This is a genomic window from Azospirillum palustre, assembly GCF_002573965.1.
Taxonomy (GTDB): Bacteria; Pseudomonadota; Alphaproteobacteria; order Azospirillales; family Azospirillaceae; genus Azospirillum; species Azospirillum palustre.
In genome coordinates this window covers 641,748-699,418 of sequence record NZ_PDKW01000042.1, presented here as the reverse complement: position 1 = coordinate 699,418, position 57,671 = coordinate 641,748, and the positions used below count along the sequence as shown (strand labels likewise).

The 57,671-nt window shown below is 67.9% G+C and carries 48 protein-coding genes and 1 pseudogene (1 of these 49 only partly in view); 26 read left to right on the top strand and 23 right to left on the bottom strand.

The window, feature by feature from the left end:
- Positions 1-707, bottom strand: partial view of a 4-oxalomesaconate tautomerase gene (locus tag CRT60_RS20635; RefSeq protein ID WP_204562035.1) — the 5' portion only. The gene continues 415 nt to the left of window position 1, outside the view; 707 of the gene's 1,122 nt are visible here — the first part of the coding sequence; the start codon lies at positions 705-707; its stop codon lies beyond the left edge, outside the window.
- A 184-nt stretch (positions 708-891) separates the two neighbouring features.
- On the opposite strand from CRT60_RS20635, the gene CRT60_RS20630 reads away from it, so the two are divergent.
- A complete protein-coding gene (locus CRT60_RS20630; protein ID WP_098738393.1) occupies positions 892-1,782 on the top strand; it encodes a LysR family transcriptional regulator in 891 nt (296 codons plus the stop codon).
- A gap of 27 nt (positions 1,783-1,809) precedes the next feature.
- Here the strand turns inward: CRT60_RS20630 and CRT60_RS20625 are convergent, their stop codons facing one another.
- The 7 genes from CRT60_RS20625 to CRT60_RS20595 all read right to left on the bottom strand — a co-directional run bounded on the left by CRT60_RS20625 (position 1,810) and on the right by CRT60_RS20595 (position 10,840).
- Complete coding sequence (locus tag CRT60_RS20625) at positions 1,810-2,190, bottom strand: ribbon-helix-helix domain-containing protein (protein ID WP_098738392.1); 381 nt, start codon at positions 2,188-2,190, stop codon at positions 1,810-1,812.
- Between the two features lie 63 nt (positions 2,191-2,253).
- Positions 2,254-4,359 carry a sigma-54-dependent Fis family transcriptional regulator gene (locus tag CRT60_RS20620; protein WP_098738391.1) on the bottom strand — a complete coding sequence of 702 codons (2,106 nt, stop codon included), beginning with the start codon at positions 4,357-4,359 and terminating at the stop codon, positions 2,254-2,256.
- Positions 4,360-4,586: 227 nt separating this feature from the next.
- Positions 4,587-6,227 carry a molecular chaperone GroEL gene (groEL, locus tag CRT60_RS20615; RefSeq protein ID WP_098738390.1) on the bottom strand — a complete coding sequence of 547 codons (1,641 nt, stop codon included), beginning with the start codon at positions 6,225-6,227 and terminating at the stop codon, positions 4,587-4,589.
- 197 nt (positions 6,228-6,424) lie between these two features.
- Positions 6,425-6,781 carry an MmoB/DmpM family protein gene (locus CRT60_RS20610; protein WP_085086548.1) on the bottom strand — a complete coding sequence of 119 codons (357 nt, stop codon included), beginning with the start codon at positions 6,779-6,781 and terminating at the stop codon, positions 6,425-6,427.
- Positions 6,782-6,826: 45 nt separating this feature from the next.
- Complete coding sequence (locus CRT60_RS20605) at positions 6,827-7,966, bottom strand: aromatic/alkene monooxygenase hydroxylase subunit beta (protein ID WP_098738389.1); 1,140 nt, start codon at positions 7,964-7,966, stop codon at positions 6,827-6,829.
- Positions 7,967-8,011: 45 nt separating this feature from the next.
- Positions 8,012-9,070, bottom strand: coding sequence for an NADH:ubiquinone reductase (Na(+)-transporting) subunit F (locus tag CRT60_RS20600; protein WP_098738388.1), 1,059 nt, complete (start codon positions 9,068-9,070; stop codon positions 8,012-8,014).
- 105 nt (positions 9,071-9,175) lie between these two features.
- Complete coding sequence (locus tag CRT60_RS20595) at positions 9,176-10,840, bottom strand: aromatic/alkene/methane monooxygenase hydroxylase/oxygenase subunit alpha (RefSeq protein ID WP_098738387.1); 1,665 nt, start codon at positions 10,838-10,840, stop codon at positions 9,176-9,178.
- 514 nt (positions 10,841-11,354) lie between these two features.
- Between CRT60_RS20595 and CRT60_RS20590 the strand changes: the two genes are divergently transcribed.
- The 4 genes from CRT60_RS20590 to CRT60_RS20575 are packed head-to-tail and all read left to right on the top strand — an operon-like array spanning position 11,355 to position 14,407.
- Positions 11,355-11,747, top strand: a complete 393-nt coding sequence (locus CRT60_RS20590) for a c-type cytochrome (protein WP_098738765.1) — start codon at positions 11,355-11,357, stop codon at positions 11,745-11,747.
- Between the two features lie 32 nt (positions 11,748-11,779).
- Positions 11,780-12,175: a VOC family protein gene (locus CRT60_RS20585; RefSeq protein WP_098738386.1), complete on the top strand. Its 396-nt coding sequence runs from the start codon at positions 11,780-11,782 to the stop codon at positions 12,173-12,175.
- Between the two features lie 51 nt (positions 12,176-12,226).
- On the top strand, positions 12,227-12,781 hold the full coding sequence (locus CRT60_RS20580; protein WP_098738385.1) for a twin-arginine translocation signal domain-containing protein: 555 nt from the start codon (positions 12,227-12,229) through the stop codon (positions 12,779-12,781).
- Between the two features lie 54 nt (positions 12,782-12,835).
- The gene (locus CRT60_RS20575; protein WP_098738384.1) at positions 12,836-14,407 is read left to right on the top strand and encodes a GMC family oxidoreductase; all 1,572 of its coding nucleotides are present in this window, start codon (positions 12,836-12,838) and stop codon (positions 14,405-14,407) included.
- A gap of 64 nt (positions 14,408-14,471) precedes the next feature.
- On the opposite strand, the gene CRT60_RS20570 is transcribed toward CRT60_RS20575, so the two are convergent.
- Positions 14,472-15,107, bottom strand: a complete 636-nt coding sequence (locus tag CRT60_RS20570) for an SH3 domain-containing protein (RefSeq protein ID WP_098738383.1) — start codon at positions 15,105-15,107, stop codon at positions 14,472-14,474.
- Positions 15,108-15,348: 241 nt separating this feature from the next.
- Between CRT60_RS20570 and CRT60_RS20565 the strand changes: the two genes are divergently transcribed.
- Positions 15,349-16,269 (top strand): PDR/VanB family oxidoreductase, encoded by a 921-nt coding sequence (locus CRT60_RS20565; protein WP_244592655.1) that lies wholly within the window; start codon positions 15,349-15,351, stop codon positions 16,267-16,269.
- A gap of 34 nt (positions 16,270-16,303) precedes the next feature.
- Positions 16,304-16,729, top strand: coding sequence for a PAS domain-containing protein (locus tag CRT60_RS20560; protein ID WP_098738381.1), 426 nt, complete (start codon positions 16,304-16,306; stop codon positions 16,727-16,729).
- Between the two features lie 22 nt (positions 16,730-16,751).
- Here CRT60_RS20560 and CRT60_RS20555 read toward each other — a convergent pair whose 3' ends face one another.
- The gene (locus CRT60_RS20555) at positions 16,752-18,269 is read right to left on the bottom strand and encodes an AMP-binding protein (RefSeq protein ID WP_098738380.1); all 1,518 of its coding nucleotides are present in this window, start codon (positions 18,267-18,269) and stop codon (positions 16,752-16,754) included.
- A 25-nt stretch (positions 18,270-18,294) separates the two neighbouring features.
- Entirely contained in the window at positions 18,295-19,152 is an 858-nt protein-coding gene (locus CRT60_RS20550; RefSeq protein ID WP_098738379.1) for a helix-turn-helix transcriptional regulator, read from the bottom strand.
- A 103-nt stretch (positions 19,153-19,255) separates the two neighbouring features.
- Here CRT60_RS20550 and CRT60_RS20545 point away from each other — a divergent pair, with 103 nt between their 5' ends.
- Positions 19,256-20,143, top strand: a complete 888-nt coding sequence (locus CRT60_RS20545) for an SDR family oxidoreductase (RefSeq protein ID WP_098738378.1) — start codon at positions 19,256-19,258, stop codon at positions 20,141-20,143.
- A 3-nt stretch (positions 20,144-20,146) separates the two neighbouring features.
- Here CRT60_RS20545 and CRT60_RS20540 read toward each other — a convergent pair whose 3' ends face one another.
- On the bottom strand, positions 20,147-20,923 hold the full coding sequence (locus CRT60_RS20540; RefSeq protein WP_098738377.1) for an AraC family transcriptional regulator: 777 nt from the start codon (positions 20,921-20,923) through the stop codon (positions 20,147-20,149).
- A gap of 154 nt (positions 20,924-21,077) precedes the next feature.
- On the opposite strand from CRT60_RS20540, the gene CRT60_RS20535 reads away from it, so the two are divergent.
- A complete protein-coding gene (locus tag CRT60_RS20535) occupies positions 21,078-22,274 on the top strand; it encodes an MFS transporter (RefSeq protein WP_280177232.1) in 1,197 nt (398 codons plus the stop codon).
- A 63-nt stretch (positions 22,275-22,337) separates the two neighbouring features.
- On the opposite strand, the gene CRT60_RS20530 is transcribed toward CRT60_RS20535, so the two are convergent.
- Entirely contained in the window at positions 22,338-23,240 is a 903-nt protein-coding gene (locus CRT60_RS20530; protein WP_098738376.1) for an aldo/keto reductase family oxidoreductase, read from the bottom strand.
- A gap of 92 nt (positions 23,241-23,332) precedes the next feature.
- Here CRT60_RS20530 and CRT60_RS20525 point away from each other — a divergent pair, with 92 nt between their 5' ends.
- Entirely contained in the window at positions 23,333-24,238 is a 906-nt protein-coding gene (locus tag CRT60_RS20525) for a LysR family transcriptional regulator (protein WP_098738375.1), read from the top strand.
- 7 nt (positions 24,239-24,245) lie between these two features.
- On the opposite strand, the gene CRT60_RS20520 is transcribed toward CRT60_RS20525, so the two are convergent.
- From CRT60_RS20520 to CRT60_RS20495, 6 genes are all read right to left on the bottom strand, one after another.
- On the bottom strand, positions 24,246-25,877 hold the full coding sequence (locus CRT60_RS20520; protein WP_161958099.1) for a response regulator: 1,632 nt from the start codon (positions 25,875-25,877) through the stop codon (positions 24,246-24,248).
- Between the two features lie 9 nt (positions 25,878-25,886).
- On the bottom strand, positions 25,887-27,380 hold the full coding sequence (locus tag CRT60_RS20515) for an ATPase domain-containing protein (RefSeq protein ID WP_244592654.1): 1,494 nt from the start codon (positions 27,378-27,380) through the stop codon (positions 25,887-25,889).
- Positions 27,381-27,472: 92 nt separating this feature from the next.
- Positions 27,473-30,106, bottom strand: a complete 2,634-nt coding sequence (locus CRT60_RS20510; RefSeq protein ID WP_098738372.1) for a hybrid sensor histidine kinase/response regulator — start codon at positions 30,104-30,106, stop codon at positions 27,473-27,475.
- 138 nt (positions 30,107-30,244) lie between these two features.
- Positions 30,245-30,619 (bottom strand): response regulator transcription factor, encoded by a 375-nt coding sequence (locus CRT60_RS20505; RefSeq protein ID WP_161958098.1) that lies wholly within the window; start codon positions 30,617-30,619, stop codon positions 30,245-30,247.
- Positions 30,620-30,878: 259 nt separating this feature from the next.
- Positions 30,879-31,526, bottom strand: a complete 648-nt coding sequence (locus CRT60_RS20500) for a response regulator transcription factor (protein ID WP_098738371.1) — start codon at positions 31,524-31,526, stop codon at positions 30,879-30,881.
- A 5-nt stretch (positions 31,527-31,531) separates the two neighbouring features.
- Complete coding sequence (locus tag CRT60_RS20495) at positions 31,532-33,175, bottom strand: sensor histidine kinase (RefSeq protein WP_098738370.1); 1,644 nt, start codon at positions 33,173-33,175, stop codon at positions 31,532-31,534.
- A 214-nt stretch (positions 33,176-33,389) separates the two neighbouring features.
- Here CRT60_RS20495 and CRT60_RS20490 point away from each other — a divergent pair, with 214 nt between their 5' ends.
- The 9 genes from CRT60_RS20490 to CRT60_RS20450 all read left to right on the top strand — a co-directional run bounded on the left by CRT60_RS20490 (position 33,390) and on the right by CRT60_RS20450 (position 43,873).
- The gene (locus CRT60_RS20490; RefSeq protein WP_098738369.1) at positions 33,390-34,760 is read left to right on the top strand and encodes an FAD-containing oxidoreductase; all 1,371 of its coding nucleotides are present in this window, start codon (positions 33,390-33,392) and stop codon (positions 34,758-34,760) included.
- Between the two features lie 106 nt (positions 34,761-34,866).
- Entirely contained in the window at positions 34,867-35,856 is a 990-nt protein-coding gene (locus CRT60_RS20485; protein ID WP_098738368.1) for an MBL fold metallo-hydrolase, read from the top strand.
- Positions 35,857-35,997: 141 nt separating this feature from the next.
- A complete protein-coding gene (locus tag CRT60_RS20480) occupies positions 35,998-37,302 on the top strand; it encodes a cytochrome c (protein ID WP_098738367.1) in 1,305 nt (434 codons plus the stop codon).
- Positions 37,299-37,790, top strand: a complete 492-nt coding sequence (locus CRT60_RS20475) for a (2Fe-2S)-binding protein (protein ID WP_098738366.1) — start codon at positions 37,299-37,301, stop codon at positions 37,788-37,790. The genes CRT60_RS20480 and CRT60_RS20475 overlap by 4 nt, the downstream gene beginning before the upstream one ends.
- Positions 37,787-40,057: a xanthine dehydrogenase family protein molybdopterin-binding subunit gene (locus CRT60_RS20470; RefSeq protein ID WP_098738365.1), complete on the top strand. Its 2,271-nt coding sequence runs from the start codon at positions 37,787-37,789 to the stop codon at positions 40,055-40,057. The genes CRT60_RS20475 and CRT60_RS20470 overlap by 4 nt, the downstream gene beginning before the upstream one ends.
- A 55-nt stretch (positions 40,058-40,112) precedes the next feature.
- Positions 40,113-41,228: an FAD binding domain-containing protein gene (locus CRT60_RS20465; RefSeq protein ID WP_098738364.1), complete on the top strand. Its 1,116-nt coding sequence runs from the start codon at positions 40,113-40,115 to the stop codon at positions 41,226-41,228.
- A gap of 126 nt (positions 41,229-41,354) precedes the next feature.
- Positions 41,355-41,882, top strand: a complete 528-nt coding sequence (locus CRT60_RS20460) for a helix-turn-helix domain-containing protein (protein WP_098738363.1) — start codon at positions 41,355-41,357, stop codon at positions 41,880-41,882.
- Between the two features lie 64 nt (positions 41,883-41,946).
- Positions 41,947-42,549, top strand: coding sequence for a TetR/AcrR family transcriptional regulator (locus tag CRT60_RS20455; protein ID WP_098738362.1), 603 nt, complete (start codon positions 41,947-41,949; stop codon positions 42,547-42,549).
- Between the two features lie 85 nt (positions 42,550-42,634).
- The gene (locus CRT60_RS20450) at positions 42,635-43,873 is read left to right on the top strand and encodes a YbfB/YjiJ family MFS transporter (RefSeq protein ID WP_098738361.1); all 1,239 of its coding nucleotides are present in this window, start codon (positions 42,635-42,637) and stop codon (positions 43,871-43,873) included.
- On the opposite strand, the gene CRT60_RS20445 is transcribed toward CRT60_RS20450, so the two are convergent.
- Positions 43,837-44,772, bottom strand: a complete 936-nt coding sequence (locus CRT60_RS20445) for a LysR family transcriptional regulator (protein ID WP_098738360.1) — start codon at positions 44,770-44,772, stop codon at positions 43,837-43,839. The genes CRT60_RS20450 and CRT60_RS20445 overlap by 37 nt on opposite strands.
- Before the next feature lie 93 nt (positions 44,773-44,865).
- Between CRT60_RS20445 and CRT60_RS20440 the strand changes: the two genes are divergently transcribed.
- Positions 44,866-45,882 (top strand): NADP-dependent oxidoreductase, encoded by a 1,017-nt coding sequence (locus CRT60_RS20440; protein ID WP_204562031.1) that lies wholly within the window; start codon positions 44,866-44,868, stop codon positions 45,880-45,882.
- A 176-nt stretch (positions 45,883-46,058) separates the two neighbouring features.
- A complete protein-coding gene (locus CRT60_RS20435; RefSeq protein ID WP_098738358.1) occupies positions 46,059-46,499 on the top strand; it encodes a GNAT family N-acetyltransferase in 441 nt (146 codons plus the stop codon).
- Positions 46,500-46,512: 13 nt separating this feature from the next.
- Here the strand turns inward: CRT60_RS20435 and otnI are convergent, their stop codons facing one another.
- On the bottom strand, positions 46,513-47,295 hold the full coding sequence (gene otnI, locus CRT60_RS20430; RefSeq protein WP_098738357.1) for a 2-oxo-tetronate isomerase: 783 nt from the start codon (positions 47,293-47,295) through the stop codon (positions 46,513-46,515).
- A 96-nt stretch (positions 47,296-47,391) separates the two neighbouring features.
- Positions 47,392-49,551 carry a HAMP domain-containing methyl-accepting chemotaxis protein gene (locus CRT60_RS20425; protein ID WP_244592653.1) on the bottom strand — a complete coding sequence of 720 codons (2,160 nt, stop codon included), beginning with the start codon at positions 49,549-49,551 and terminating at the stop codon, positions 47,392-47,394.
- 460 nt (positions 49,552-50,011) lie between these two features.
- Here CRT60_RS20425 and CRT60_RS20420 point away from each other — a divergent pair, with 460 nt between their 5' ends.
- The 5 genes from CRT60_RS20420 to CRT60_RS20400 all read left to right on the top strand — a co-directional run bounded on the left by CRT60_RS20420 (position 50,012) and on the right by CRT60_RS20400 (position 57,024).
- Positions 50,012-50,701: an MOSC domain-containing protein gene (locus CRT60_RS20420; protein WP_098738355.1), complete on the top strand. Its 690-nt coding sequence runs from the start codon at positions 50,012-50,014 to the stop codon at positions 50,699-50,701.
- 205 nt (positions 50,702-50,906) lie between these two features.
- The gene (aspA, locus tag CRT60_RS20415) at positions 50,907-52,322 is read left to right on the top strand and encodes an aspartate ammonia-lyase (protein WP_098738354.1); all 1,416 of its coding nucleotides are present in this window, start codon (positions 50,907-50,909) and stop codon (positions 52,320-52,322) included.
- A 131-nt stretch (positions 52,323-52,453) separates the two neighbouring features.
- Positions 52,454-53,731, top strand: a complete 1,278-nt coding sequence (locus CRT60_RS20410) for a dicarboxylate/amino acid:cation symporter (protein ID WP_098738353.1) — start codon at positions 52,454-52,456, stop codon at positions 53,729-53,731.
- 114 nt (positions 53,732-53,845) lie between these two features.
- Positions 53,846-55,696 carry a sensor histidine kinase gene (locus tag CRT60_RS20405; RefSeq protein ID WP_098738762.1) on the top strand — a complete coding sequence of 617 codons (1,851 nt, stop codon included), beginning with the start codon at positions 53,846-53,848 and terminating at the stop codon, positions 55,694-55,696.
- The gene (locus tag CRT60_RS20400) at positions 55,669-57,024 is read left to right on the top strand and encodes a sigma-54-dependent transcriptional regulator (RefSeq protein ID WP_098738352.1); all 1,356 of its coding nucleotides are present in this window, start codon (positions 55,669-55,671) and stop codon (positions 57,022-57,024) included. The genes CRT60_RS20405 and CRT60_RS20400 overlap by 28 nt, the downstream gene beginning before the upstream one ends.
- Positions 57,025-57,066: 42 nt before the next feature.
- On the opposite strand, the pseudogene CRT60_RS20395 reads toward CRT60_RS20400, so the two are convergent.
- Positions 57,067-57,671: pseudogene (locus CRT60_RS20395) on the bottom strand (hypothetical protein); the annotation flags it as partial.

Below are 57,671 nucleotides of genomic sequence, written 5' to 3'. Positions count from 1 at the left end.
GCCTCCAGCCGGGCCATGAATTCCCGGTCGGACCGGAAGCTGTCCACCGGCTCGTACCCCGTCTTGCCGAGATCGGCGGCGCGGACCAGCATCACCGGAATGGCGGCATCGACGCAGGACACCGGGATGCCGTCGATCAGGTCGACCGGCGATCCGGTGGGCAGCAGCCGGCCGGTGTTGGCGCCGGCGGCGTCGAGAAAGGCAAGATGGATGGGGGCGGCGGTGCCGGGCACGCCGTCGATGACGGCCTCGCCCTCATAGGCCACCTGGCCGCCGGGGGTCTGGATGCGGGCCTCGATCAGCTTGCCGGTGTTGACGTTGTGGATGCGCACCACCGTGACGCCGTTCGCCGCCGGGACAAGTCCGGACTCGATGGCGAAGGGGCCGACCGCGGCCAGCATGTTGCCGCAGTTGGGCGAGGTGTCGACCACCCCCTCCTGTACCCGCACCTGGGCGAACAGGTAGTCCACATCCGCGCCCGCCCTGGTGGCGGGACCGACGATGGCGACCTTGCTGGTCAGCGGGTTGCCGCCGCCGATGCCGTCGATCCCCAGATCGTTCCCCGCCCCCATCACCGAGAGCAGGAGGGCGTCGCGCTCCGCCGGAAGGGCAGGAAGGTCGGACGCCAGAAAGAAGGGGCCGCGAGAGGTCCCGCCGCGCATCATCACGCAGGGAATGCCGATCTGGCGGTTCATCGAATTTGTCATGGCGCTTGGTTTCTCTTGGGGTCGCCGGTGGGCGAAGAAAGCCGATGCGCCGATATTCTGTCCGCGAACGATATTTGTGAAATGCATTGATTCGCAGTATTATTCCACTTAACGCATCAATGTGCCGCCAGCGACGCTGGGCAAAATTCCTGCGGAGCCGGGCATAAATCCTGCGGAGCTGGGCATGAATTTCGAACTGGTCGATCTGAAAGCGTTCATCGCCGTGGCGGAGTTGGGCAGCTTCAACCGCGCTGCCGAGCTTCTGAACCTGTCGCAGCCGGCGCTCAGCCGCCGCATCCAGAAGCTGGAGGACACGCTGGGCGTGGCACTGTTCGAACGCTCCACCCGCCATGTCGCGCTGACGATGGTGGGGCGCGACTTCATGCCCAAGGTCCGCCGCTTCCTGGATGAGTTCGAGACGTCGCTGCTGGGGATCAGCGATCTCGGCGCACGGAGCGGCGGCCAGATCACCATCGCCTCCGTTCCGACGGCGGTGTTCTATTTCCTCCCCAACGCGATCAGCCGCTTCAGCAGCGCGTTCCCGCGGATCCGCATCCGCATCCTCGATCTCGGCGCCAACGAGGGGTTGGAGGCGGTGGCGCGCGGCGAGGCCGATTTCGGCATCAACTTCATCGGCACCTCGCACCCGGACATCGAATTCACGCCGCTGGCCGAGGACCCCTTCGTCGTCGCCTGCCGGCACGATCACCCGTTGGCAACCCACACAGTGGTGAACTGGGACGAACTGGCCGCCCACCGGGTCATCACCGTGGGGCGGACCAGCGGCAACCGGGCGCTGATCGACAATGCGCTGGCGCAGCACGGCTTGAAGCTCAACTGGTCCTACGAGATCACGCACCTCGCAAGTTCGCTCGGTCTGGTGGAGGCCGGGCTGGGCGTCGCCGTGCTTCCCAAGCTCGCCACGCCGTCCTCCGGCCATCCTATCATCCTGACCCTACCCCTGGGCCATCCGAAGATCTCCCGGACGATCGGCGTCGTCCGGCGGCATGGCGCCATCCTCTCACCGATGGCGGCGCGCTTTCTCGAAGTCCTGCTCGGCTCCTGGCGGCTGTGACCGGCAGCTGTGACCGGAAGGCCGCCGTCACGCCCTGTCCTGCTGCCGCCCATCCCGCCGCAGCGAAACGACCGACGCGCCGTCGGCGGCGGACGACGGGTCCGCGACCTCCTGCAGGCCGCCGGACTGTCCGGGCAGAAGCATCTGCGGCTTCATCGTCAGGTAACGCACGCAGCTGACCCGCAGGAAGGAGGCGAGATTCTGCACGGCCCCATGGGCCTCCAGCACCTCGTCGTACAGCGACAGGATCAGCCTGTTCGTCGTCGTCCCCTGCTCCGCGGCGATGTCGGCAAGGACGTTCCAGAACAGGTTCTCCAACCGGATGCTGGTGACCATGCCATGAATGCGCACCGACCGTGACCGTGCCTCGTACAGGATCGGATCGGCGTTGACGAAGATCTGGCACATGCGCCCATCCTTCCTTGAACGCGGTTTCAACCTAGCTGCCGCTGGTTCGGACGGAGCGGCTTTTCATGCCTTTCCGGCGGATATGCGCTGAATGCCGTGCTGGCTCATTTTCCGGTACAGCGTGCTGCGCGAGATGCCGAGGACGGTCGCCGCATCCGACAGGTTCCCGCCGGTTGCAGCAATCACGTCCTTGATGGTCCTCTGTTCGGTCTCCGTCAGCGCCATTGCCGTTGGGGCCGCAGTTGGGGCCGCCCCAGGAGTCGATGCGATGGCGCCGGGCGCCACGATGGGCGGGGCCGGGGAACCCAGCAACGGCCACCCATCGGCCGCCACGCAACCGCAGGCATCGCGCAGCTCGTCCGGCAGGTCGTCGATGCCGATGCTGCCGCTGGTGGACAGCAGGACCGCCCGTTCGACCGCGTTGCGCAGCTCCCGGACATTGCCCGGCCAGTCGTAGCGTTGCAGGAGATCCAGCGCCGCCGCGGTGAAGCGGACGGGCGCCCGGCCGTGCCGCTGCGCCAGCAGGCCGTTGAAGTGGGAGATCAGGCGGGGAACATCGCCATGGCGGTCGCGCAGGGGCGGCACCCGCAGGGCGGTCACGGCGAGGCGGTGGTACAGGTCGCGGCGGAAGCGGCCGGCGGCGACCTCCTGCCGGAGATTCCGGTTGGTCATGGCGAGCAGCCGCACCGACACCCGGCGCGGCACGTTGTCGCCGATGCGGTACAGCACGCCTTCCTCCAGAACCCGTAGCAGGTAAGGCTGAAGGTCGAGCGGCAGCTCGCCGATCTCGTCGAGGCACAGCGTGCCGCCGTCCGCCAGTTCGAAACGGCCGATGCGCCCCTCCGCCGCCGCGCCGGTGAAGGCGCCGCGCACATAGCCGAACAGCTCGCTGCCCAGCATCTCGCGCGAGACGGCACCGCAGTTGAACGGCACGAAGGGACCGACGGCCGCAGCACTGTGGCCGTGGAGGGCGCGGGCGAACAGCTCCTTGCCGACGCCGGTCTCGCCCTCGATCAGGATGGGGACCGGCAGCGGCGCCAGACGCTCCCCCTGCCCGATCACCATGCGCAGGCTGTCGCTGTCGCCGACGATGTCGGCGAAGCGCGAGCGGCTGTGGTCGGACTCGTCCGGCACCGCACGCCGTCCGGCGGATGGGCGGCCCGATGCCGCAGCGGGGATGACCAGCAGCGTTCCTCGCCGTTCCCCATCCAGAATCAGCGGCCGGACCCAGTCGGCCGGAACCGGCAACCGGTCCCCCGCCCCACCTCCGGGCCCGCCCGCGATCCCAGCTATCGGCAGCCTCGTCCCCCGGTTCAGCTGCGGCAGATCCGATCCGAAACTGGCCTTCAGCAGATGCGCCGCCTTGCGGCTGGCATAAAGCAGGCGTCCGCGGGCATCGAGTGCGATCAGCCCTTCACCGGCATATTTCTGGCTGTCCTCCAGGCAGGCCTCCAGCAGCCGCACATGTTCGGCTTCGGTCTGGCGGGCAAGGTTCCATTCCACCTGCCGGGCGGCGACCACGGCCAGGGCAAGCGCCTGCCCGGTGAAACTCTGCTTCAGGCCGGAGATGTCGAGCAGGCCGACGACCGATCCGTCGACAGGGTCGTGGATCGGCGCCCCGGCGCAGCTCCATCCCTTGATGCCGGCGCAATAATGCTCCGCCGCCTGGACAAGCACCGGCTGCTTGGACGCCAATGCCGTGCCGATGCCGTTGGTCCCAGCGAAGGTCTCGCCCCACTGGCCACCGCAGGCCAGACTGATGTCGCGCGCCACGCTCAAGGTGGCACGGTCGCCGGCCGCCTCCAGCACCACGCCGTTGGCATCGGTGATCAGCATCACCGTGCGGGTGCCGGACAGCAGGTCCGCCGCCTCCGCCAGGGTCGTGGCCGCCGCCTGGAGCAGGTCGCGGTTGTCGCGGCGCAGCGCCTCGATATGATCGCGGCCAATCACCGGGGCGGCATCCGCCCGCGCGTCGACCAGGAAGCTTTGACATCGCGCCCAGGATCGGATGACCACGTCGCGCACCGGCAGATTGTCCCGGCGCGAGCCGGAAACGAAATCCTCCCATGCCTTCATCGTCACCGTTTCGCCATCCACCAGAGCGTGGAGCGCCGGTGCCGGCGAAGCGACGGCCAGACGGCCGGCGCCAGCCTGTTCGTTGGCCAACATTGTCCCTCCCTGCTTCCCGGCGTCTTCTGTGGAGTGTTTCCGATGCGCCGATTGTCTCTGGACAAGGGATGCGGAGGCTCAACCCGGATAAGCTCCGCATCAAGGATTGTTTGTATAAGAAACCATAAGCCGAACCGAAGCGGGAGCGGTAGTAGCGGATTACTCTATGGCTTTTTTCCTGCCTTTCTCTCCGAAGGGGGAGGTGGGGTGTTACGGCCGGGAGAGGATCAGGTCCGCCCGTACCGTTCCATTCCGCCGCCGCGGGCCGGGCCGGCGGTGGGATCGACGTCGTCGGGGATGTCGGCGATCAGGGTGTGGGTGGTCAGCACCAGCTTGGCGACCGACACCGCGTTCAGCAATGCCAGCGTGGTGACCTTGACCGGATCGATGATGCCGGCGGCGAACAGGTCGCCGAACCGGCCGCTGCGGGCGTCGAAGCCGGACCCGTCGGGAAGTTCGGCGGTCCGGGCGGCGACGCCGGCCCCGTCCAGCCCGCCATTCTCCGCGATGCAGATCAAAGGTTGCAGCATCGCCCGCCGCACCAGCCGCACCCCGGCCCTCTCACCCTCCCCCACATCCTCGGCCAGCCGGTCGAGCAGCGGGGCGACGCGGGCCAGCGCGGTGCCGCCGCCGGGCACCACCCCCTCCGCCAGCGCGGCGCGGGCTGCGGCCAGCGAATCCTCCAGAAGCTGGGCGGTGCGCTTCTGCTCCACCGGGGTGGCGCCGCCGACCTCGATCAGGGCGGTGCCGTGCGTCAGCTTCGCCAGCCGCTGGGACAGCTTGTCCCGCTCGATGTTGGGCGGCGCCTCCTCCCACTGGCGCTGCACCAGGGCACGGCGGGCCGCCAGCGCGTCCGGATTGCCATGGCCGCGCAGGATGGTGGTCCGGCCGGCGGACACCTCGATGCGGTCGGCGCCCCCCAGATCCTCCGCCGCCACACTGTCGAGGCGTCCGCCCAGGTCGCGGGCGATCACCCGCCCGCCGGTAAGGATCGCGATGTCCTCCATCGTCGCCTGACGCCAGTGGCCGAATTCAGGCGGATTGATCGCCACCAGCGTGGCGCGCCCGTCGCGGCGCAGCGCCATCAGCGCCGCCACCACCTCCGGCGCCACGCTGTCGGCCATGATCAGCAGCGGGCGGTGCCCGGCGGCGATGCGGTCGACCAGACGCAGGATCGGTTCCGGATCGATGATCTTGTGGTCGGTCATCAGGATGTAGGGCCGGTCCAGCACCGCGCTCTGGCCGGTCGCTTCGGTCGCCATGTGGTGGGACAGGAAACCGCGGTCCAGCACCATGCCCTCCAGCACATGCAGCGCCGTCGGCGCGCCCGGCTGGCCGTATTCGATGTCGATCACCCCCTCCACCCCGACCCGGCGCAGCGCGTCCGCCACCAGCCGGCCAAGCGCCGGATCGGTCGCCGCGACGGTCGCCACCTGCTCCAGTTGGGCATGGCTTTCCAACGGCCGGGCGATGTGGCGGAGCCGGTCGACGACGAAGCCGCAGGCGCGCTCCATCCCCTCCACCAGTTCGACCGAGCCATGACCGTCCGCCAGCACCGTGACACCGTCCTGGATCAGCGCGTCGGCCAGAACGGTGGCTGTGGTGGTGCCGTCGCCGGCGACGTCGTTGGTCTGTTTCGACACCTCGCGCACCACCTGGGCGCCCATATTCTCGAAGCGGCAGGGCAGTTCGATCTCGGCGGCGATGCTGACGCCGTCGCGGGAGATCATCGGCGTGCCGATGGGGCGGTCGATGATCGCGTTGGTCCCCTTCGGCCCCAGCGTGCCGCGCACCGCCAGCGCCAGCTTGCCCACCCCACGGGCAAGCGCGGCCCGCGCCTCGGCACGGTGCAGCATCATCTTCGGCATGGCGACTTTCCCTCCTATTTTTGATTTTGCGGATTTGATAAACAAGTGCCCTCTCCCGCCCCGGGAGAGGGAGGGGCCCCACGAAGTGGGGAGGGTGAGGGGCAATGTGGACATGGATCTTGATCCTTGCCTCACCCCTCACCCTTCCCATGCTCCGCATGGGCCCCTTCCCTCTCCCGGGACGGGAGAGGGAGGTCTCACTCGTACGCCAGCGCATCGTCCATGTTACCGAAGAGGACGACGGTGTCCTCGTCGATCATGACCATGCGGCCATAGTGGGTGGAGGTGGAAATCTCGAAGATGTGCGGAGTCATCTCGCGGCCCAGCGCTTCACCGATCTCGCTCATCTTGAACTCGATCTTGCCTTCGCCGTCGATGCGGATCATCGCCGGCAGGTAGGTGACGGTGATGCCGGGCTTGCTCTCCATCACCTCGGCGATGCAGCGCGCCTCGACGCTGTCGTTCATCGTCACGCCGCACTGGTGCGAGATGGTGCCGTCCTGGGTGATGTCCTTCAGCGGCTTGAAAAGCTGCTGCACGGTGGTGACGCTCATGGTCTTGTCCTCTTGTGGCGGAAGCCGGCGGAGATGCGGGAAAGATCACTCGGCCGCAGCGTCGGTGACTGTGGCCGTAACAGCAGCCGGAGTTGCGGCCTGCCCGACCTCGACCGGCGGCAGGGCCGGCAGGTCGGCGTCGATGCCGATCTCCCGCCCGATGGCGGCGACGCGCCCGCGCGCGCGCTCGAACGCTTCGACGAAGTTGGCCGCCTTGACCCGCGGCAGCGACCACAGCGGCTGAAGCTGCAAGGCCGCCTTCACCGCCAGCCCGCCATGATGGGTGAACCAGCTTTGCAGCATGGTCCGATTGTCCTCGCCATGCGCCGGATCGCGCAGCAGCAGGGCGAACAGCTCCACCGCGTTGGCAAGGTTCCGTTCATAGTCGGCTTCCGCTGCCGAGATGACCGACGGGGTGGAGAAATCGTTCTGCGCCGCGGCCACCTGCATGACGAAGCCGCTGCGGAACAGTTCGCCGACCAGCGGTTCGAAGACGAGGTTGACGGCGAAGTACTGCTCCAGGAAGTCGGTGGCGGCGCGGATATGCTCCACCGCCTCGCGGCAGGGCTGCCAGATCGGGTCGTCCAGCCAGTGCGCCTTGCCGGCATCCAGATCGAAGCCGCCGATATCGCTGCCGACCTCGGCCAGATAGAGCGTCAGATCCTGGGCGAAGCGCAGCTTGTAGGAGGCATTGGTCAGGATGGCGTTGTTGACCATCTGGGTATAGCCGTAGCGCTGCGCCCGCATCAGCGCGGTGCCCAGCCCATACTCGGCATGCTTGAAGGCGCCGACATGGTTCTGGAGCACGGCGACCCAGGCCTTGTCGAAGCGCTGGGGCGCCCCGGCCCGGCGCGCGTTCTCCACCACGTTCTGGATCATGCCGACGATGGTCGACTGGCGCTGGTAATGGGTGCGTTCCCATTCCTGATCGGGCGCGCGGAAGCCGTGCCATTCCGTGCATTTCAGCGCGGTCCAGTCCTTGGAATATGTCGGCGTGCCGTCGCCGAAGGAGATGATCCAGTTCTGGAGCAGGTAGCGCTCCGGATCGGGCTGGACGTCGACGGTCACGTCCTCGTAATGGGTCGCCTTGCGGCCCTTCGGCTCGAAGTAATTGTAGCGGCGGCTGTCGGAGCCCGGAAAGACCTTGGCCCCGGCGGCAGCGGATGCGGTTTCCTGCATGGTCATCGTCGTTCCTCCCGTGTTTGCATAAGCCCGCCTCAGCGGCCCGTCTCAGCGGGTCGCGGGGGTGAATTTGTCGAAATAGACGCGCGCGGAATCGACGCCGGCCATTTGCAGGACCGGCAGCACCGCGTCGATCATCGGCGGCGGCCCGCAGGAGAAGATTTCGGCCTCCTCCACCTCATCCATCCCGGACAGGTGCCGGCGCAGAACCTCGTGGATGAAGCCGGTCTCGCCGGTCCAGCCGTCGCCCTCCTCGGCATGCGACAGGGCGGGGATGAAGGCGAAGTCCGGCAGACGGCGGGCGAACTCCTCGAACTGGTCGAGGTGGAACAGGTCCCGGCGGCTGCGGGCGCCATAGAAGAAACGCACCGGCCGCGTCTCGCCGCTGGCGGCCTGATCGCGCAGGATCGACAGCAACGGCGCCATGCCCGACCCGCCGCCGACCAGGATCATCGGCCCCTCCCGCCCCTCGCGGCGGAAGCAGGTGCCATAGGGGCCGCGGACGCTCACCCGGTCGCCGACCGACAGGCCGCCGTCCAGCTGGCGGGAGAAGGCGCCGTCCGGGTATTTCTTGATGATGAACTCCAACCGGCTGCCGTCCGCCGGCGGGTTGCCCATCGAGAAGGAGCGGGTCAGGCCGATGCCTGGCAGGGTGATGTCGGCATACTGCCCGGCCCAGAACTTCATCGGCTGGTCGAGGTCCAGCGCGATGGCGACGATGTCGTGGGTCAGCGGTTCCACCGCCGCCAGCCGCGCGTTGAAGTCCTTCACCGGGATGGAGCGGGACAGCAGATCCTCGTCGTAATTCAGCAGTTCCACCGCCACGTCGCTGTAGGCCAGCGAGCGGCAGAGCAGGATGTGGTTGCTGTCGCGCTCCGGATCGGAGAGCGCGAAGGTGGAGTATTTCAGCATCTCCACGTCGCCGTCGATCAGCAGGCATTTGCAGGCGGAGCATTGCCCCTCCTTGCAGCCATGCATCAGCGAGACGCCCTGGCGGAAGGCGGCGTCGAGGATGGTTTCCCCTTCCGCCACCTCCATTTCGATGCCGACCGGCTCCAGCCGGACGGTGTGGACGGCCGGGCTGTTCTGTAGCGCTTGTGCGGTCATGGTCTGTCGATCTCCGCGGTGATGTCCGCCTGTAAAGTCCGCAGGGTATCCCGTTCCCCCTCTCCAGCCGGAAAGGGGGGCGGACCCGAGTGAAGGGGCGGGAGATCAGACCCGGCGGATCTTGAAGCCCTTGCGGTACTCCTCGACATGCGCCTGACGCTGTTGCGGCGTCATTTCGCGGAGCGCCAGCAGCGGGCTGCGGATGGTGTGGCCGCGCACATGGTCCAGCGTCCACATGTCCTTCTCCTCGAAGGACAGATGCGGCTGGGCGACCAGCGTCTTACCGTCGGGACGGACGAAGCCCATGTCCTGGATGGCGTCGGCGAGATCCCAGCCGTCATAGACCTCCTCCCACTGGCGCCGGCCGGAGAAGCGGCCCATCGCCGGGGTCGGGCGGCCCTGGTATTCGGCGGCGAACGCCTCCTTGTGGGTCCAGCGGTCGACCTCGGAGGCGTAGGTGAACAGCTCGCCGTCCACCTCGTCGATCTGGAAATCCTCGCGGATGACGCAGGGCACCAGGCTCGACCAGCAGCGGTGCGGATAGACGTAGCCGGTGTCGGCGAAGGTGATCGGCACGCTGCCGGGCTTGCTGAGCTTGGCGTAATTCTCCCACCAGACGCCGAACTCGTCGTACCAGCCCGGATACTTGCTTTCGAACCACTCGAAGTCGCGCTCGGTCATCGCCTCGATGCGCCAGAAATTGGCCCACCAGCCGGCGGAGAAGAACTGGGCGATCTTGTGGACGTAGTTCTTCTTGACGATGCTGTCGAATGCCTCGTGGACGTCGTCATGGTGGATCTTGATGCCGTACTTCTCCAGCGGCAGCAGGTAGGTGCGGTAGTAATCCTCGAAGATCCAGCGGTGCCAAAGCTCGGCGTAGGATTCCTTGTTCTTGTCGCGGTGCTTGGTGCCGTATTCGATGATCGTGCCGATGGCAGCGTCGACGATCATGTGGTTCTGCCAGAAGGAATAGCGGATGTCGCGTTCCAGCAGCAGGTGGTTGTCCGGCTCCTTCAGCACCGACATCAGCATGGAATGGCCGTTGCCGATGTGGCGGGATTCGTCGCTCTGCACCGACAGGAAGACGGTCGGCAGGGCATAGTCGCCGTTGCGCGCCGCCTCAGACGGCATGGCGACGAACAGGGTGTTGGTGAAGGCGGTCTCGGCCACGACCTGGAGGTAGATGTTCGACGCGGTGATGGCGTCGCCGGTCAGGAAGGCCTCACCGAACTGCCGGCCGATGGTGGTGGCGTAGCATTTGCCGAACGCCTTCTCGGTGATGTCGAACCCGGCCGGGTCGATGTAGTTCTCCATGTACCATTTCTTGAGGTTCATCTGGATCGTCGAGTGCCGGAACTCGTCGATCATCTGCATGGTGAAGCCGGTGCGCAGATCGTCGCCCGGCGCCAGCTGGCCCAGCGTCGCCATCGACCGCGCCGCCGAGATTTCCGGGAAGGGGATGATCGCCAGGAACAGCTTCATCCACTCGATCCAGCGCGGCTCGACATTGCGGAACATATCGCCGCGCAGCGCGGCGTCCAGCGCACCGTAGACGCGGTTGTCCTTCTCCTCCTGCATCGGGAAGTAGGAGCGCAGCACCTGCTTCATCGGATCGCGCGGCGCCTTGGAGATCTTGTAGTCGGTCGGGAAGCTCATCGCCTCCTTGACGTAGGACGGCGTCCAGCCGAGATCGGCGACGCGGCGGGCCGCCTCGGTGATGCCGATGCCTTTCTGGCTGGTGATCTTGTTCAGCGTCAATCCATCCGGCATGTCGTCTCTCCCCATGATTTTGATGATGTTGATCCAGGCCTGAAGGATCGCGTCGGCCGCTTACGCCGGATGACGGGACACCGGCAGGTTTCAAGGGCGGGATCATCGGCCGGACCGGGGCCGCACAGCAGCGCGGCGAAGATGGTCCGCAGCTTCAGGCTTTTTGCGGCCGCCGAAGCGGGGCGGCTGCAACGCCCACCCCACAAAGCAATCGACGTGCCAGAGTGCCGGAGACAGCCGGACAAGCGATTTTAAAGAATGTTCGCCTAGCACACTGTCTCATCATGGGACGATCTGTCGCACCATGGGTGTCCCATAATGAAACAGTTGGGACAGCGATCTCCCGCAACGCCTCACAAAACCCGCCTTTCCCCTTAAGAAGAGCGGTTTCACGTCGCATGGCACGCCCCTTGCTCCATCCACATCGACGGTGCCGCACCGGCTGATCCGAAGTCGCGGCGCCCAAAGGTTTCGGCCAAGAATTCGGGAGGATTTTCAAACGATGAGGCATGCGATGCACGCGAGGATGTCGCCGCACCGCTGGGTGATGTTGCTGCTCCTTCTGTCCATACCCTTCTCCCCCTTCACGAAAAAATCCGCGGCGGCGGACGGCGAGACGCTGTTCCGCCAGCAATGCGGAACCTGCCATTCGGTGAAGAAGGACGACGGGCCGCGCGCCGGGCCGCCGCTGTACGGCGTCATCGGCCGCAAGGCCGGCACGGCCGACGGCTTCGACTATTCGGATGCGCTGCGCGGTGCCGGCTTCACCTGGGACGCCGGGCATCTGGAGCACTGGCTGGCCAACTCCAACCAGTTCATTCCCGGCAGCTACATGAACTACCACCAGGACGACGACGCCATCCGCAAGAGCATCGTCCAGTTCCTGGAAGCCAACGCCAAACAGTAACGCCGGCCCTCACCGACATCGCAGGAGGCATCATGGCCAAGATCATCCACATGATGGTGCGCGTCCTCGACGAACAGCGGTCGCTGGACTTCTACGCCAAGGCCTTCGGGCTGGAACCGGCCGAGCGGCTGGGCTTCGACGGCTTCACGCTGATCTACCTGCGCAACGCCGAAAACGACATGGAACTGGAGCTGACCGTCAACCATGACCGGACGGCGCCCTACACCCATGGCGATGGCTACGGCCACATGGCGGTGGCGGTGGACGATCTGGACGGCGAGCACGCCCGGCTGTCGGCCCTGGGCTTCCCGGTGGCGCCGGTGAAGGAGTTCGCTCCCGGCGGCACGCTGCTGGCCCGCTTCTTCTTCGTCACCGATCCGGACGGCTACAAGACCGAGGTCCTGCAACGCCACGGCCGCTACCGGTAAGTCCAAACCTCGACCCAACAATAACCGAACCATGGGAAGGAGACGTCGATCATGCGCGTTCTCGACAAACGGACACGGTTCAACCGGCGGAATTTTCTGAAGACCTCCGCCGCGTCGGTTGCGGCGGCCGGTGCGGTTTCCGGCGGGATGGTGTCGATCACGGCGATGCCGGCCTGGGCCGAAGGGCTGACCGCCATCAAGCCCGATGCGGCCAAGACCCTGCTGGCGATGGTGCGCGACCTCTATCCGCATGACCGGCTGGGCGATGCCTATTACGAGAAGGCGCTGGCCTCGATGGACCAGGAAGCGGCGAAGGACGCCACCCTGGCGGGCCAGCTCAACGAGGGTGCGAAGGCACTCGACGACGCCGCGCGCAAGCTGCGCAACGCTCCCTACGCCACGATCAAGGCGGAGGCGGACCGCGTCGCGGTGCTGAAATCCATCGAGACCACGCCCTTCTTCCGCAAGGTCCGCGGCGACATGGTGGTCGCCCTCTACAACCAGCCGGAGGTGTGGGCGAAGCTCGGCTACGAAGGGGCGTCGGCCGAATATGGCGGCTACATCCACCGCGGCTTCGACGATCTGGACTGGATCAAGGACGCCTGACGGCGCTGTCCGTCTGCCGCACTGAACGCCCGAAAAAATGGGGAGGACCGAGACATGGTTGCGAAATTCGCGATGGATGACGACAACGTCGTGGTGGTGATCGGATCGGGGGCCGGCGGCGGCACCCTGGCGAACGAGCTGGCCCAGAAGGGCGTCAAGGTCGTCTGCCTGGAGGCCGGCGGGCGTCACGAGATCCAGGATTTCGTGAACGACGAGTGGAAAAGCTTCTCGCAGATCTCCTGGCTGGACAAGCGCACCACCTCGGGCAGTTGGCGGGTGGCGAAGGACTTCCCCAACCTGCCGGCCTGGATCGTCAAGGCGGTCGGCGGCTCCACCGTCCATTGGGCTGGTGCCTCGCTCCGCTTCCAGGAGCACGAGTTCAAGACACGCACGACCTACGGCGCGGTGGAGGGTGCCAACCTGCTCGACTGGCCGGTGACGCTGGCGGAGATGGAGCCTTATTACGACAAGGCCGAGTTCAAGATGGGGACGACCGGCACCAACGGCATCCCGCGCCTGCCCGGCAACAACAATTACAAGGTGCTGGCGGCCGGCGCCAAAAAGCTGGGCTACAGCGAGTTCCATACCGGCAACATGTCGATCAACAGCAAGCCGCGCGATGGCCGCGGCGCCTGCCAGCAGATCGGCTTCTGTTTCCAGGGCTGTAAGTCGGGGGCGAAATGGTCGACCCTCTACACCGAGATCCCCAAGGGCGAGGCCACCGGCAATCTGGAGGTCCGGCCAAACTCCCAGGTCCTGAAGATCGAGCATGACGCGAAGGGCAAGGTCAACGCCGTGCTCTATGCAGACGCCACCGGCGCCATGCACCGCCAGAAGGCCCGCATCGTCGCGGTCGCCGGCAACTCGATCGAAAGCCCGCGCCTGCTGCTGAACTCGGCATCGACCATGTTCCCGGACGGGCTGGCGAACTCGTCCGGTCAGGTCGGGCGCAACTACATGCGGCACATGACCGGGTCGGTCTATGGCGTGTTCGACCGGCCGGTGCACATGTACCGCGGCACCACCATGGCCGGGATCATCCGCGACGAATCCCGCTTCGACCCGCAGCGCGGCTTCGTCGGCGGCTACGAGATGGAAACGCTGTCGCTCGGCGTGCCCTTCATGGCGGCCTTCCTCGACCCCGGCGCCTGGGGCCGCGACTTCAGCTCGGCGCTGGATGCCTACGACCATATCGCCGGCATGTGGCTGGTCGGCGAGGACATGCCGCGCGAGACCAACCGCATCACCCTGCACGCGACGGAGAAGGACAAGTTCGGCCTGCCGATTCCCAACGTCAATTTCGACGACCACCCCAACGACATCGCCATGCGCACCCACGCCTATGGCCGCGGGTCGGCCGTTTATGACGCGGTGGGCGCGGTCAGGACCATCCACACCCCGCCCTACCCGTCCACCCACAATCTCGGCACCAACCGGATGAGCGCCAACGCCCGCGACGGCGTCGTCAACAAATGGGGACAGGCGCATGACGTGAAGAACCTGTTCGTGTCGGACGGCAGCCAGTTCACCAGCGGTGCCTCGGAGAATCCGACCCTGACCATCGTCGCGCTGGCGATCCGGCAGGCCGACTACATCGCCGACCAGATGAGCAAGCGGGAAATCTGACGATCCGCACAAGAACCGCAAGTCCCTGGGCTCAGCGCGCCGGGGACTTGCGGTCCTTCCCCTGTCAGCGCGCCGGGCTGAAGGCCGGTCCGGTAAGTTCCGGCCCCTTCGCAGCGTCGGCGATGGTGATGGCGGCCGGTCCCTGCACCCCCAGCGTGACCGTCACCGGCTTGCCGTTGTTGTAGTTCTTCCACATCTGGTAGAGCGCCAGCGCCGCGAACATCTTGGTGTCGCGGCTGGTGTTGTACAGCCATTCCTGGGTCGGAATGACCCTCAGCATGCCATTGGCGCCCTGCTCCACCTTGTCGGCGAAGCGGTAGCCGAGCTGCTCGCCCATGCTGGCGACCAGACCGTCGAAGCCCGGCGAAAGCTTGCCGAATCCGGCCGGCGCCGGAGCGCTATCGCCGCTGCCCAGCGTGCTGGTGCTCTGGCGCTTGACGAGGTCGGAGAACAGCCAGCCCTCCTCCCCGGTGCGCAGCACGCGGACACCCATCCAGCTGCCCTCCCGCCGCAGTTCGACCACGTCCTCGCCACGCATGATCGTGGAGCGGACCGCCGCATCGTCGGACGGACCGGCACGCAGATTGACCTTCTCGCCCGTCACCGCATGGATGTCGCCCGACGCCGCCAGCGCCGGGACCGACGCCGTTCCCGCCAACCCAAGCACTGCAACCAGGACCATGATCGTCGACCGTGACATGACAGTTCCTCCCGTTGGGGTGCCCGGCGCACCGTTTCGCGAACAACGCATGGCGACCGCCGGATGATCCGCCGAACCGGAAGTCCACATTTCCGCTTGACCTGAAGTTAGCTTGAGGTTTTAGGCTGCCTGCATTGGATCTGGCATACCAGACCCGCCGATGACACTCGCAGGCAGGACGATGAGCAGTACGCAGCCTGAAACGCCGCAGCCCTCAGCCAAGGCACCATGGACGTTGCGCGTGCACCGCCTGGACCGGATAGCACCGCAGATCCGGCTGGTCGAACTGCGCGATCCGGAGGGGCGGGGACTGCCGCCGGCCGAGCCCGGCGCCCATATCGACCTTCATCTGCCGGACGGGGCGATACGATCCTATTCGCTGTGCGGCGATCCGGCGGACCGCCACGCCTACCGCATCGCGGTCCTGAACGTACCGGGCGGGCGGGGATCGGGCTTCGTCCATGGCGAACTGGCGCTTGGCGCCGACCTGATCATCTCCCCGCCGCGCAACAATTTCCGCTTCGACGCCGCCGCACGCTACCTGTTCATCGCCGGCGGCATCGGCATCACGCCGCTGTTGCCGATGATCCGCAGGGCGGCGGAGCGGGGCGCCGACTGGGTATTGCAGTATTGCGTACGCAACGCCGCGACGGCCCCTTTCCTCGACGATCTCCGCGCCCTGCCCCATGGCCGTGTCGACCTGCATGCCGCCGACGACGGCCGACGGCTGGCGGTCGACGAATTGCTGGCGTCCACCCCTGTCGATGTCCCGGTCTATTGCTGCGGTCCGCAGCGGCTGATGGAAGCGGTGGCCGCCGCCGCCCGGCCGGGCCAGGATGTCCGTTTCGAATGGTTCACCCCGCGTCCGGAGCCGGGACGCCGGGACGCCGCAGACGACAGCTTCGAGGTGGTCTGTGCGCGCTCAGCCGTCACCGTCACGGTTCCGGCGGGAACCAGCATTCTGGACGCGCTCTACGCCGCAGGGGTCGAAGTCGACTCGTCCTGCGAACAGGGCATCTGCGGCACCTGCGAGACGACGGTGCTGGAGGGCGAACCCGACCACCGCGACAGCGTCCTGTCCGACGCGGAGCGCGCTGCCGGCAAGACGATGATGCTGTGCGTCTCGCGGGCGCGCAGCGCAAGATTGGTCTTGGATGTCTGACACTTCATCACGAAACGATCATTGGGAGGAATAGATGACCGAGGAAGACCTGCGCCAACTTGGGGTGGCGCTTTTGAACAGCCCGGCCGAGGCCATCGTCTATTCCGACCGGGAAGGTCTCATCCGGTTCTGGAATGGGGGGGCGGAGCGCGTGTTCGGCTTCACCGCCGAAGAGGCTCTGGGCCAGTCGCTGGACATCATCATCCCCGAACGGCAGCGTCAGCGCCATTGGGAAGGCTATGACGAGGTGATGAAGACGGGGGTGAGCCGCTATGGCAGCGGCGACCTGCTGTCGGTTCCGGCATTGCGCAAGGACGGCAGCCGCATCTCGGTGGAGTTCACCATCGTGCCCCTGAAAGACGCGGACGGAGCCATGCTCGGGATGGCCTCGGTCATGCGCGACGTGTCCGCCCGCTTCGAAGAGCTGAAGACCCTGCGCCGTCAGGCGGCCGGACGTTGAAGCCTTCGTCCTCCGCCTCCCGTTACCCGCCGGCCAGACGGGCGCGCAATTCGCGCTTCACCACCTTGCCATAGTTGTTCTTCGGCAGATCCTCGACGAACAGGTAACGCTTGGGCCGCTTGAATCGGGCGATGTTGGCGTTGCAATGCTCGTCGAGGCCGCCGGGAGAGATTTCGCGCCCCGGTTCGGCGACGATGAAAGCGACGACGATCTCGCCCCATTCCGGATCGGGCTGCCCGGTGACACAGACTTCGGCGACGTCGGGGTGGCGCAGCAGCACCTCCTCCACCTCGCGCGGATAGATATTGCTGCCGCCGCTGATGACGACGTCCTTCGACCGGTCTCTCAGCGTCAGATAGCCTCGCCCGTCGAAGGACCCCATGTCGCCGGTGAACAGCCAGCCGTCGCGCAGGGCTTCGGCTGTCGCCTTGGCATTGTTCCAGTATCCGGCCATCACCACGTCGCCGCGGCAGACGATCTCCCCCACCTCGCCGGGGGGCAGCGGCCGGCCGCCGGCATCCACCACCACCACCTCGACGCCGCTGCGGGCGAAACCGACCGAACCCAGCACCGCATCGTCGTCGGTTGCATGATCGCGACGCCGCAGCGACGCGATGGTCATCGGCGCCTCGCCCTGGCCGTAGATCTGGGCGAAGACCGGCCCAAAAACCGCCAGCGAGCGGCGCAGTTCCTCCACATACATCGGGCCGCCGCCATAGACGATGGAACGCAGATTGGCCGGTCGCCGGCCGCCGCGTTCCGCCTCCAGCCGCAGCCTCTGCACCATCGTCGGGGCCAGGAAGGCGCCGCAGCCGGGGTGACGGTCGCAGAGATCGAGGAATTCCGCCGGCTCGAAGGCGGAGGAGGCCGGGACCACCTGCCGGGCGCCGCGGGCGACATAGGCCGCCATGTAAAGGCCTGAGCCGTGCGACATCGGTGCCGCGTGCAACAGGCTGCAATCCTCGTCCACCGCCTCGACATCGGCCAGATGGGCGACGGTCATGGCCAGCAGATTGCGGTGCGACAGCATCGCCCCCTTCGACCGACCGGTGGTGCCGCTGGTGTAGAACAGCCAGCCCAGCGCCTGCGGATCGGGATCGATCGGCCCGGCCCATTCGTTCCCCGCCGTCAGCGCCGCATAGTCGGCCCCGCCGATGACGATCCGGCGGCAGGACGCCGCAGACGACCCGTTCAGCGCTTCTTCCAGCCCGGCGGCCAGTTTGGGCGAGACGAAGACGATGGACGCTCCGGAATCCTCCAGGATCTGCACCAGCTCGCGCGGATGCAGCTTGGCGTTCACCGGTGTTGCCGCCATGCCGGCAGCCCAGATGGCGAAGAACAGTTCGACATATTCGGGCACATTCTCCGTCGCGATGGCAATGCGGTCGCCCGGCTGTCCCGACGCGCGCAGGCCAGCGGCGATCCGCAGCGCGCGGGAGCGAAGTTCGGCAAAGCTGTGAAGCTGCTCGGTGCCGCGGAACACCGCTCCGCGGCCGGGGAAACGGGCCGCTGCCTGATCGAGAAGGGAGAAGAGATTCACCGGCGCTGTTCCTTCCTGCCACCGCTCATCCGCCAGGCGCCACCGCGGTCCTTCGACCGGCCAGGGCCCGGATGCGTTCTTTAACCTGTTCGTCCAGCGGATTGTAGACCAGAAGACCGAGATCGGGGCGTCCATCGACGGCGAAGGCCGAATATTCCATCTCGACGCTGCCGAGGTCCGGGTGCTGGAGCCGCTTGACCCCCTCGCTCGGCGCATACACGTCGTTCTCGCTCCAGAAACGGGCGAAATCGGCGCTCGTCCGACACAGTTCGTCGACGAGATCGGCGATCTCCTTCACCGCTCCGGCCCGCGCCGCATCGACGCGGAAGGCGCCGACCAGATGCCGCGCCATGCCCTCCCAGTCCTTCTGCTTGGCCCGGATCGCCGGATTGCCGAACACCAGCCGCAGGATGTTCCGCTGGTCGGGCGGAAGCGTGCCGTAATCGGTCAGCACCACGGCGGCGGCGCGATTCCAGGCCAGCACGTCCCAGGTCGCGGTCTTGATGAAGGCCGGACAGGCGTCGAAGGACTCCAGCAGCCGTTGCAGACGCGGGCTGACGCCTTGCGCCGGCCTGTAGCGCATCTCCGGCGGACGGCCGAGCGCCAGGATGAACAGATGCTCCCGTTCAAGATCGGTCAGCATCAGGCTGCCGGCGATCCGGTCCAGCACGTCGGCCGACGGCGCCCCGCCCCGCCCCTGCTCCAGCCATGTGTACCAGGTCGGGCTGATGTTGGCGCGCTGCGCCACCTCCTCCCGTCGCAGGCCCGGCGTGCGGCGGCGCCCCGAGAATCCGAAGGCCGCCGGGTCGAGCCGCGTCCGGCGGTCGCGCAGGAAGGCGGCGAGCGTGCCGGCCGAACCGGTCTGTCTGGTGTCAGTTTGCATTGGCCGATCCTGGTAGGCGCTATACTAGGAAAACGTCACTACTTTAACAGGATACCATGGCGGGACAGAGTGGGGGCGACGGAATTGGAAAGGTGAATGTCCCATGCGTATTTTCCTCACCGGCGCCACCGGCTTCATCGGTCGGGCCGTGCTGTCCGAACTGCTCCAGGCCGGCCATCGGGTCATCGGCATGACCCGCTCCGGGGACGGCGCCCGCAAGCTGGAGTCCGCCGGTGCCGAGCCGCATCTCGGCACGCTGGAGGATTTGGCGAGCATCCGCAGCGGTGCCGAAAAGGCCGACGCCGTGATCCACACCGCCTTCGACCATGACTTCTCGCGCTTCATCGAGAATTGCGCAAAGGACAGCCGGGTGATCGGTGCCTTGGGCGCGGCGCTGAAGGGCTCGAACCGGCCGCTGCTGATCACGTCCGGGGTCGGCATAGGGGGTGCCGGCCATGGCCGGCTTGCCCGCGAAGATGTCTTCGACGACGGTCACCCCAACCCGCGCATCGCGTCGGAACGGGCCGGCAACGAGCTGTTGGACGCCGGCGTCACCGTCGCGGTGATGCGGCTGCCACAGGTCCACGACACGGAGAAGCAGGGGCTGATCACCCCGCTGATCGAAATCTTCCGCGCGAAGGGTGTCGCCGCCTACATCGGCGAGGGCCAGAACCGCTGGTCCGCCGGCCATCTGGGCGATGTCGCCCGCCTCTACCGTCTGGCCATCGAGAAGGCGAAGGCCGGCGCCCGCTACCATGCGGTCGGGGAAGAGGGCGTCGCAACCCGCGAAATCGTCGAGACTTTGGCGCGCGGCCTGAAAATTCCGGCGGTCTCCATCCCGCAGGACAAGGCGGCCGAGCATTTCGGCTGGATGGCGATGTTCGCGGGCATCGACATGGCGGCGTCCAGCGCCCTCACCCAGTCGACGCTCGGCTGGCGTCCGGAAGGTCCCGGCCTCATCGCCGACCTGGAGGCGATGCGCTATATCTGAAGACTATTCGGCGCCCTTCAGATAAGCGCGTGGCGACGAGCCGAGCACGCGCTTGAACATCGCGGTGAAGGCGGCGGGATTGTCATAGCCGAGGTCGATGGCGACCGCGGTGACGGCTTCGCCCGCCACCAGCCGCGGCAGCGCGGCGGCAAGGCAGGCCTGCTGGCGCCATTCCAGGAAGCTCAGCCCGGTCTCGCGCCGGAACAGCCGTGTGAAGGCCCGCCGGCTGACGCCCAGCTCGTCGCACCACTGCTCGATGGTCTCATGCACCGCCGGCTGCCGGAGAAAGCGCCGGCAACGCTCGGCCAACGCCTGACTGGTCGGGAACGGGACGGTCAGCGGCTGGGCCGGCAGATGCAGCATCTCGTAGCGGATCAGCGCCATCACCGCGCCGTCGTGGCTGTCCGGATCATAGTCGGCCGGCACATCGACAGCACGGGCGATCAGGCTGCGGATGAAGGGGGACAGCCCGACGACCTGACAGCGGTCCGGCATTCCGCCGGCCAAGTCCGGGTCCAGATAGAGGCTTTGGGTGGTCACCGCCCCGAGCATGCGCACCTCATGCATGACGCCGGGCGGAATCCACAGGCCGAAATCGGGTGGCACCACCCAGCGGCCCTGCGGCGTCGACATGATCAGCACCCCGGTGATGCCGGAGATCAGCTGCCCCCGCCGGTGCCAGTGCAGCGGCAGGCTGCCGCCGTCCGGATAGTCGTGGGTGGTGGCGAGCAACGGCCGCTCGACGGCATCGATTTCATCGACACGGACATTCCTGACCATGGCCCAAACTCGTAGAAAACTGGCCTGACCGCGGTGGCGGGCCTTCTCAGGCGACCGTAGGCTTACGGTGCAGTCAACGCAACAGTGCCGGGCCAACCGGGCCGCCGATACGCGGTCCGGACGCCCCAAGGCAGAGAGAAGAGGGCATGCCCCCGTGACCGACACCACCATGAGCCGGCCCAGCGCCGGCTCGACGGCCTTTTCCATCCTGGCCGCGATCAGCGCCTGCCACCTGCTCAACGACATGATCCAGTCGCTGCTGCCGGCGGTCTATCCGATCCTGAAGGACGAGTTCGGCCTCAGCTTCGCCCAGCTCGGCCTGCTGACCTTCGTCTATCAGCTGACGGCGTCGCTTCTTCAGCCGCTGGTCGGGCTCTTCACCGACCGCAAGCCGATGCCCTACTCGCTGGTCTTCGGCATGGGGTCCACCCTGCTCGGTCTTCTCACCCTGGCCTGGGCGCCCGGGTTCCCGGCCCTGCTGGCCGGCGGGATGCTGCTGGGCTTCGGCTCGTCCATCTTCCATCCGGAAGCGTCGCGCATCGCCCGCCAAGCATCCGGCGGCGCCCATGGGCTTGCCCAGTCGCTGTTCCAGGTCGGCGGCAATCTCGGCTCCGCGCTCGGCCCGTTGCTGGCGGCCTTCATCATCCTGCCCCGCGGCCAGGGCAGCCTCAGCTGGTTCGCCTTCGCCGCGCTGGCCGGCATGGTGGTGATGGTGCGGCTGGGAAGCTGGCAGCGCCGGAACGCCAAGCCACGCAAGGCCGGCGGCCCCGCCGCGGCGCGCCATGCCGATCTGCCATCCGGTCAGGTCGCCCGCGCCGTCGCCATCCTGATCGCGCTGATCGTGTCGAAATACGTCTATCTCGCCAGCATCACCAGCTATTACATCTTCTACCTGATCGACCGCTTCGGCCTGTCCACCGGCGACGCGCAGCTCTGCCTGTTCGTCTTCCTGGCTGCCGTCGCAGCCGGTACGGTGATCGGCGGCCCGGTGGGCGACCGCATCGGCCGCAAGACGGTGATCTGGGTCTCGATCCTCGGCATCCTGCCCTTCACCCTGGCCCTGCCCTATGTCGGGCTGACGACGACGGTGATCCTCAGTGCCGTGATCGGGCTGGCCCTGGCTTCGGCCTTCCCGGCCATCGTGGTCTATGCGCAGGAACTGCTGCCCGGCCGGGTCGGCATGGTGTCGGGTCTGTTCTTCGGACTGGCCTTCGGCGTCGCCGGCATCGGCGCGGCCGGGCTGGGCGTCGTGGCGGACTGGAAGGGCATCGGCTTCGTCTATACCGCCTGCTCCTTCCTGCCGCTGCTGGGCCTGCTGACAATCTTCCTGCCGAATGTGGAGCGCCGGTAAACGGTACCGCGACGCGGCAGAGGGACGAGGGGAGCGCAGGCTCCCCTTTGTCCATCCCGACCCTCAGGCGTCTTTCCCCAGCTTGTCCAGCGCCTCCAGCGCATCGGCGGGTAGAACCAGATCCGCTGCCGCCAGATTCTCCTGCAGATGCTTGACCGACGAGGTTCCCGGGATCGGCAGGATGTTCGGCGCCCGGTTCAGCAGCCAGGCGAGCGCCACCTGCATCGGCGTCGCGCCAAGCCGGCTGGCGACATCGGACAGCAGGCCGGACTGGATCGGCGAGAAGCCGCCGAGCGGGAAGAAGGGCACGTAGGCGATCCCCTTGGCGGCGAGATCGTCGATCAGCGCATCGTCCGCCCGATGCACCAGATTGTAGTGGTTCTGCACGCAGACGATCTCGCAGACGCGGCGGCCTTCCTCGACCTGCCGCGCCGTGGCGTTGCTGAGCCCGATGTGGCGGATCAACCCCTGCTGCTGGAGTTCGGCAAGGACGCTCAATTCCCGCTCGACCGGCCCTTCCGCCGGAGCATGTCCATGGTCGCCCCACAGCCGCATGTTGACGACGTCGAGCACATCGAGGCCGAGATTGCGCAGATTGTCATGCACCGCCTGCCGCAACTCTTCCGGTGAAGATGCCTGAAGCCAGGAGGCATCCGCGCCACGCCGGGCGCCGACCTTGGTCACGATCAGCAGATCGTCCGGATAGGGCGCCAGCGCCTCGCGGATCAGCCGGTTGGTGACATGCGGACCGTAGAAGTCGCTGGTGTCGATGTGATTGACACCGGCCTCGACAGCGTGGCGCAGCACGGCGATGGCCGCATCACGATCCTTCGGCGGACCGAAGACGCCGGGACCGGCCAGCTGCATGGCGCCATAGCCGAGCCGGCGGACGGCTTTGCCGCCCAGGGTAAAGCTGCCGGTGAAGTTGCCGGATTTGTCGATTTTGGTCTGGGCGGGGTTTGACACGATGATCTCCTTGATGGCTTGACCAATCTAGCCATTGCCCGCCTGTCCGATTAGTCTGCACAATCAGGACAACCCGTGCGGATTTCCGAACAATGCAACATGATCTGGGGGACCTGAACGCTTTCGTCGCGGTGGCCCGCGCCCGTGGTTTTCGCGAAGCGGCGAAGGCCGGCAACGTCAGCGCCTCGTCCCTCAGCGAAGCCGTGCGGCGGCTGGAAGGGCAGCTCGGCGTCAGGCTGTTCAACCGGACCACCCGCAGCGTGGTCCCGACGGAGGCGGGTGAGCGCCTGCTGGCACGGCTGGAGCCTGCCCTGCGCGAGGTCGATGCCGCCCTCGATGTGGTGAACGGCTTCCGCGACCGGGTGGCGGGCACCCTCAGGCTCAATGTGCCGGTCAGCGCGGCACGGCTGGTCCTGCCGTCGATCCTGCCTGCCTTCCATGCAGCCTATCCCGAGATCCGGGTGGAGGTGATGGGCGAGGACAGCTTCGTCGATGTCCTCGCCGCCGGATGCGACGCCGGCATCCGCTACGACGACCGGCTGGAGCAGGACATGATCGCCGTTCCCATCGGCCCCCGCAGGCAGCGCTTCGCGACTGCCGCCTCCCCCGCCTACCTCGACGCCCGGGGGCGGCCGGATCATCCACGCGACCTGATGGCCCACAGCTGTGTGCGGGGACGCTTTGCCAGCGGTGCGATGCCGCTCTGGGAATTCGAGCGCGACGGCGAATCGATCCGCCTCGACCCGACCGGACCGCTGGTTGTCGGACCGGGCGGCATCATGGACCTCGCCATCGACGCTGCCGTTGCGGGCGTCGGGGTCTTTCAACTGTTCGAACAGTGGCTGCGCCCGCATCTGGACAGCGGCGCGCTTGAACCCGTGCTGGAATCCTGGTGGCCGTCCTTCTCCGGCCCGTTCCTCTATTACTCCGGCCGGCGTCTGGTGCCGGCCCCGCTTCGGGCCTTCCTGGATTTCATCAGGACCGCTCCCATCGCCTGACAAGCCGTCACTCCGCCAGCATCGCCGCCAGTTGCTCGGCGATCTGGTTCGGCGAGAAGGGCTTGCGCAGCAGGCGCACGGCCTCGCCCAGATCAGGCGTGTCGGCATAGCCGGTGACGATCAGCGCGGGCAATCCGGGACGCAGGCTTCGCACAGTGCGCACCACCTCGGCCCCGTTCATGCCGGGCATGGCAAAGTCGGTGACCAGGGCATCGATCTCCGCACCGTCTTGCAGCAGGGCCAGGGCAGTTTCCCCGCTCTCCGCCTCGATGACCTGATGGCCCTGGCTTTCCAGCAGCGCCATCGTCCCCATCCGCACGATGGCGTCGTCCTCCACCAGCAGCACGGTGCGGCCTTCGCCGCGCTCGACGTCGGCAGCCGTCCGTGCCGGCCGGCCGGCGACGGCCGTGACGCTCGGCAAATAGAGGGTGATCGCGGTTCCGCCGCCGAGGCTGCTGTCGATGCGGACGCCGCCGCCGGACTGGGTGGCCATGCCCTGGACCATCGACAGCCCCAGCCCCGACCCCTTGTCGAGCGGCTTGGTGGTGAAGAAGGGTTCGAAGACATGCGGCAGCACCGCCGGGTCGATGCCGGTGCCGGTATCCGCCACCCGGATCGCCACATAGGTCCCGGGCCGCAACTCCGCCGGCCCGGCCGCGGGTCTGCCCGTTTCTCCGTCGCCGATTTCGGCAACGGAGGCGGTCAGGGACAGCCGCCCGCCGCTTGGCATGGCATCGCGGGCATTGATTGCAAGATTCAGGATGGCGGATTCGAGCTGCGCCCGGTCGATCAGCGCCGCCGGGAGTCCGGGCGGCACGTCGACCGTGACGCTGATCTGCCCGCCCAGGGAGCGCTCCAGTAGAGAACTCATCCCGGTGAGCAGGTCGCCGAGGTCGGTCGGTTCCGGCATCAGCGTCTGGCGCCGTGCGAAGGACAGCAGCGACTGGGTCAGCCGCGCACCGCGCTCGATGGAGCGGTTGGCCGCCTCGAACAGCTCGCGCGGGGTGCCGTCCGGCACGGTGGGATCGAGAACGGCAAGGCAGCTGACGATGCCCTGGAGCAGATTGTTGAAGTCATGGGCCACGCCGCCGGTCAGCTGCCCCAGCGCCTCCATCTTCTGTGCCTGGTACAGTTGCTCCTCCGCCCGACGGCGGTCGGCCATTTCGGCCTGCAGGGCCTGCGTCCTCTCGGCGACACGCTCCTCCAACCGGCTGGACGCCTGGGTAATCTCCTGAAGATGACTGCGGGTCCGGTACTGGCGCTCCCTGCTGCGCAGCGCCGCCTGTGCCGCACTCTGCAACACCTCGCGATGCAGCGGCCGGTCCAGCAGCGTGACGTTGCCGAGCGACTGGAAGAACGCCTGCCTGCCCCGCCCGGCCTGCCGGCTGCGCCGCGACGTCAGGATCACGATGGGCAGGTCCGACCAGCGCGGCTGAGCCTCCAGCCACGCGCTCAGCGGGTCGATGTCGGTCAGCACCCCTTCGGAGAGCAGCAGCGCCCCAACGTCGTCGCCAAGGCTGCGGCAAAGCTCCGGCAAATCGGCGCAGGGCTGCGTCCCCAGACCGATGTCGGCCAGGACCGAGCCGATCACCTCGGCATCCCGCCCGTCAGGGGCCAGGACAAGGATGGACCCGCGCATCGGCATCGATCACCCGGCCTCGGCCGAACCGCTGAGCAGCGTCTCCGTCGAACCGTCATATTCCGGCACGCCGGTCAGCACGCCGCGGAAGTCCATCAACTGCGGCCCGACCTGAATCCCGGCCGGGAACAGCCGGAATTCCCGGATCGACAGTTCATGGACACCGGTGCGCTTCTTCACCACCGAAATTGCCTTGCGCACCTCACCCTCGGCCTCGAAGAACCGCATAAGGACCACCGTGTCGCTCATGAAGGACAGATCGACCGGATTATGCACGTCACCGATGATGCCCTGCTGCGCCAGGATCAGGATGGTCACCACGCCCTTGTTGTTCAGGTAGGTCAGCAGCTCGTGCATCTGGAGCGTCAGCGCCTTCTCCTCCGGCATGGTGCTGAGGTAGGAGTTCAGGCTGTCGATCACCACGATGCGCGCTTTGCGCTCCTCGACCTCGCGCCGGACCTGCCAAGCGAACTGGCCGGGCGACAGGCGGGAGGGGTTGGCGCGCTGCCAGCCGACACGGTCCTGCTGCACCGCTTCCCTGATGTCGATGCCCAGAGCAATGCTGCGCAGTTCAAGGGTCTTGAAATTCTCGTCGAATGAGAAATAGGCGGCATGCTCGCCGCGCTCGACCGCGGCAGTGACATATTGCAACGCGATGGACGATTTGCCGACCCCCGATGGCCCCACCAGCATCGTGGTGGTGCCGAGCATCAGGCCGCCGCCCATCAACTCGTCCAGGGCCGACAGACCGCTTTCCATGGTGATCCGGTCGAAATCACTGTTGTGCTCTTCGGCGATCAGGCCGGGGAAGACCAGCACATTGGTCTTCGTGATGGCGAAATCATGCCAGCCGCTCTGGTAATCCGCCCCCCGCATCTTGGCGATGCGCAGGCGCCGCCGCGACGAGCCAAAGGTGCGCTCGGTCTGTTCCAGCACGATCACGCTGTGAGCGAGGCTGTGCAGATCGCTCGCACCGTCCTGGTGGGTCAGGTCGTCGAGGATCAGGGTGGTACAGTGCCGCCCTTGCAGGAACTGCTTCAAGGCCAGGACCTGACGGCGGTAGCCGAGCTGGTCCTGGGCGAGCAGCCGCAGTTCCGACACCGTGTCGATCACCAGCACTTCCGGATTTTCCCGCTCGATCCGCTCGATGATCAGGCGCACGGTCTCGCCAAGCTCCACCTCCGACGGGTAGAGCACGCTCTGCTGGCGATCCAGCTGCGCTTCGATGGGCACGATGTCGAATACGGCGAAACCATCGAGCGACCAGCCATGGCTGGCGGCGGTCGATTCCAGCTCCTTGGCACTCTCCGACAGGGTGATGTACAGCCCCTTCTTGCCGTCGTCGCGCGTCTGGATCAGAAGCTGCAAGGCAATGGTTGTCTTGCCTGTGCCCGGTGCGCCCTCCAGAAGATGTATTCGACCGCGCGGCAGCCCGCCGCGCAAAACCAAATCGAATTCGGGGATTCCGGTCTGCAGTTTCTCGATCGGGATGGGCGTGGGCACCAACGGCTCCTTAAGGTCCATGTCTTCAGACAAACACGGTGCAGCGGAAATGTTCCGCCGGAGCCTGGGCGAGGCTTGAAAATTGCTGTGGCTCACAGGGTGGCCGAAGGCGGTTCGGCGGTATCGGCGACCGGGATGCGGGCCTCCCCTTCCGCCGTCGCCAGACGGCGGCCAAGCGCCGCGGCAAGGCTGCGGGGGGTGACCGGCTTGTGCAGCAGGTCGAAGCCATGGGTGAGCGCATCGTTCTGCGGCTCCGTGCCGATCTCCCCGGTGACGATCAGGCCGGGGATGTCCGCATCGTGCATGTCCCAGATACGGAGGATCGCCTCCGTTCCGATGCGCTTGTCCCGCAGGCGGTAATCGACGACGAGGATGTCGGGCCGGCGGCCGTCCAGCGTCAGGCGCTCCACCGCGAGGTCGGTCGAATCCGCGGTGATCACGTCGAATTTCCAGGCGTGCAGCAGGCTTTCCATCCCGGCCAGCACGATGGGGTCGTCGTCCACCACCACCGCCAGCCGCCGCCCCTCCCGCTCCGGCGGTGCCGGCGCCATTTCCACAGGCGCCGCCTCTCCGGATGACGGGACGCAGGCGCAGGCCTCTGTCGCCAGCGGCACCGCGATGCTGAACAGCGAACCCTGGCCGGGATGCGAACTTACGGTGACGGGATGGTCCAGCAGGTCGGACAGGCGGCGGACGATGGCGAGCCCAAGGCCAAGGCCCTGGTTGCGGTCGCGTTCGGGGTTCTCGACCTGATAGAGTTCCTCGAACACCCGGTCGATCTGGTCGTCCGGGATGCCGCGGCCGGTGTCGTGGACACCGATCAGCAGGCGGCCGGCCTCCACGCTGCACTCTACCGAAACCCCGCCGCTGTCGGTGTAGCGGATGGCGTTCTCCACCAGATTGCGCAGCATGCGGCCGAGCAGGACCCGGTCGCTGCGGATGGCGGCATGGCAGGGCTGAACCCGCCAGCCCAGGCCTTTTCCATGCGCGACCGGGGCATAGGCGTCGTCCAGGCTCCTCAGCAGGTCCGAGACGCGAAACTCCTCGAATTGCGGCGCCACGATGCCGGCGTCGAGGCGGGAGATGTCGAGCAGGCCGTCCAGCAGACCTTTGAGGATCTCCAGCCCGTGCTGGAGGCGCCCGAGCGCATCGAGACCGGGTCCATCGCCCAGATGCGGGCGCAGCACCTCGGCGAACAGCAGGATCGACTGCATCGGCTGGCGCAGATCGTGGCTGGCGGCGGCCAGGAAGCGGCTTTTGGACCGTCCGGCCTCCTCCGCCGCATCGCGGGCGCGGTGGATGTCGTGGATGTCGACGGCCCCGCCGAACCACGCGACGATCCGTCCGCCATGGTGGATCGGGTGGGTCCGGCTGAGGTGCCATCTGTAGGCTCCGTCGGCCCGGCGCAGGCGCAGCTCGTACGCATGCGCCGCACCGGCGGCGATGGCCGCTCTCCGGACCGCCTGGATGCGCTCGACATCCTCCGGATGCAGATCCCCCATCCGGTTCTCTTCGTCCGTCATGCGGCCGGTGTAGGCCCGGAACGCGGCATTGACATATTCCAGCGTGCCGTCGGGCCGGTTCACCCACATCATGTGCGGGGCGTTCTCCACCAGCGCGCGCGACCGTTCCTCGCTGGCCCGCAGCGCAGCGGATGCCTCCTCCTTGGCCTGCATCTGCCGGCCGAGATCCTCGACCAGACCGTCGAACGCCAGCCCCAGCCGGCTCATCTCAGGCCCGTCCACCGCACCCACGTGGGCGGAGCGGTCGCCGGCACGCCAGCGCTCGGTCGCCGAGATCAGTGCCGCGACCGGCTGATAGATGTGCCTCCTGGCGATCAGGAACGCCGCCAGCAGGCCGAGCAGCAACGTGGCCGCAATCCACACCAGCGACCGCGTCAGCGCGTCGTCGATGCCGCTCATCGCCGCGTCATGGTCGATGCCGATCGCGACGAAGATGTGCCGGACCCCGGCGGACAGCGGAACATAGGCAAACACCCGCTCCACCCCGTCGATCCCCATCAGCTGGGCGGTCCCGACGGCATCGGCGTCGAGCAGAGGGCGAAAGCGCGGCGGCAGCGCGGTGCCGACGGCCCCCGGTCTCGCAGGGGCATGGGCCAGCACGATGCCGTTGCCGTCGGCGATCATCAACGCGGCATTGTCGGGAAGCAGGTGTTCGGAGAGGTAGCGTTCGAGCCAGCCGAGATCGATCAGCGCCGTGACCACGCCGATGGTCCGGCCGTCCTCACCGGTGCGGCGGATCGGCAGGCCGAACGGCATCGCCGGCTTGTCATCGTACCGCTGCCGGATGAACTCGCCGACGGTGAAGCCGCCACTTTCCAGGGCGGAGCGCACATGCATCCGGTCGGCGACGGTCCGCCCGCGCAGAAGCGGGTTGGTGGAACAGAGAATGACCCCGTCCCCGCCGGTCAGGTTGACCGTCAGGTAATCCGGGATCCGCATGGCCGTGCGCGTCAGCAGCGCCTGACATCCCGCCGCGTCGAGGGTCTGCGCCGACGTGGTTTCCGCCAGCAGTTCCAGCATCTGCCGCACGCCTTCGACCAGCCGCTGCTGCTCCCCGCCCAGCAGGCTGAGCAGTTGCTGCGCATGCTCGTGAATCTCGTCGGAGCGCTGGCGGCGCAGGTCGATCTGGTTCCAGACCTCCAGCGCGCAGATCGGCACCAGGGCCAGCGTCACGAGCAGCAGCAGCCGGGTCAGGAAGCTCATGGCACCCTCGTCCCGATTCCGGCCCACGTCCTGAGCCCGACCACAATTCTGTCGGATGCGACCGCCATGCCCCGTCTCCCGACCGGCCCTGCTGCATACATAACCGTTCGGGAGGCCGAATGCTGCCGCTCTCTGGCGTTACCCTGCGGCGATGGCGCGGTTCAGGGAGGCGATCAGCACATGGGCGTCGACCGGCTTGCCCAGCACGTCGCAGGCACCGCCGCCCAACGCGCGCAGCCGGGTGGTCTCGTCGGCGTAGGAGGTCATGAACAGGATCGGCGGATGTCCGCCGCCCTCCTTGTTCAGCCGCTCCTGCAACTCCAGCCCGGACAGGCCGGGCATGCGCACGTCCAGGATGATGCAGGCGATCCCGGTCCGGTCGGCCAGCGCCAGGAAATCCTCGGCGGAGACGAAGGGCCGGCAGCGGAAGCCGACCGACCGCAGCAGGTCGTCCAGCGCCTCGCGGATCGCCTCGTCGTCATCGACCACCGCTATCAGGGGTGCGTTGGACACGTCGTGATGCCTTGACCGGATCGGGAACTGAATGAAAACGCCGGTTTCCGGCGCCACACGCATCCTATCCGGATGGGGCAGGTGGCAGATACCACACCTAGGTCTAGAGGCGGACGGTGGGGCCGGCCGCAGGACCGAGGCGCCCGAAGCCTAGAGTCCGCCTGATGCTTATTGAAGCACCAGACAGACTCTAACCTTTTGGTTTTCCGTGTGATTCACGCTTCAAGCGATTCCGCTTGAACCGATCACACTCTAGCCGTCACTCCTCGTGTTCGAGCACCTCCACCTTGCGGACGAGGTCGGCGACGGAGCGCACCTGCATCTTCCGCATCACCTTGCCGCGGTGGAGCTTGACCGTCACCTCGCTGATGCCGAGATCGCCGGCGATCTGCTTGTTCAGCCGGCCCTTGACCACCTCCGCCATCACCTCGCGCTCACGCGGGGTCAGCGTCGCGGCCAGCGATTCCACCGTCATCGTGGCGGCCCGCTGGCTCCGCCGCGACCGGTCGCGGGAAATCGCGGCATCGACCGCATCCAGCATGTCCTGGTCGCGGAAGGGCTTGATGAGGAAGTCCGTCGCCCCGGCCTTCATCGCCCGGACCGACATCGGCACGTCGGCGAAGCCGGTCATGAAGACGATGGGCAGCGCGATGCCCAGGCTGTCCAGCCTCGTCTGGAACTCCAGCCCGCCCAGTCCGGGAAGCCGCACGTCGAGGATCAGGCAGCCCGGCCGGTCGGGAACCGCCGCCGCCAGCAGCTCCGCCGTGCTGCCGAAGGCCCGGCCTTCGATGCCGACCGATTGCAGAAGGTCGACCACCGCCTCCCGCATGCCGGCATCGTCATCGACGATCAGAACCAGCGGATCGTCCTTGGCAGGGGCGGGCGACGGGGCGGCTTTCTGGGCCATGGCGGTCAGTCCTCTCGTGCCGCGGCCAGCCGTTCGGCCGGCGCTTCGGTGGACGGCGGCAGGGCCGCCGGTATGGTGAACTCGAACACCGCCCCGCCGTCCGCATGGTTGTGGGCGGTCAGCGTGCCGCCGCAGGATTCGACGGTGGACCGGCAGATGGCGAGGCCCATCCCCATCCCGTCGGGCCGGGTGGTGAAGAAGGGGTCGAACAGGCGGGCATGGCTGGCCTCGTCGATGCCCCTGCCGCGGTCGCGCACGGCAACCCTGACTTGTGCCCCGCCTTCCAGGCTGCCGATGGCGACGGTCAGTTCGCGCCGGGGGCTGTCCGCCTCCGCCATGGCGTGCAGGCCGTTGGTCACGAGGTTGACCAGCACCTGCTGCAGGCCGACCCGGCTGCCCCGCACCGGCGGGGCGGGAGCAAAGTCGGTGAAGAGAGCGGCCCCGGCCCCCGACAGCTCGCGCTCCAGCAGCAGCGCCACCTCGGTCACCAGCTGGGCCATGTCGATGGTCTCGTCGCAGTGGGTGTCCTTGACCAGCATGCCGCGTGTCCGCTGCACGATGTCGGCGGCCCGCCGTCCGTCGCGGACGATGCGGTCGGCCGCCTTCGCGGCGGTTTCGATGTCGGGCTGGTCGCGGCGCAGCCAGCGCAGGCAGGCCTGCGCATTCAGCACGATGGCGCCCAGCGGCTGGTTCAGCTCGTGGGCGATGGAGGCGGACAGCGCGCCCAGCGTGGCGGCGCGCGCCGCGCGCGCAAGCTCCGCCTGGGCCGCCAGCAGCGCCTCCTGCGTGCGTTCGCGCTGGGTGATGTCGACGACGCCGACCACCACCTGATCGAAGCCGACGCAGTCGTCGGGAAAGCTGATGCCCAGCAGCACCGTCAGGGTGCGCCCGTCCGCCGCGATCAGCTGCGCCCGCCCTTCGAAGCGGTCGCGCTTTTCCCAAAGCGCCAGCAGGACCTGAAGCATCGCCGGATCCTCGGCCGGCAGATAGCGGTCGAGCGGCCCCAGCACCGCCGGCCGACCGGCCGCACCCAGCAGCTCGACGGTGGCGTCGTTGACGTTGGTGGTGCGGATCAGCGCGCCCATCCCGCGCGCCCAGCCGGGATCGGCCTGCGCATGGGCGGCAAGGTCCGTCACCCCGCGCGCCCGCAGGGCGTCGAGCGCCGCCGTCACCGCGGTGAAGTCCTGCTCCCACAGGGAAATCCGCGCCTGCTCGAACATGCCGCGGTGGCGTTTTTCGCTGCGCGCCAGCGCAGCGTTGGCCCGCAGCAGCAGCGCGCGCGACTCATGGTCCCTTACCAGCAGCGCACCGGTGATCAGGATGGCCGCCAGCGACACGCCGCAGCGCAGGACCGAAGACAGGTCCATGTCCTGCCAGTGCGACAGGAAGAAGGACAGCACCGCCAGCAGCGCGCAGCCGGCGGCCACCCGCAGGATGCCCCGCCGCGACAGGGCGGTGGCGGCCAGCAGCAGCACCAGCACATAGAGGACGGCGATGGCGCTTTCGATGTCGGTGAAGGTGTCGACGAAGAACACCGCCAGGGCGAGCGGAATCGACAGAAGGCCGAGACGGCGCTCCATCGGCCGCCCGCCGGCCGGCGAACCGCCCCATGCCGCGTCGCCCTTCGCACCGCCTTCCGCACCGCCCATAGACCAGTCTCCAACCCCTCGTCATGCCGTTCCGGCTCCCGGAGATTGCCTGCGGGCGCCGTCCGGTTCTTGAACGATCTGACGGTCACGTGAACGATCGGCACGGCTTGTCGCCAGTCATACCTAGGTTTGCTTGGAAGACGACCGGCACCGGCGTTACCATCCCGCCCCACGCCATTTCCCCGAAGAACGCAACCGGCCGCAGGAGCCTGCCATGGTCGACGCCATCATCATCGGAGCCGGCCAAGCCGGGCCGCCGCTCGCCGAACGTCTGACCGCCGCCGGCATGAGCGTGGCGGTGGTGGAGCGCAAGCTGTTCGGCGGCACCTGCGTCAACACCGGTTGCACCCCGACCAAGACGCTGATCGCCAGCGCCCGCGTCGCCCAGATGGCCCGGCGCGCCGCCGAATACGGCGTGGTGCTGGACGGGCCGGTGCGCATCGACATGGCCCGGGTCAAGGCACGCAAGGACGAGGTTTCCGGCCGTTCGCGCCAGAATGTCGAACGCTGGCTGCGCGGCATGCCCAACTGCCGGGTGTTGCAGGGCCATGCCCGTTTCGAATCGCCGGGCAGCGTGCGTGTCGGCGACGAGTTGCTGACGGCGGAGCGCATCTTCCTCAATGTCGGCGCCCGTGCCGCGATCCCGGACATGCCGGGGGTGCGCGATGTCGAGCTGCTGACCAGCGGCACGATCCTGGACCTCGACCATGTGCCCCGTCATCTGGTGGTGGTCGGCGGCAGCTACATCGGCCTGGAATTCGCCCAGATGTACCGCCGCTTCGGCGCCGAGGTGACGGTGGTGGAGAAGGGGGAGCGGCTGATCGGCCGCGAGGACCCCGACGTGTCCGACGCGATCAGGGAGTTGCTGGAGAAGGAGGGGGTGACCGTCCGGCTGTCGGCCAACTGCATCCGCTTCGCCCGCCATGCCGACGGGGTGGAGGTGGGGGTGAACTGCACGTCCGGCACCCCGTCGGTGGTGGGAAGCCATGTGCTGCTGGCCGTCGGCCGCACGCCCAACACCGACGATCTCTGCCTCGACCGTGCCGGCGTGGTGACGGATTCCCGCGGCTTCATCACGGTGGACGACACGTTGCGCACCAATGTGCCGGGCATCTGGGCGATGGGCGACTGCAACGGGCGGGGCGCCTTCACCCACACCGCCTACAATGATTTCGAGATCGTCGCGGCCAATCTGCTGGACGGCGACCCGCGCAGCGTGGACGACCGCATCCAGGCCTATGCGCTCTACACCGATCCGCCGCTGGCGCGCGTCGGCATGACCGACGAGGCGGTCCGCCGCTCCGGCCGGCGGGCGCTGGTGGGCCAGCGGGCGATGACCCGCGTCGGCCGCGCGGTGGAAAAGGGCGAGGCCCAGGGCTTCATGCGGATCGTCGTCGATGCCGACAGCCAGGAGATCCTCGGCGCCGCGATCATCGGCCCCGGCGGCGACGAGGCGATCCACGGCGTGCTCGACATGATGTATGCCAAGGCGCCCTACCCCACCCTGCAACGCGCCGTCCACATCCACCCCACCGTCGCCGAACTGCTGCCGACCCTGCTGGGCGAACTGAAGCCGCTGGAATAGGAAGGGACCGTCCTGCCCACACCCTTCAACAAGAACCTACAATAACCGCCGCCGCCGATCGCGTATGCCTCATCGTCATTCCGCACAACTCCGATGAGGCGACGCGATGAAGCGGCAATTCCTCCCGGCCCTGCTGGCGCTGTCCCTGCTGCCGGCGTTCGGCACAGTCACGGACCTGTCCGGCCCAGCCCAGGCGGCGGCCCCGCAACAGCGCACCCAGGCGCCGGGTTTCTACCGGATGATGCTGGGCAAGGTCGAGATCACCGCCCTGCTGGACGGCACCCACCCCTTTCCGGTGCATGAGGTGATGCAGGGGATCGGCAGGGCCGGTGCCGACGCTCTGCTGGAGCGGTCCGACCTCCATGCTCCGGTCGAGGGTTCGATCAATGCCTTTCTGGTCAACACCGGCGACAGGCTGGTGCTGATCGACAGCGGGGCCGGGGTTCTGTACGGCAAGGATGGCGGCCATCTGATGGCCAACCTGCGGGCATCGGGCTATGCACCGGAACAGGTGGATGAAATTTACCTGACGCATCTGCATCGCGACCATGTCGGCGGGGTGGATGCGGGTGGCGCCATGGCCTTTCCCAATGCGGTCATCCGCGTCAACCGGCGCGACAGCGATTTCTGGCTCGACCCGAAGAACAGGGCCTCGGTACCCGGCTATCTGGGGCCGATGTTCGATGGCGCCATCGACTCGCTCCGCACCTATGTTGCGGCGGGCCGGCTGAAGCCCTTCGACGGGGAGGCGCGGCTGCTGCCTGAAATCGACGCCATTCCCGGCCCCGGCCACACGCCGGGCCACACCATCTACCGCATCCGCAGCGGGGGGCAGACCCTGCTGGCCTGGGGCGACATCGTTCATGTCGCCGCCATCCAGTTCCCGAAGCCGGACGCCACGGTGAAGTACGACAGCGACGCGGCGTCGGCGGAACGGCAGCGTGAGCAGATGTTCGCGGAGGCGGCGAAGAACGGCGAATGGATCGCCGCCGCGCACATCTCCTTCCCCGGAATCGGCCATATCCGGCGGGACGATGGCGGCTACAGCTGGCTGCCGGCGAACTACACCACGGACCTGGCTCCGGCGACGCGCTGAAAAGGCTTTCCAAAGAGCGGAAGCGGGTTTTGTTCAAAAAATCCCGCTTTCAATCTTCAATAGCGAGGCCGGGATTTCCGGCACCCTCCCTGGACTATCCGCCCGCCCGCAGTTCCCGCGGCGGACCACAGGAGGTGCAGGATGAAACGAACCCGATGGACCGGCTGGGCGGCAGGCAAATGGGCGGCCGGAGGCGCCCTGGTCTGCCTTGTCGGTATCGGCGCGTTCCTGGGCATCGCCCACCGCAGCGGCCTGCCCGCCGTTCCCCCGCCCAAGGCCGCCGACTTCCCGGCGGAGATGCTGGCCCGCGGCGCGGCACTGGCCGCCATCGGCGACTGCATCGTCTGCCACACCGCCGACGGGGGCGTGGCCTATGCCGGCGGCCGGGCATTGGCGACGCCATTCGGCACGCTCTATTCGACCAACATCACGCCCGATCCGGAAACCGGGATCGGCAACTGGTCGAAGGAGGCGTTCAAGCGCGCCATGCGCGACGGGGTATCGCGGGACGGCCGCCATCTCTACCCGGCGCTGCCCTACGACCATTACCGGCAGGTGCATGACGGGGATCTCGACGCGATCTACGCCTTCCTGATGACCCGGCCGGCAGCGTCCGCGCCGGCCAGGGCGAACGAGCTGATCTTCCCGCTGGGCTTCCGCCCGCTGCTGGCCGGCTGGAAGCTGCTGTTCCTGCATCAGGAGGACTTCACGCCGCGGCCGGACCGCGATGCGGAGTGGAACCGCGGTGCCTATCTGGCCGAAGGGCTCGGCCATTGCAGCGGCTGCCACAGCCCGCGCAACATCGCCGGGGCCGAGAAGACGGGCTCCGACGCCTATTCCGGCGGCGTGGCGGAAGGCTGGGTGGCGCCGGCACTGAACGGGTCCAGCCCGTCGGCGGTGCCCTGGACAGCCGACAGCCTGTTCACATACCTGCGCACCGGCGTCGATGTCCGTCATGGCGCCGCCGCCGGGCCGATGGGGCCGGTTGCGCATGGCCTGTCCCGCGCGCCGGAGTCCGATGTCCGCGCCATCGCCACCTACATCGCCTCGCTGTCGGCGGATCGGGCGCCGGGAGCACCGGCCGCTGCCGACCGCGCGGCGGAGGCCGCAAGGGCCAACCCGGCCGGCGCCACGCTCTTCGCCGGGGCCTGCGCCGGTTGCCACGAGGGCGGCGCACCGATGATGACGCAGGGGCGTCCCGGCCTGTCCACCGTCACCGCCCTGCAACTCGACCGGCCCGACAACGCGGTCCGCGCCATCCTGCAAGGCATTCATGCCCCCACCGGGCCGGCCGGACCGGCGATGCCGCCCTTCGCCGCCAGCCTGACCGACGCGCAGGTCGCCGACCTCGCCGCCTATCTGCGGTCCCGCTTCAGCGACCGGCCGGCCTGGACCGCGCTGGAAACCGCTGCCGCCACCGTCCGCAAGGAGGAGTCCCAGCCATGACCGTCACCATCACCGTCAACGGCGCCGACCATGCGCTTGACGTCGACCCGGCCACGCCACTGCTCTATGTGCTGCGCGACGACCTGGAGCTGAACGGAGCGAAGTACGGCTGCGGGCTCGGCCAGTGCGGCGCCTGCACCGTTCACATCGACGGCAAGCCAGCCTTCTCCTGCCTGACACCGGTCGGTGCGGTCGCCGGACGGCGCATCCGCACGGTGGAAGGGCTGGGCAGTGCCGAGGCTCCCGGCCTGCTGCAACGGGCTTTCGAGACGGAACAGGCCGCCCAGTGCGGTTATTGCATCGCCGGAATGCTGATGCGGGCCCAGGCCCTGCTCGACCGCAATCCCGACCCGGACGACGCGCAGATCCGCGCCCACATGCAGACCAACCTCTGCCGCTGCGGCACCCACATGCGCATCCTGCGCGCCATCCGCCGTGCCGTCGCCATGCGCAAGGGTGTCCAGGCGGCTCAGGAGATGCGGCCATGAATCAGATCCCGTCGCCTCTCTCCCGCCGCGGCTTCCTGACCGGCGGCGCCCTGGTGGTCTCCTTCGCCCTGGCGCCCAGGGCCTTCGCCCAGCTCGCCGGCGGGGGCGAGGGCGGTGCCGGTCCGGCCGTGGTGGCGCCCGATTTGAAGGGAAGCCTGAAGTCGGCGCCCTGGCTCGACGCCTGGATCCGCATCGACGCCGATGGCCGGGCCACCGTCTTCACCGGCAAGGTCGAACTGGGCCAGGGCATCCGCACCGCACTGATCCAGGTCGCGGCGGAGGAACTGGACATCCCGCCCACCACCGTCACCCTGGTCACCGCCGACACCGGGCGCACGCCGGACGAGGGGCTGACCGCCGGCAGCCATTCCATGCAGGACAGCGGCACCGCGATCCAGAACGCCGCCGCCAACGTGCACCTGCTGCTGGCAGCCGAAGCGGCGCGCGACTGGGGCATTCCAGCTGAACAGGTGACCAGCGGTGGCGACGGCAGGCTGCGTGCGCCGGATGGCCGGACCCTGTCCTATGGCGAGGTGGCGGCGCGGCTGTCGCTGCATGTGCAGGCGGTGCCGGACGCGCCTTTGCGCAAGCCGGCGGACTACCGCACGCTGGGCCGCGCGCTGCCGCGGGTGGACATCCCGGCAAAGCTGACCGGCGGTGCCGCCTATCTGCACGACATGCGCCTGCCCGGCATGCTGCACGCCCGCGTCGTCCGCGGCCCCAGCGTCGGCACCGGCCTGCAATCGCCCGATCTGGACACCGTCGCCCGCATGCCGGGCGTGGTGAAGATCGTCCGGCAGGGCGGCTTCCTGGCCGTGGTGGCGGAGCGGCAATGGACGGCGATCCAGGCCCTGCGCCACCTGCAACGGGCGGCCTATGCCCGTGCCGCGCAGCCGCCCCTTCCCGCCGACGGCAGCGGCGACGCCGTGGCGGCGACGCTGAAGGCGCTGCCGGCCCGCGACATCGCGATCATGGACACCAGCGAGCCGGCGGGACCGGCGGTCCGCAGCGTCAAGGCACGCTACACCCGGCCCTGGATCAGCCACGGCTCCATCGGTCCGTCCTGCGCCATCGCCCAGTATGTGGACGGCACGATGACGGTGTGGACCCACAGCCAGGGCACCTTCGACGTCCGCCGCGTCGTCGCCGAACTGGTCGGCCTGCCACCGGAAAAGGTCCATGCCATCCATGCCGAGGGCGCCGGCTGCTACGGCCAGAACGGCGCCGACGACGTGGCGGCCGACGCGGCGGTGATCGCCAGGGCTGTGCCCGAACGGCCGATCCGCCTGCAATGGATGCGGGAGCAGGAATTCGGCTGGGAGCCGCTCGGCCCCGGCATGATGACGGAACTGGAGGCGGAACTGGGCGCCGACAACCGCATCGTGTCCTGGCGCCATGCGGTCTGGAGCAACCCGCACAACAACCGCCCTGTCGGGGCCGGCGGCGTTCTTGCCGGCAACGAGGCCGATCCGCCCTTCCCCGCGCCCGAAGGCAAGCCGATCCCGATGCCGGAGGGCGACGGCAGCCGCAATTCCAATCCGCTCTACAGCTTCGCCAACACCCATGTCGTCTATCATTTCCTGAAGGACATGCCGGCGCGCGTCTCCGCCCTGCGGTCGCTGGGCGCGCATCTGAACGTGTTTTCCATCGAAAGCATGCTGGACGAGCTGGCTGCCGCGGCGGGCATCGACCCGCTGGCGATCCGGCTCGACCATATGCGGGACGAGCGGGCGCGCGAGGTCATGCAGGCGGCTGCCGACCGCTTCGGCTGGCCGACGCGCACCAGGGGCGACGGCCGGCGCGGCTGCGGCATGGCCTTCGCCCGCTACAAGAATCTCGGCGCGTACTGCGCGGTGGCGATGGAGGTGGAGATCGACCGCGAGACGGGCCGGACGATGGTCCGCCGTGCGGTTGCCGCGGTGGATTGCGGCCAGCCGGCCAACCCCGACGGCGTGCGCAACCAGATCGAAGGCGCGCTGGTGCAGTCGCTGAGTTGGACCGGCCGGGAAGCGGTACGGTTCGCCGCCGACCGCCGTGCCAGCTTCGACTGGAGCAGCTACCCGATCCTGCGCTTCGACGATGTGCCGGGGTCCGTCGAGGTGGTGGTGATGGACCGCCCCGGCGCCCCCTTCCTCGGTACCGCCGAGGCGGCGCAGGGACCGTCCGCCGCGGCACTGGCGAACGCCATCGCCGACGCCACCGGCGTGCGCCTGCGCGACATGCCGCTCAGCCCGGACCGGCTCAAGGCCGCGCTCGGTCCCGTCTGAGTTGGCCCTGTCTGAGTTGGCCCTGTCTGAGTTCGCCCTTTTTGAAGGAAAAGCCATGAAGACCCTGCGTGTGAGGATCGTCGGCGGATCGGTCGGCGGCCTGTTCGCCGCCGCCCTGCTGCGGCGGGAGGGGCACGATGTCCGGCTGTACGAGCGTTCCAGCGGCGGGCTGGCCGGCCGCGGCGCCGGGCTGGTCGGGCAGCGCGACCTGTTCGCCCTGCTGCGGGCGGTGGGCTGCGAGCATGTGGCGCAGGTCGGCGTCGTCGCCCGTGAGCGCATCTTCCTCGACCGCGCCGGAGAAATCCGGCAGCGGCAGGTGACGCCGCAGATGCAGATCTCCTGGGACCATCTGTATGCCACCATGCGCAGCAAGGTGCCCGACGACAGCTATGTCCTGGGCCGGGCTGTCCTGGCGGTGGAGCAGGATGGCGCCACGGCGACCCTGCAATTCGACGATGGCAGCCGGGAAGAGGCCGATCTGGTGATCGGTGCTGACGGGCTGGGGTCCATCGTCCGCTGTGCGGTGGTGGGCAGGCACGCCGCCAACGAGTATGCCGGCTATGTCGCCTGGCGCGGGCTGGTTCCGGAACGCGGGCTGCCGGCGGAATCCGCCATCCTGCTGGACCGCTTCGCCTTCTTCGACATGCCGCAGTCGCACACGCTCGGCTATCTGGTCACCGGGCCGGCGGCGGAGACGGCGGTCGGGCAGCGGCGCTACAACTGGGTCTGGTACAGGCGGGTGGCGGCGGCCGAGCTGCCGGCGCTGCTGACCGACGCCAAGGGACGCCACCACCCCCATTCGCTGGCGCCGGGGCAGGTGCCGGAAACGGTGGCGGCACGGCTGCGGCAGGACGCGGCGGACCGGCTGCCGCCGCCCTTCGCCGCGGCCATCGCGGCAGAGCCCCGCCCCTTCCTCCAGGCCATCTTCGATTACGAAGTGCCGGCGATGACGCGCGGCCGGATCGCCCTGCTGGGCGATGCCGCCTTCGTGGTCCGCCCGCACACGGCGATGGGCGTCGCCAAGGCGGCAGGCGATGCGATGGCGCTCGTCCGGCAGTTGTCGAACCATCCGGACATCGAGACCGCCCTCCAGGCCTACGACGAGGAACGCCACCCCGCCGGGGCCGCCATCGCCGCCTATGGACGCCGGCTGGGCGCGATGCTGGAGTGAGCATCATACCAAGGGATAGCAGCCGTAAAGCCATGGGTCGATGCGGGCGACCCCAGCGTGCAATTCCGTCCTGTGCCCCGGACGAGCGAAACTTCCTGCACGCCATGCCTTGCAGGGAGCCCTCCGATGCTTCAGCCCGCAACCGCCGACGACAGGATGGTCGCCACGCTGGTGACCCGCGCCCTCGCGGTGCTGGACCATGACCCCGACGGTGCGCGGCGCTGCCTCGACCGGCTCGCCTCCCTGTTCATCGATCGGCGGGACGAACCGGCGGCCGTCGCCGCACCGCCGCCATCCCGGGGTGGCCTGACCTCCTGGCAGCTCCGCCGGGTCACCGGGCATATCGAGGCCAACATCGCCCGGCCGCTCAGGGTGGAAACGCTGGCCGCCCTCGTCGGGCTCAGCAGCGGGCATTTCACCGCCGCCTTCAAGGCCAGCACCGGCGAAACGCCGCATTCCTACGTCATCGGGCGCCGCGTGCATCTGGCCCAGCGCCTGATGCTGGAAACCGACGAGCCGCTCTGCCAGATCGCCTGCGCCTGCGGCTTTGCCGATCAGGCTCACCTGACGCGCCTGTTCGGGGCCAGGGTCGGGCAGACGCCACTGCGCTGGCGCAAGGCAGGGCGGCGTTTGCGCAATACCGAAACTCCTTGACCCCGGACCATGCCGCGTTGATTTTAGATCATACGATCTAAAACGAGTTCGGGAGGCGGAAGCGATGGCTCGGCCGCGGAAGTTCGACGAGACGGCGGTGCTGGACGCGGCGGTGGACCGCTTCTGGACCCAGGGGTTCGAGGCGACCTCCACCCGCGAACTGGCGGAGAGCATGCAGATGACGCTCGCCAGCATGCACAACGCCTTCGGTGACAAGCGGGCGCTGTTCCGCCGCTCGCTGGAGCATTACCTGGACGGTTCCCTGCGCGCCCGCATCGCCCGGCACGAGGCGGCACCCTCCCCGGCCGCGGCCATCGCCGGCTTCCTGCGGGAAAGCATCGAGCGCTCGCTCGGCGACGGCTGCCGGCGCGGCTGCCTGCTGGTCAACTCGGCGCTGGAGGTCACGCCGGCCGATCCGGAGATGCGCGATTACCTGAACGCCGAGCTGGCGACCATCGAGGATTTCTTCCGCCACTGCATCGTCAAGGGACGGCAGGGCGGCGAAATCCCTGACGGTATCGACGCCGACGACGCGGCCCGCCTGCTCTTCTCCTGCCTGCTGGGCATCCGGGTGCTGGCCCGCGTCCGCCCCGAACGCAACCTGCTGGAAGGGGCGGCCCGCGCCGCCCTCGCCAGCCTCGGCCTGCCGCCGATGCCGGACATCTGATCCCAGCCTCCGACCTTCATTCCCGAGATTTCCCGATCAACCGGGCGGGCCGCAGCCGCGGCGCCGTCAACAGGGACGCACGCCCATGAGCACGACCTCCGTTGGTGCGAAGGATCACCTCGACAGTTCCGCCTGGATGGCGACGTTCGCCGGCATGGCGGGCAGCCTCGTCGCCATCGGCCTGGCACGCTTCGCCTATTCCCCGCTGGTCCCGTCGCTGATCGAGGCGCACTGGTTCTCCGCCGGTGACGCCGTGACGCTGGGGGCGGCGAATTTCGCCGGCTATCTGGCGGGCGCCCTGCTCGGCCGGCCGCTGGCCGGGCTGCTGCCGAACCGGGCGCTGCTGCGGCTGCTGATGCTGGCGACATCCCTCGCCTTCATCGCCTGCGCCTATCCGCTGTCGCTGGCCTGGTTCTTCGGCTGGCGCTTCGTTTCCGGCCTTGCCGGCGGCGCCATCATGGTGCTGGTCGCGACCAGCATCCTGCCCCACATCCCCGCCTCGCGGCGCGGCTTCGTCAGCGGCATGATCTTCCTCGGCATCGGGCTCGGCATCGCCGCGTCGGGCACCGCGGTGCCGGCGCTGATGCGGCTCGGCCTGCACGAGACGTGGCTCGGGCTTGGCGTGCTGTCGCTGCTGCTGACCGCCCTGTCCTGGTTCGGCTGGCCGGCCTCGGCGCCGCCGCAGGGCATCGCCGCCCCGGCGGTCGAGCATGCCCCGAAGCATGAGGGAGGGGTCCTGCGCACCCTCTACGGCGAATATGCGCTGAACGCCCTCGGGCTGGTGCCGGCGATGCTGCTGCTGGTCGATTACGTCGCCCGCGGGCTGGGCCATGGCGCGGACACCGGCGCTTTCTATTGGGTCCTCTATGGCGTGGCGTCGGTGGCCGGGCCGGTCGCCGCCGGATCGCTGGCCGATCGGGTCGGCTATGCCGCGGCCTACCGCATCGCCCTGCTGCTCCAGGCGGTGTCCGTCGCCACCCTGGCGGCCAGCGGCAATCCTGTGGCGGTCGGGGCCGCGACACTGGTCCTCGGCGCCTTGACGCCGGGTGTGGTTCCCCTGGTGCTGGGCCGCATCCACGAGCTGCTGCCGCACAGCCAGACCGAACAGCGCGCGGCCTGGAGCCGGGCCACCACCGCCTTCGCCCTGTTCCAGGCGCTGGGTGGCTATGGATACTCCTATCTCTTCGCCCACAGCGGGCAGAGCTATGCCGCCGTCTTCCTGTGCGGCGCCGTCGCCCTGACGGTTGCGCTCGGCGCCGACATCCTCGTCAACGCCCGCCGCCGCCGTCACTCTGGAACGCGTGCCGCCGTCATCCGGTCCTGAAACTCCTCCTGCAACAGGGCCAGGAAGGCGCGCACCGCCGGGTTGGTGCGGCGGCTTTCCGGCCAGAGCGCGGTGATGGTGTGCCGCTCGACGGCGAAGTCGGACAGCACCGGGACCAGCTCGCCGCGCGCCACATAGGGGGCGGTGATGAAGGTGGCGGCGATGCCGATGCCGCCGCCGGCCGCCAGCGCGGCGACCAGCGCGTCGCTGACGTCGACGACGATGCCGGACGGCGGCACGACCTCGACCAGACGCTCGCCGATCCGGAAGGGCCAGCGCAGCGTCTGCCCCGTGCTCTGGAAGCGCAGGCTGACGGTGTCGTGCCCGTCCAGCCCGTCCGGATGCAGCGGCGTGCCGCGGGCCGCCAGATAGGCGGGCGAGGCGAAGCAGCAGAGCCGGTGCGGCGCCAGCCGGCGCGACAGCAGCCGTGAATCCGCCAGCTCGCCGATCCGCACCGCAACGTCGATCCCCTCCTCGATCAGGTCGACCATCCGGTCGTTCAGGCGCAGATCGACCGAAACCTTCGGGTAGAGCCGCCGGAACGCCGGCAGCGCCGGTGCGATGACATGGACGCCGATCGGCAGCGATGCCGCGACCCGCAGCGTGCCCGAAGGCTCCGAGCGGGCCGCCATCGCCGCCTGCTCGATCTCCTCCGCGTCGCGCAGCAGCCTCAGCGCCCGCTCGTGCAGGTCCCTCCCCTCCGCCGTCAGCGTCAGCGAACGCGTCGTCCGGGTGAACAGCGACACGCCGAGCCGCTGCTCCAGCCGCTGCACGCTCTTGCTGACGGCCGAGGGCGAGACCGACAGCGCATGGGCGGCGGCGGTGAAGCTGCCCAAGGTCCCGGCACGGGCGAAAGCGATCAGGCCGGTCAGCCTCTCCAGGGCGATTTGTTCCTTCATGGCATGATTGAAGCGATGCCGAGCCAGATTATCAATCCCAAAACCGTCTGCCATATGGTCATCCAGTTTTTCCCCCCTGCAATGGAGACCATGATGAGCGAGACAATGAAAGCGGTCCGGCTGCATGCCTTCGGCGGTCCGGAGGTTCTGGTTTACGAAGATGCGCCCAAGCCCGAACCGAAGCCGGGCGAGATCCTGATCCGCGTCCATGCGATCGGCATCAATCCTCCCGACTGGTATCTGCGCGACGGCTATCGGATGCTTCCGCCCGAATGGCAGCCGCAGGTCTCCTTCCCCGTCATCGTCGGGACGGACGTTTCCGGCGTCGTCGAGGCCGTCGCCGACGATGTGCGGACGCTGGCGCCCGGCGACGAGGTCTATGCGATGATCCGTTTTCCCGCCGGCCTTGCCGGGGACAGCCGGGCCTATGCGGAGTATGTCACCGCACCGGCGACGGATGTCGGCCGCAAGCCGGCCGGCATCGACCATGTGCAGGCTGCCGCGGCCCCGATGTCGCTGCTGACCGCATGGCAGTTTCTGATCGATCTGGGCCACGACGAACCGAACCCGCTCCAGCCGCACCGGCACCGGCCGGTGACGCTCGACGGCAGGACCGTGCTGGTCAACGGGGCCGCCGGCGGTGTCGGGCACCTCGCGCTTCAGCTTGCGAAATGGCGGGGCGCACGCGTCATCGCCGTCGCCTCCACCCGGCATGAGGCGCTTCTGCAAGACCTCGGCGCCGACGAGGTCATCGATTATACCAAGGTCAAGGCCGAGGAGGTGGTGCGCGGGGTCGACCTCGTCGTCGATGCGGTCGGCGGTCCATCCTCCGCCCGGTTCCTGAAGACGCTGACGCGCGGCGGCGCCCTGTTTCCGATCTTCCCGCTGGGCCTCGACGCCGCGGCCGAGGCAGCGGAGCGGGGCGTCACGGTTTCGGCGACACAGGTCCGCTCCAACGGCGCACAGTTGACGGAGATCGCCGGGCTCCTCGACAACGGCACCCTCCGCGTCGTCATCGACAGCGTCTTCCCCCTCGCAGACGCCCGTCTGGCCCACGAGCGTGCCGCGAAGGGTCATGTTCAGGGCAAGATCGTGCTCACCGCCGTCTGACCGGGCGTTCACGCCCGGCATTGCCCGAGCAACCACACTCATCGGTTGCGATCAAATCCGGCAACGGCCAAACCGATGGAAGCCGAAGCTCAAGCCCAGGCTTGCAACCCGCTTCACTCACGCACCATTCTGTGACCGCAGCAAATATGAGAATGCGGACACCGAGAGGACACGACGTGCAGTCAGAGATTGTTGAGATTCCCGAAGGGCAGACCGAAACGGCCGTGCCGGCCCTGCAAGTGCTGTGGCCGAAATACGATGCGGCGGAGATGATCCGTATCATCGACACGGAGCTGCGGCCGAACGGCTACCGCCTCGTCGGCATCATTCCCGAAGCGGGCGGCCCGGTGGCCTGTGTCGTGGGCTTCCGCCTGCAACAGTCGCTGTGGCTGGGGAAGTCCCTCTACATCGTCGACATGGCGACGCTGCCGGAATACCGCGGCCGCGGCTATGCCGCCCTCATCCTCGACTGGGTGAAGGCGGAGGCCGAACGGCTGGGCTGCAAAGCGCTGCATCTCGACTCGGCCGTCGGTCCGGAGCGCAGCAGCGCCCACCGCGTCTATATGGGCAAGCGCTACCAGATCGCCTGCCACCACTTCGTGCACAAGCTGGGCTAGCTCTGCCGGACCGTCAGCGGGCCGCTGCGCGATACGGGGCGAACCAGCCGAGCCCGTCGAGCGTGGCGGCGCGTGGCCGGTATTCGCAGCCGACGAAACCGCCATAGCCGAGCCGGTCCAACTCGGCAAACAAGAAGGGCCAGTTCAGCTCCTCGCCGTCCGGTTCGTTGCGCGACGGGACGGAGGCGACTTGCACATGCCCGACCAGCGGCATCAGCCGGCGCAGCGCCATGGTCACGTCGCCATGCAGGATCTGCAGGTGGTAGAGGTCGAACTGGAGCCGGACGTTGGGCAGCCCGGCCTCGGCGATCAGCCGTTCGGCGAGGCCGAAATCGTTCAGGAAATAACCGGGCATGTCGCGCCCGTTGATCGGCTCCAGCAGCAGGTCGATCCCGCAGTCCGCCAGCGCCTCTCCGGCATGGCGGACGGCCCGCCGGTAGGCGCCGAGCACCACCGGATCGGCGGAATTGGCCAGCCCGGCCATCATGTGGAGACGCCGGCAGCCGGTCGCCCCGGCATAGTCCAGCGCCCTGGCGACCGCGGCGCGGAACTCGTCGAACCGGTCCGGCAGGGCGGCCAGCCCGCGCTCGCCGGCCGCCCAGTCGCCGGGCGGCATGTTGAACAGCGCCTGGGTCAGGCCGTTGCGCTCCAGCCGCTGCGCCACCGTGTCCGGCCCATGCTCGTAGGGAAAGAGATATTCGACCGCCCGGAACCCGGCATCGGCGGCGGCGGCGAAGCGGTCCAGGAACGGCCACTCCGTGAACATCATCGTCAGGTTCGCGGCGAAGGCGGGCATGGCGGCGGTGAACTCCCAAGGGGCTGCTGGCGGTGTCCGGAGCCTGCATCATACCCCAGCCTCCGGACAACCGCCGGCTTTCTGCGGCAGGCCCGGTCAGGCCGCCCGGATGTCCGCCAGGAAGCTCTCAAGGTTCGCCCGCAACGTTTCCGACTGGTACGCCAGTTCCTCCGCCGCGCCCAGCACCTGGGCGGCGGCGGCCCCGGTATGCCCCGTCGCCTCCATCACCTGCTGGATGTTACGGGCAACCTCCTCCGTCCCTCCCGCGGCCTCGGTGACGCTGCGGGTGATCTCCCCGGTCGCGGCATTCTGCTCCTCCACCGCAGAGGCTATGGCGGCAGTGATCTCGTTCATCTGGCGGATCATGCCGGAATTCACCCGGATCGCCTCGACCACCCCGCCGGTGGCGGCCTGAATGGCAGAGATCTGATCGGTGATCTCGTCGGTGGCGCGGGCGGTCTGTCCGGCAAGGCTCTTCACCTCGGCGGCGACGACCGCGAACCCCTTGCCGTGCTCGCCGGCGCGGGCAGCTTCGATGGTGGCGTTCAATGCCAGCAGGTTGGTCTGCCCGGCAATGGTGGAAATCAGGGCAACCACGTCGCTGATCTTTCTGGCGGCGTCGGCCAGCCCCTGCACGGTGGCGTCGGTATGCTCGGCCTGCGCAACCGCGTCGACGGCAATCGACGAAGATCGGGTAACCTGCCGCGCGATCTCCTGCAACGACGCCACCATCTCCTCGGCGGCGGTGGCGACCGTCTGCACGTTGGCGGAGGTTTGCTCCGCCGCACCGGCCGATGCGGTCGACTGACGGTTGGTCTGCTCGGCCGTCTCGTTCATCTGGTGCGCGGTGCTGTCCAGTTCGGTGGAGGCGGAGGACACCGTGCGCAGGATGCCGGCGACGGTCCCCTCGAACTCGGCGACCAGTCGGTCGACCGTGGCCGAACGGGCCTCCTTGCGCTGCTGCTCGGCCTTCTGTTCCGCTTCCAGCCGCCGGGCCGTGACCGCATTCTCCTTGAACACCGTCACCGCGGCGGCCATGGCGCCGATCTCGTCCTTCTGTCCGGCTCCGGGGACGGCGATGTCCAGATTGCCGGTGGCCAGTTCCCGCATCGTCCCGGTCATGGCGGTCACCGGCCGGGTGATCGCACGGCTGATCAGGCCGGCGAAGATCAGTCCGGCCAGAAGCCCGCTGGCCGAGAGCAGGACGACCAGCATTTCCGTGCTGGCAATGTCGGCCAGGGTGGCCCGGCGGATGCGGTCCGTCTCCGCCAGGGCGTTCCGGCTGATGGCCTCCGCCTCTTCGGTCACGGCTGTGCCGGCCCGCGTCATCTCACCGTTGATCAGCGCATTGACGGTATCGCTCAGTTCCTTCGCCCGCATGAAAGCCGCATGGTAGCGCGACACCATGGCCTGGAGGTCCTTCACCTTCGCCGCATACGGGCGGTCGGCGACCGCGGCACCCAATTGCTGGAGGACCTGGGCGAGCCTGGAGAAAGCCTCATCCGCCTTCCTGGCGGACTCGTCGTCGTGCCGGGCCAGCATCTTGTTGGCGGACAGCCGTCCCCTCATCAGGGCTTCGATGCTTTCCCAGGCATGGGCGACGGCAAGGCCGTCGCCGGCCTTGGCGGCCTCATCGCGGATATGCCCCAGTTCGACGCGGGCATCCTGTCCCAGCGGATCCAGGGTTTCCGCTATCAGCCCCATCAGTTCATGCTGCATCGGCGCGACCCGCTGGAAGCCGTCCATATACTGACCGAGGTGGCTCCTGGCGAGATTGAGCCTGGATTTCAGGTCGGGATCGCGGACGAGCCCATTGGCCGTCTCGAAACTCGCGCGCAGCTTCTCCATGGCCTGGCGGGCCATCGCTTCGCGGCTGCCATTGCCGCTCAATGCGAATTCACGCACGGCACCACGCATCGCCAGCACTTCCATTTCGATGTTGGAAGCGACATCCATGACCGAAACGCCGTGATCGTAAGTTTCGAACTGATGGGAGATGTTGCTGAAAGACAAATAGCTTCGCCCCGCAAGTCCGACCATGATCAGCAGCACGGCCCCGAAGCCGATTGAAATCTTCCGTCCGATCCTCATGTTCGCCAGCAGTCCGCCCGCAGGGGCCGCACCTGTGAACCCGGTCATTTCCTTCCCCCACGCACTGATGTTCCACACATGGCGGCCTGCACCAAATATGCCACTTCGGCACCGCATAACCGGTGCTAAAGTCATAGTATCCAAGACCAGGCAGCTCTCAGTCATGGGCTTGGCCGAACGGTCTGGCTCGGCGTTGCCCCTGGGCTGAAATTCAGCTCTTGCCAGAAGCGCTTTACAAGAAATACGATTTTTCAAGGCATATGGAGCGGGAATTTTTTAATATTATTGTTTGGATACTCTATTAATGAGTCCGTATTTTTCTAATTATTTAAACAACAAAACAAACTTTGTTGTTTATCGGTAAATATTTTGATTTACAATTCCATACTATATCAAAAATAACTATTTAGCCTCATAACAACGTCTTCCCAATGGATCCCTGCCTCGCAGATTGCAAGAAATGTCTTTTGGGTTGCGGCTCAATTCGCAGAATGAAAAGCCTTGGCAAGCTCCCGCATTGCTGGCCTGCCGCTGCGATGGCTTGGCGGGCACCGGACGAACAGCGATAAGGGGGGCTTGCAAAACGCCCCAGCCAAGCGGCAATCACGAAAGCGGAGAAGGGCCGATGACCAAGTCCACCATGCTGAACGCAGTCCTGACCGGCAAGGCGGTTCCCTTCGGCCGGCCGGACACGCTCAGCGCCATCGGCAAGCATCCGGTCGCTGCCGCCATCGCCATCGGCCCGGCCGGCCTTGAGGGCGACGAGCAGGCCGACCGCCGCAACCATGGCGGTCCGGACAAGGCGATCCACCATTATCCGCTCGACCATTACGCCGCATGGCGCGGCGACCTGCCCGTCCCCTGCCCGCTGCTGGAGTCCGTCGGTGCCTTCGGCGAGAACCTCTCGACGCTCGGCCTGACGGAGGAGACGGTCTGCGTCGGCGACATCTTCCGCATGGGCACGGCGACGGTGCAGGTCAGCCAGGGACGCCAACCCTGCTGGAAGCTGAACCACCGCTTCGGGGTCAAGGACATGGCGCGGCGGGTGCAATCCACCGGCCGGACCGGCTGGTATTATCGCGTGTTTGAGCCGGGCACCGTCGCCGCCGGCGACGCAATCTCCCTGGTCGGGCGCCCGCTGCCGGACTGGTCGCTGGCCCGCATCCTGCGCGCCTTCTACCACGACACCGGCGACCTCCCGACGCTCGCCAGCATTGCGGAGCTGGAACCGCTCGCCACCGGCTGGCGCACGCTGGCCCGGCGCCGGGTGGAGAGCGGCAGGGTGGAGGACTGGTCCAACCGCCTCGGCGAGTAGCCCGGACCGTTCGGATTTCCGAACGCCCGGGCGCGGGCCGCGTTCGGAAATCCGAACATCAGCGGTTCTGACCAGCAATCCTATCCAAAAAGATCAACGGCTTAGGCCGCGACGTCCTGTCAGCCCGCGCTGGCATGGCGGTTGCTCCTGAATGGTTGCGTCCCGCGCAGACGGGACGGTCTCAATCAAGGGAGCGAAACGTACGATGCCTGCCACAACGCGCACCGAACACGACCTGCTGGGCGACCGCGAAGTTCCGGCCGATGCCTATTACGGTGTCCACACCCTGCGCGCTGTCGAGAATTTCCCGATCACCGGCACGCCGATTTCCCACTACCCCGATCTGGTCCGCGCGCTCGCCGAGATCAAGATGGCAGCATCCCGCGCCAACCATGAACTGGGCCTGCTGAATGCCGAGCGGGCCGACGCCATCGCCGCCGCCTGCCGCGAAATCCGCGCGGGCAAGCTGCACGACCAGTTCGTCGTCGACGTGATCCAGGGCGGCGCCGGCACCTCGACCAACATGAACGCCAACGAGGTGATCGCCAATCTGGCGCTGGAGATCCTGGGGCATGGCCGGGGCGACTATGCCCACCTGCACCCCAACGAGCATGTCAACATGAGCCAGTCGACCAACGACGTCTATCCGACGGCGCTGAAGCTGGCGACCTACACCGGCATCTTCCGGCTGGTGGAGGCGATGGGCCATCTGCGCGCCGCCTTCCAGCGCAAGGCCGACGAGTTCCGCGACATCCTGAAGATGGGCCGCACCCAGCTGCAGGACGCCGTGCCGATGACGCTGGGCCAGGAGTTTTCCACCTACGCCGTCATGCTGGCCGAGGATGAGGAGCGGCTGAAGGAGGCCGCCCTGCTGATCCGCGAGATCAACCTGGGCGCCACCGCCATCGGCACCGGCATCAACGCCCATCCGCACTATGCCGCCCTGGTCTGCCGCCGTCTGGCCGAGATCAGCGGCGTGCCGGTGGTCACCGCTCCCAATCTGGTGGAGGCGACGCAGGATTGCGGCAGCTTCGTCCAGCTGTCGGGCGTGCTGAAGCGGGTGGCGGTGAAGCTGTCCAAGACCTGCAACGACCTGCGCCTGCTGTCCAGCGGCCCGCGCGCCGGCTTCGGCGAGATCAACCTGCCGGCGCGTCAGGCCGGCTCCTCGATCATGCCGGGCAAGGTCAATCCGGTGATCCCGGAGGTGGTCAACCAGATCGCCTTCGAGGTGATCGGCAACGACATGACCGTCACCTTCGCCGCCGAGGCCGGCCAGCTCCAGCTGAACGCCTTCGAGCCGATCATCGCCCACAGCCTGTTCAAGAGCATCACCCACCTGCGCCAGGGCTGCCTGGTGCTGGCCGACCGCTGCGTCGACGGCATCACCGCCAACCGCGACCATCTGGAAGCGGGCGTGCGCAACTCCATCGGCATCGTCACCGCGCTGAACCCTTACATCGGCTACGCCAACGCCACCGAGGTGGCCGCCGAGGCCCACCGCACCGGCAAGGGCGTCGCCGAACTGGTGGAGGCGCGCGGCCTGATGACCGCCGCCGCCCTGGCCGAGGTGCTGCGGCCGGAGGTGCTGACCCAGCCGCGGCTGCTGGCGACCGCCGGCTGACCCGTTCCGCCACCCGGCCCCGTTTCCGGCTCCTTTCCAGATATTGGGGAAGAGCCAGGGGGCCGGTTCCCATCGACCGCAACCCGGCCGGCGCTGACAGGCGGGCGGGACCAAGGTGAGGTAACAGGACCATGAACAAACAGACGACGCTGATCATCGTCGCCATGCTGCTGGGCATCGTCACCGGCTATGTCTGCAACAGCCTGTTCGACGCGGCCGCCGCCAAGGAGATCGCGGGCTATTTCGCGATGGTGACGGACATCTTCCTGCGGCTGATCAAGATGATCATCGCGCCCCTGATCTTCGCCACCCTGGTCGCGGGCATGGCCGGCATGGGCGACGCCCGCACCGTCGGCCGCATCGGCGGCAAGGCGGTGGGCTGGTTCCTGATGGCGTCCTTCGTGTCGCTGTTCATCGGGCTGATCTTCGCCAACCTGCTGCATCCGGGCGCCAATGTCGGCGTGCCGCTGCCCGACGTGGCGGCCAGCGCCGGCCTGAAGACCTCCGCCCTGAACCTGAAGGATTTCCTGACCCACGTCTTCCCGCGCAACTTCTTCGAGGCGATGGCGAACAACGAGATCCTGCAGATTCTGATCTTCTCGGTCTTCGTCGGCCTCGCCATCGGCCAGCTGCGCGACACCAAGGCCGGCCTGCTCGCCCGCTCGATCGAGGAGGTCGTGCCGGTGATGCTGAAGGTCACCGACTATGTGATGCGCTTCGCCCCCATCGGCGTCTTCGCCGCCGTCGCCAACGTGGTGACGACCCAGGGGCTGGGCGTTCTGCTGGTCTACGGCAAGTTCATGGGCAGCTTCTACGTGGCGCTGGCGGTGCTGTGGGCGGTGCTGGTCTTCGCCGGCTTCGTCGTTCTGAAGGGTGACGTGTTCCGCGTGGTCAAGGCGATGCGCCAGCCGATGCTGCTGGGCTTCTCCACCGCGTCCAGCGAATCCGCCTATCCCCGCGTGATGGAGGAGCTGAAGACGCTCGGCGTGCGCGAGCGGGTGATCGGCTTCGTTCTGCCGCTCGGCTATTCCTTCAACCTCGACGGCTCGATGATCTACACGGCCTTCGCGTCGCTGTTCATCGCCCAGGCCTATGGCATCCCGCTGACGCTGGAACAGCAGATCGTCATGCTGCTGGTGCTGATGGTGTCGAGCAAGGGCATCGCCGGCGTTCCGCGCTCCTCCCTGGTCGTGGTGGCCGCGGTGCTGCCGATGTTCCACCTGCCGGAGGCCGGCGTGCTGCTGATCATGGGCATCGACCACTTCCTCGACATGGGGCGCACCGCCACCAACGTGCTGGGCAACGGCATCGCCACCACGGTCGTCGCCAAGTGGGAGAACGCCATCGGCGGGCAACAGGACGAGGAGGAGGCCGGCGCCGCCCTCCCCTCCCCGGCCGCCGCCGAGTAACGGACGGGCGCTCTGAAAAAGCGGCTCGGAAGACGGGCGGGCAATGGAACGGGGGCTTCTGCTATGATGCGGGGGTCCCTTTCCCTGCCCGCCTTTTTCATGGCCGTCTTTTCCATGCCCGCCGCCAGACGCCTCCGCACCATCGGCCTTCTCCTGCCGGCGCTTGCCGGTCTGGCCCTGCTTGCCGGCATCGTCGGCTTCCGCATCAGCGAGGGGATGGGCCTCGCCGCGTTGCAGGAGACCGGGCACCACCGGCTCGATCTCTATGCCGAGAGCCTTGAGCGCGAGATCGACAAATACGCCTATTTCCCGGCGACGCTGGGGCTGGAGCGCGACGTCCTCGACCTTGTCGCCGGGCGGGCGCCGCTGGCCTGGGGGCTGAACCGCTATCTGGAGCGGCTGAACGAGCGGGCCGGCACCCTGTCGATCTATGTGCTGAACCGCCGGGGCCGGGTGCTGGCCGCCAGCAACTGGAACCGCCCGGACAGCTTCATCAACGAGGACCTGTCCTACCGCCCCTATTTCATCGAGGCCGCGGCCGGCCGCCAGGGCCGGTTCTTCGGGGTCGGCACCACGCGGGGGGAGGCCGGCTATTACCTCTCCTCGCCGCTGACCGAGGATGGCGCCATCGTCGGCGTGGCGGTGGTGAAGGTCAGCCTGGAGCAGCTGGAGCAATCCTGGTCGACGGTCGAGGCGCCGGTGCTGGTCGCCGACGAGAACGGCGTGGTGATCCTCGCCTCGGTCCCTTCCTGGAAATTCACCACCCTGCGGCCGATGGACGAGGCGGCCCGCCGCCATTTCGACCAGACCCTGCAATACAACGCCCGCCCGCTTTCGCCCCTGGGGCTGATGCGGCAGGAGCGCATCGCCGCCGACGCCGAACTGGTGCGCCTCTCCCGCCCGGCCGATGGACAGCTGGAGGAGACCGTTTTCCCGGTGTCCGGCGGGTTCCTGGCCCAGACGGCCCCCCTGCAAGGCACCGGCTGGACGATGACCGTGCTGTCGCCGGTCGATCAGGTGACCGGCATGGCCTGGACCCGCGCCGCCCTCGCCGCGATGGGCAGCGCCGTCCCCGGCATCCTGCTGCTGATGTGGGTACAGCGCCGCCGCCACCTGCATGAGCTTGAACGCAAGGTGGAGGAGCGCACCCGCAACCTGCGCGCCGCCCAGGACGAGCTGGTCCATGCCGGCAAGCTGGCGGTGATCGGCCAGCTCTCCGCCGGCCTGGCGCATGAGCTGAACCAGCCGCTGGCGGCGCTCCGCACCCTGTCCGGCAACACGGTCAAGTTCCTCCAGCGCGGCAATCTGGAGGCGGCGCAGGGCAATCTGGAGCGCATCGCCCATCTGGTGGACAGCATGGGTGCCTTGACCAGCCAGCTGAAATCCTTCGCCCGCAAATCCTCCGGCGCCCCCCGCCCTGTCGCGGTGCGCCGGCCCATCGACAATGCGCTGTTCCTGCTGGAGCAGCGGCTGCGGCGCTCCGGCGTCACGGTGCAGGTCGATGCGCCGGAGGATGTCGCGGCACTCTGCGATCCCAACCGGCTGGAGCAGGTGCTGGTCAATCTGCTCGCCAACGGCCTGGATGCGCTGGCCGGGCGGCCGGAGGGCAGGCTGACGCTGAGCGCCCGGACGGAGGGCGACCGGGTGCGCATCGAGGTCGCCGACAATGGCCCCGGCCTGCCCGCCGACGTGCTGCCCCGCCTGTTCGAGCCCTTCTTCACCACCAAGGAGGCGGCGAAGGACGGCGCGAAGGAGGGAAGCGGCGGGCTCGGCTTGGGGCTTGCCATCTCGGCCGGGATCGTGCGTGACTTCGGCGGCGCCCTGACCGGGGCGAACGGCCCGGATGGCGGGGCGGTCTTCACCATCGACCTTCCCGCCGCCATGCTGCCCACCGACCCGGCCTCAATCCTTGCCGCCGTCCAGGCCGGAGAACTCAAATGTCCGACCCTGCCGTCCCAGCCTTGAATGCCCTGCCCCTGAAGGTCCTCATCGTCGAGGACGACCCCAACGTCAGCCTCGGCTGCCAGCAGGCGCTGGAACTGGAGGACATCCCGACGGAGTCGGTGGACAGCGCGGAGAAGGCCCGGCGTCTGGTGGCCGAGGGCTTTCCCGGCATCGTCGTCACCGACATCCGCCTGCCGGGCATGGATGGGATGGCTCTGCTGGCCGAGCTGCTGGCGAGCGACCCGGACCTGCCGGTGGTGCTGATGACCGGCCATGGCGACGTGACGATGGCGGTGCAGGCGATGAAGCTGGGCGCCCATGACTTCATCGAGAAGCCTTTCTCCCCCGACTATCTGGTCGAGGTGGTGCGCCGCGCCCTGGACAAGCGCCGCCTGACGCTGGAGGTGCGCGACCTGCGCGCCCGCCTGCAGAACCGCGACAGCATCGAGGCGCGGCTGGTCGGCGGATCGCCGCAGATGGCGCGGGTGCGCCGGCTGATCGGAGACCTCGCCAGTTCGGCGGCCGACGTGCTGATCCATGGGGAAACCGGGTCCGGCAAGGAACTCGCCGCCCGCTGCCTGCACGACGCCAGCCCGCGCCGCGGCGGCAACTTCGTCGCGATCAACTGCGGCGGCCTGCCGGAGAGCCTGATCGACAGCGAGATCTTCGGCCACGAAGCCGGTGCCTTCACCGGCGCCGGCAAACGGCGCATCGGCAAGGTGGAGCATGCCAGCGGCGGTACCCTGTTCCTCGACGAGATCGAGAGCATGCCGATGCCGGTGCAGATCAAGTTCCTGCGCGTGCTTCAGGAGCGCACGCTGGAGCGGCTGGGCTCCAACACCCCGGTCCATGTCGATTGCCGGGTGATCGCCGCGACCAAGGTGGATCTGCGCGAGCTTGCCGACCGCGGGCAGTTCCGCGCCGACCTCTATTACCGCCTGAATGTCGCCAATCTGCCGCTGCCGCCCTTGCGCGACCGGCGCGAGGACATCCCGCTGCTGTTCGAGCAGTTCACGCTCCAGGCCGCCGCCCGCCACGGCCGCCCGGTCCCGCCGCCGGACGCCGAGCGCATGCGCCGCCTGATGGCCTACGACTGGCCGGGCAACGTGCGCGAGCTGCACAATGTCGCCGACCGGTGCGTTCTGGGCATCGAACAGGGCTTTCCCCCCTTCGCAACATCCCATCCCGCCGCCAACCGCCCGTTGGCCCAGGCGGTGGAGGCCTTCGAGCGCGCCCTGATCGCCGACACCCTGCGCCGCACCGACCACAGCCTCGCCCGCGCCGCGGAGGAGTTGCAGGTCGCCAAGACCACGCTGCACGACAAGATCAGGAAATACGGACTGTCGTGAAAGGGCCGCGCCCTCCCATCGGCCGGGAGGGCGCGGGACCGGTCAGGCGGCGGTGTCGAGAGGACCGCCGTCGGTGCCATGGCCATGGGTCTCGCCATGCATCTGCCCGTGGCCAGGGGCGAGGTGCAGCGACTGGACGGTGTCGACGAACTCGTCGACCGCCGCCACCACGTCGGCATTGCCGGTGACCGCGCTGTCGCCGGAGGCATAGTGGTTCAGGAAATGCTGCCAGATGGCGCTGCCGCCGTCGGCAGCGGCCTGACCGGTACCGGCATCGGTCGAGCCGTCATGCTGTGCGATCAGGCGGTCGTGCCAATGCGGCGCGTCGCCGGTGCCGGTCTTGGCGTCGTCGTTCGCCGTGGTGGTGGAGGTGGTCCCGGTAGACGTACCTGTGCCCGTCGTCCCGGTGTGGCTGGTGGCGTCGGTCAGGTGTTCCTGGTGCAGCACGGCGCGGACCTGCTGCAACACGCCCTGGACCGTGGCGGTGCTTTCGCCGGTGGCGTCGGCCAGCACCTTCACCAGTGGATCGGCCGGCGGCTGATGCGTGGTCGTGTCGGTGGTGTCGGAAGTCTTGCCGGTGGCGGCATTGTCCGTCGCGGAGCTATCGCTCGTCGACGTGTCACTTGCCGTGCTGTCGGTGGTCGCCG

Bases quoted from the DNA above. Each gene is read 5' to 3' on its own strand.
- CRT60_RS20620 (WP_098738391.1), bottom strand. From the start codon at position 4,359: ATGTTGGCCAACGAACAGGCTGGCGCCGGCCGTCTGGCCGTCGCTTCG.
- CRT60_RS20600 (WP_098738388.1), bottom strand. From the start codon at position 9,070: ATGACCGCACAAGCGCTACAGAACAGCCCGGCCGTCCACACCGTCCGG.
- CRT60_RS20630 (WP_098738393.1), top strand. From the start codon at position 892: ATGAATTTCGAACTGGTCGATCTGAAAGCGTTCATCGCCGTGGCGGAG.
- CRT60_RS20450 (WP_098738361.1), top strand. From the start codon at position 42,635: ATGAGCACGACCTCCGTTGGTGCGAAGGATCACCTCGACAGTTCCGCC.
- CRT60_RS20590 (WP_098738765.1), top strand. From the start codon at position 11,355: ATGCACGCGAGGATGTCGCCGCACCGCTGGGTGATGTTGCTGCTCCTT.
- groEL (WP_098738390.1), bottom strand. From the start codon at position 6,227: ATGCCGAAGATGATGCTGCACCGTGCCGAGGCGCGGGCCGCGCTTGCC.
- CRT60_RS20410 (WP_098738353.1), top strand. From the start codon at position 52,454: ATGAACAAACAGACGACGCTGATCATCGTCGCCATGCTGCTGGGCATC.
- CRT60_RS20475 (WP_098738366.1), top strand. From the start codon at position 37,299: ATGACCGTCACCATCACCGTCAACGGCGCCGACCATGCGCTTGACGTC.
- CRT60_RS20560 (WP_098738381.1), top strand. From the start codon at position 16,304: ATGACCGAGGAAGACCTGCGCCAACTTGGGGTGGCGCTTTTGAACAGC.
- CRT60_RS20445 (WP_098738360.1), bottom strand. From the start codon at position 44,772: ATGAAGGAACAAATCGCCCTGGAGAGGCTGACCGGCCTGATCGCTTTC.
- CRT60_RS20485 (WP_098738368.1), top strand. From the start codon at position 34,867: ATGAAGCGGCAATTCCTCCCGGCCCTGCTGGCGCTGTCCCTGCTGCCG.
- CRT60_RS20480 (WP_098738367.1), top strand. From the start codon at position 35,998: ATGAAACGAACCCGATGGACCGGCTGGGCGGCAGGCAAATGGGCGGCC.
- CRT60_RS20525 (WP_098738375.1), top strand. From the start codon at position 23,333: ATGCAACATGATCTGGGGGACCTGAACGCTTTCGTCGCGGTGGCCCGC.
- otnI (WP_098738357.1), bottom strand. From the start codon at position 47,295: ATGCCCGCCTTCGCCGCGAACCTGACGATGATGTTCACGGAGTGGCCG.
- CRT60_RS20470 (WP_098738365.1), top strand. From the start codon at position 37,787: ATGAATCAGATCCCGTCGCCTCTCTCCCGCCGCGGCTTCCTGACCGGC.
- CRT60_RS20610 (WP_085086548.1), bottom strand. From the start codon at position 6,781: ATGAGCGTCACCACCGTGCAGCAGCTTTTCAAGCCGCTGAAGGACATC.
- CRT60_RS20495 (WP_098738370.1), bottom strand. From the start codon at position 33,175: ATGGGCGGTGCGGAAGGCGGTGCGAAGGGCGACGCGGCATGGGGCGGT.
- CRT60_RS20425 (WP_244592653.1), bottom strand. From the start codon at position 49,551: ATGACTGAGAGCTGCCTGGTCTTGGATACTATGACTTTAGCACCGGTT.
- CRT60_RS20455 (WP_098738362.1), top strand. From the start codon at position 41,947: ATGGCTCGGCCGCGGAAGTTCGACGAGACGGCGGTGCTGGACGCGGCG.
- CRT60_RS20465 (WP_098738364.1), top strand. From the start codon at position 40,113: ATGAAGACCCTGCGTGTGAGGATCGTCGGCGGATCGGTCGGCGGCCTG.
- CRT60_RS20580 (WP_098738385.1), top strand. From the start codon at position 12,227: ATGCGCGTTCTCGACAAACGGACACGGTTCAACCGGCGGAATTTTCTG.
- CRT60_RS20625 (WP_098738392.1), bottom strand. From the start codon at position 2,190: ATGTGCCAGATCTTCGTCAACGCCGATCCGATCCTGTACGAGGCACGG.
- CRT60_RS20440 (WP_204562031.1), top strand. From the start codon at position 44,866: ATGAGCGAGACAATGAAAGCGGTCCGGCTGCATGCCTTCGGCGGTCCG.
- CRT60_RS20510 (WP_098738372.1), bottom strand. From the start codon at position 30,106: ATGAGCTTCCTGACCCGGCTGCTGCTGCTCGTGACGCTGGCCCTGGTG.
- CRT60_RS20490 (WP_098738369.1), top strand. From the start codon at position 33,390: ATGGTCGACGCCATCATCATCGGAGCCGGCCAAGCCGGGCCGCCGCTC.
- CRT60_RS20570 (WP_098738383.1), bottom strand. From the start codon at position 15,107: ATGTCACGGTCGACGATCATGGTCCTGGTTGCAGTGCTTGGGTTGGCG.
- CRT60_RS20405 (WP_098738762.1), top strand. From the start codon at position 53,846: ATGCCCGCCGCCAGACGCCTCCGCACCATCGGCCTTCTCCTGCCGGCG.
- CRT60_RS20540 (WP_098738377.1), bottom strand. From the start codon at position 20,923: ATGGTCAGGAATGTCCGTGTCGATGAAATCGATGCCGTCGAGCGGCCG.
- CRT60_RS20420 (WP_098738355.1), top strand. From the start codon at position 50,012: ATGACCAAGTCCACCATGCTGAACGCAGTCCTGACCGGCAAGGCGGTT.
- CRT60_RS20605 (WP_098738389.1), bottom strand. From the start codon at position 7,966: ATGACCATGCAGGAAACCGCATCCGCTGCCGCCGGGGCCAAGGTCTTT.
- CRT60_RS20550 (WP_098738379.1), bottom strand. From the start codon at position 19,152: ATGCAAACTGACACCAGACAGACCGGTTCGGCCGGCACGCTCGCCGCC.
- CRT60_RS20460 (WP_098738363.1), top strand. From the start codon at position 41,355: ATGCTTCAGCCCGCAACCGCCGACGACAGGATGGTCGCCACGCTGGTG.
- CRT60_RS20575 (WP_098738384.1), top strand. From the start codon at position 12,836: ATGGTTGCGAAATTCGCGATGGATGACGACAACGTCGTGGTGGTGATC.
- aspA (WP_098738354.1), top strand. From the start codon at position 50,907: ATGCCTGCCACAACGCGCACCGAACACGACCTGCTGGGCGACCGCGAA.
- CRT60_RS20595 (WP_098738387.1), bottom strand. From the start codon at position 10,840: ATGCCGGATGGATTGACGCTGAACAAGATCACCAGCCAGAAAGGCATC.
- CRT60_RS20500 (WP_098738371.1), bottom strand. From the start codon at position 31,526: ATGGCCCAGAAAGCCGCCCCGTCGCCCGCCCCTGCCAAGGACGATCCG.
- CRT60_RS20400 (WP_098738352.1), top strand. From the start codon at position 55,669: ATGTCCGACCCTGCCGTCCCAGCCTTGAATGCCCTGCCCCTGAAGGTC.
- CRT60_RS20545 (WP_098738378.1), top strand. From the start codon at position 19,256: ATGCGTATTTTCCTCACCGGCGCCACCGGCTTCATCGGTCGGGCCGTG.
- CRT60_RS20520 (WP_161958099.1), bottom strand. From the start codon at position 25,877: ATGCGCGGGTCCATCCTTGTCCTGGCCCCTGACGGGCGGGATGCCGAG.
- CRT60_RS20585 (WP_098738386.1), top strand. From the start codon at position 11,780: ATGGCCAAGATCATCCACATGATGGTGCGCGTCCTCGACGAACAGCGG.